Below are 57,671 nucleotides of genomic sequence, written 5' to 3'. Positions count from 1 at the left end.
GGAATCTCATACAGTAACGGATCTTGCGCCAGGAACGATGCGACCCATCCTGCAGGGCGTTTGTAGGGTTCTGACAAATACGACCGACAAGGTTCATCGCGTAGAACATCTCCTGAAACGGCCTTCACAGTGTTTTCTTAGTTCCGTGATTGCAGTGCTTTCGCCCGGACAGGGCTCTCAGACACCCGGCATGCTCGTGCCGTGGCTCGGACTCCCCGGGGCCGCGGATCGTCTCGCCCTCTGGTCGCAGGCGTCGGGCCTCGACCTGACGCGGCTCGGAACCACCGCCACGGCGGAGGAGATCACCGACACCGCCGTGACCCAGCCGCTCGTCGTGGCCGCTGCGCTCCTCGCTTTCGAGGAAATCGAGCGGACGCACGGACTGCCGGAGAACATGGTCGTCGCCGGCCACTCCGTCGGTGAACTCGCCGCAGCCGCCGTCGCGGGCGTCATCTCCGCCGACGACGCCGTCGCTCTCGCCGCGATCCGCGGCGCCGAGATGGCCAAGGCCTGCGCACTGGCTCCGACCGGCATGTCCGCCGTACTCGGTGGCGACGAGGACGCGGTCCTCGAGCGTCTGACCGAGCTCGGCCTCGAGGCCGCCAACCGGAACGCCGCCGGCCAGATCGTGGCCGCCGGTCTCCTCACCGACCTCGCCGAGCTCGCCGCGAACCCGCCCGAGAAGGCACGCATTCGCCCGCTGCCCGTCGCCGGCGCGTTCCACACGCGCTTCATGGCACCCGCGCAGGACGCCGTGGTCGCCGCAGCTGCCTCCATCACGCCGTCCGATCCGACGCGTCGCCTGCTCTCCAACCTCGACGGCCGCGAGGTCACCTCCGGCGCGGACGCACTGGCCAAGCTCGCCGGCCAGGTCACCCGGCCCGTCCGGTGGGATCTGTGCACAGCGACGCTGCGCGCGGCCGAGGTCGCCTCGATCGTCGAGCTCCCGCCGGCCGGCACCCTCGTCGGGATCGCCAAGCGCGAGATGCGCGGCACCCCGACGGTCGCCCTCAAGACTCCGGAGGACGTCTCCGGCCTCACCGCCCCGGTATCGGTCGGTTAGGTTACTGCGCGCAACCCCGCCGGTCCGTCACGGACCGGGCCGGGGATGCGCATTGCTCACCGCACGTCGTGAGGTGAGCGGGGCCGGTACGTAGCCGGCCCGACTCGAGAACGAGCGTTCGTCGAGACAGCATCCGCACCGGCGCACAGTCGCGCCGTGTGCACAGTTCCTTACACGAAGGGAGCCACTCCGTGGCCACGCAGGAAGAACTCATCGCCGGACTCGCCGAGATCATCGAAGAGGTCACCGGCATCGAGCCGTCCGAGGTGACCGTCGAGAAGTCGTTCGTCGACGACCTGGACATCGACTCCCTCTCCATGGTCGAGATCGCAGTGCAGACCGAGGACAAGTACGGCGTCAAGATCCCCGACGAGGATCTCGCCAGCCTCCGCACCGTCGGCGACGCCGTGAACTACATCCAGAAGCTCGAAGCCGAGAACCCCGAGGCCGCCGAGGCCATCAAGGCGAAGCTCGACAACCAGAGCGACTCCGCAGGCGAGTGAGCACGACCGTGACCACGCCCAGCACAGCCAACGGGGGCTTCCGCAACGTCGTCGTGACCAGCCTGGCGGTGACCACCTCCATCGCCGGTGACGTCGACGCGACGTGGAAGGGACTGCTGAACGGGGAGAGCGGCATCGACGTGCTCGAGGACGATTTCGTCACCGAGTTCGATCTTCCGGTTCGCATCGGCGGCCATCTGGCCGTCAATCCATCGACTCTTCTCTCTCGCGTCGAGCAACGACGCATGAGCTACGTCGAGCAGATGGCATACGTCCTGGGCAAGGAGGTGTGGAAGAACGCCGGCAGCCCCGAGGTCGACTCGGAGCGGTTCGGCGTCTCGATCGGCACCGGCCTGGGCGGCGGAGACGCACTGCTCGACGCCGACAAGAAGATGCGCGAGGGCGGGTACCGCAAGGTGTCCCCGCTCGCCGTGCAGATGATCATGCCGAACGGACCGTCGGCTGTCGTGGGGCTCGACCTGGGTGCACGCGCCGGTGTCATCACACCGGTGTCGGCATGCTCGTCGGGATCGGAAGCGATCGCTCACGCATGGCGGATGATCGTCATGGGCGACGCGGACATCATGGTCACGGGTGGGGTCGAGGGACACATCGACGCGGTGCCGATCGCGGCCTTCTCGATGATGCGTGCCATGAGCACACGCAACGACGATCCGCAGGCGGCCTCGCGGCCGTTCGACAAGGATCGTGACGGCTTCGTCTTCGGCGAGTCCGGTGCGCTCATGGTGATCGAGAGCGAGGAGCACGCCAAGGCTCGCGGCGCGACGATCCATGCTCGCCTTCTCGGCGCCGGCATCACCTCGGACGGGTACCACCTGGTGGCTCCCGATCCGGCCGGAACCGGTGCGGCGCGTGCGATGCGCCGGGCCATCGAGACGGCGGGACTGACGGCGCAGGACATCTCGCACGTCAACGCCCACGCCACGGCCACTCCCATCGGGGACACGGCCGAGGCCACCGCGATCAACGCTGCGGTGGGCAACCACGCATCGGTGTACGCACCGAAGTCGGCCCTCGGGCACTCCATCGGCGCTGTCGGCGCCCTGGAGTCGATCCTGACAGTGCTCAGCATCCGGGACGGGATCGTTCCGCCCACGCTGAACCTGGACAACCAGGATCCGGAGATCGACCTCGACGTCGTGTCGGGCGAGGCCCGTCGCGGCGAGATCGAATACGCACTGAACAACTCGTTCGGATTCGGTGGGCACAATGTTGCGCTCGCCTTCGGACGCCACTGACGGCTCCGCAGCCGTCACGGCGTGACAGTCGTACGCGCACGAGGGCGGAGGTCCGGCGACCGCGGTCGCCGGACCTTCGCCCGCACCACCACTCCCCTGCCGGGAGCGGCAGTATGAAGGGGAGAACACGATGACCGTCCTCGCTCCGCACACCCGCCACTCCTCGTCGCGTGACCCGCGCGACCCCCTCGCTCGTCTCGAGAAGCTCTTCGACTCCGGTACGACCACCCCGCTGCACGACCGTGACAAGTCCGGTGTGCTGGCCGCCTCGGGTGAGATCGACGGAGTCCGCACCATCGCCTACTGCTCCGACGCCACCGTCATGGGCGGCGCCATGGGAGTCGACGGCTGCAAGCACATCGTCTCCGCCATCGACGAGGCCCTGGACTCCGGAGCGCCCATCGTCGGCATCTGGCACTCCGGTGGGGCCCGTCTCGCCGAGGGCGTCGAGGCTCTGCACGCCGTCGGGCTGGTCTTCGAGGCCATGGTGCGTGCGTCGGGCACCGTTCCGCAGATCTCGGTCGTGCTCGGATTCGCCGCCGGCGGCGCCGCGTACGGCCCCGCGCTCACCGACGTCGTGATCATGGCCCCCGAGGGCCGGGTCTTCGTGACCGGTCCCGACGTGGTGCGCAGCGTCACCGGCGAGCAGGTCGACATGGCCTCGCTCGGTGGGCCCGACACCCACTTCCGCAAGTCCGGTGTCTGCCACATCGTCGCCGACGACGAACTCGACGCCCTCGCACGGGGACGTCGGCTCGTGTCGATGTTCAGTGAGCAGGGCGAGTTCGACCTGGCCGCCGCCCAGCACGGCGACACCGATCTCAAGGCACTCCTGCCCGCGTCGAACCGCCGCGCGTACGACGTGCACCCGGTCATCAACGAGCTGCTCGACAACGTCGAGGGCGAGTCGTCCTTCGAGGAGTTCCAGGGTGGTTGGGCGCGCAGCATCGTCACCGGGCTCGGCCGCCTCGGCGGTCGCTCGGTCGGTGTCATCGCCAACAACCCGATCCGCCTCGGTGGGTGCCTCAACTCCGAGTCCGCCGAGAAGGCCGCCCGCTTCGTCCGCCTGTGCGATGCCTTCGGCATCCCGCTCGTCGTCGTCGTGGACGTCCCCGGATACCTGCCAGGCGTCAGCATGGAGTGGGAGGGCGTGGTCCGCCGCGGTGCCAAGCTGCTGCACGCGTTCGCCGAGGCCACCGTGCCCCGCGTGACACTGGTGACCCGCAAGATCTACGGCGGCGCGTACATCGCGATGAACTCACGGGCTCTCGGAGCAACGGCCGTCTACGCCTGGCCGGAGTCCGAGGTCGCGGTCATGGGCGCCAAGGCGGCCGTGGGCATCCTGCACAAGAAGGCACTGGCAGCGGCGCCCGATCACGAGCGCGAGGCGCTGCACGACCGTCTGACGGCCGAGCACGAGGCCATCGCCGGTGGTGTCGAGCGGGCCGTGGGCATCGGCGTCGTGGACGCGATCATCGATCCGGCCGCCACCCGCAGCACTCTCACCCGCGCGCTGGCGGACGCCCCGGCGCGCCGTGGTCGCCACAAGAACATCCCGCTCTGAGTGGCGTCGCCCCGTGAGCCTTTTGCGCATCCCTGGATGCGCAAAAGGCTCACGGGGCCGGAGGCCCACTAACTCGCGAGCCAGGTGACCTCGCCGCCGACTCCACCGAGACGGAACTGTTCGAGCTCCGCGTCCCAGGCGGTACCGAGAACGTGATCCAGCTGCGCGTACACGTCGCCGCGTCCCTGTTCGAGGATCGACCGCAGCCGCTGCTCGCCCACCATGACGTCGCCGTTGGCACTGGTGGCGCCGTGCCACAGGCCGAGGCCGGGCACGTGCGCGAAGCGTTCACCGTCGACACCCTCACTGGGGTCCTCGGTGACCTCGAAACGCAGCATCTGCCATGAGCGCAGCACGCTGGCCAACCGGGCGCCGGTGCCCACGGGGCCGGTCCAGTTGGTGGTGGCCCGCAGTTGACCGTCGAATGCGGGCTGCGCGGTCCACTTGAGATTCGCTCGGCAGTCGAGCGCATCGGACAGCGCCCATTCGACATGCGGGCACAGCGCGGCCGGCGACGAGTGAATGTAGACGACACCCGTGGTCGAGTCCGCGAATTGGTTCAGTGCGTTCACCGTTGCCTCCAGCTTCGACGAGGGACGTCTTCCCCAACGGCCTGACGCGTCTGCTGATGTACGGCTTGTACCAGTGTGCCTCGAGTTACCCCTGTTACACCAGTCGTTCGGTGTGTCGCGTGGGTTTCAGCGGCGTGTCGCGGCGGGTCACACGCCCGCGAGCACCGTGTCACCCAACGCGGTCCACAGCGGCTTGGCCCAGTCCCCGAAGGCGCGGTCGGCGAGCACGACGCACGAGACGCGGGCTTCGGGGTCCACCCAGAGGAACGTTCCCGACTGCCCGAAGTGCCCGAACGTGCGCGCCGAGTTCGTCTCCCCCGTCCAGTGCGGCGACTTGTGGTCACGGAGCTCGAAGCCCAGACCCCAGTCGTTGGGTCGCTGCGACCCGTACCCGGGGAGGATGCCTCCGAGTCCCTCGAACTGCACGCTCGTCGCCTCGACGACGGTCTGGCGGGAGACGAGCGTCGGTGCGAGCAGTTCCGCCGCGAACGCCTCCATGTCGCGGAGATTGGATCGGGCTCCGTGGCCGGCCGACCCGTGCAGCTCGGTCGAGGTCATACCCAACGGTTCGAGCACGGCGGCGGACAGGTACTCCGCGAACTCGATGCCGGAACGGTCGGTCACGTGCTCCGCCAGGATCTCGAAGCCGGCGCTCGAGTAGATGCGTTTCGTCCCCGGCGCCGTGGTGGGCCGTCGGTCGTCGAACGCGACTCCCGAGGTGTGGGCGAGAAGGTGTCGGACGGTGGATCCTTCGGGTCCCGCCGCCTCGTCGAGCTCGACGGCTCCCTCCTCCACCGCGACGAGCGCCGCGTAGGCGACGAGGAGCTTGGTGACCGAGGCCAGTTCCTGCACGCGGTCCCGATCACCGTGCCGCGCGGCCACGTCGGGACCGTCGGTGATCACCGCGGCCGACACCGCCGGGACCGGCCAGTCGGTGAGTGAGGACAGAATCTCGGATGCGTTGCCGGTGACCACGAGCCCGACTGTAATTCACACTCGTCACAGAATCTCGATGCGTCCGGGTACACGCGACTAGCGTGCGTGGAATGACCTCGGCTGGAACCACCCGCACCGCCCACGGCACCTGCACCCTCTGCGAGGCCATGTGCGGACTCGAGTACACGGTGACCGACGAGGGTGTGCAGTCCGTCCGCGGGGACAAGAAGGATCCGTTGTCCCGCGGACACATCTGCCCCAAGGCGACCGCGCTCGTCGACATCCTGAACGACCCCGACCGTGTCCGCCGACCGCTGCAGCGCACCGAGTCGGGGTGGCGCGAGATCGGGTGGGACGAGGCGGTGGACCTCGTGGCCCGACGCCTGTCCGCCATCCGTGACGAGCACGGCGCCGACGCCGTGGGTGTCTACGCGGGCAACCCCAACGTGCACAGTCTCGGCGCCATGACCCACGGCATCCCGTTTCTGTCGATGCTGCGCACCCGCAACCGGTACTCCGCCACGTCGCTGGACCAGTTGCCGCACCAGCTGACCAACATGTTGTTCTACGGGCATCAGCTCCGTCAGCCGATCGCCGACATCGACAACACCGACTTCTTCCTCGTCCTGGGCGCCAACCCGATGGCGTCGAACGGATCCATGATGACGGTGCCCGATTTCGGGAAGCGGGTGAAGGAACTGCGCGCACGTGGCGGGCGCATGGTGGTGATCGACCCGAGGCGCACCGAGACGGCGGACGTCGCCGACACCCACCACTTCATCCGTCCCGGCACGGATGCTCATCTGCTGCTGGCGCTCGTTCACGTCGTCCTGGCCGACGGCGCCGCTACCCCCGCCCCGTACGTCGACGGCGTCGAGGGTGTGACCGAGGCGGTGGCGGCGTTCACGCCCGAGGCCGTGGCACCTCTCACCGGTATCGACGCCGACGTGATCCGCACGCTGGCACGCGATCTCGCGAGCGCCGGATCGGCCGCGGTCTACGGCCGGATGGGTGTCTCCACCCAGGAGTTCGGCACCGTGTGCCAGTGGGCAGTGCACGTCCTGAACATCCTGACCGGCAATCTCGACCGGGTCGGCGGCGTGCTGTTCACCGATCCGGCCGTCGACCTGATCGCGAACAAGATCACCGGCCGCGGTCATTTCGACAAGTGGCGCAGCCGGGTGCGGGATCTGCCCGAGTTCAGTGGTGAGCTCCCGGCGTCGACCCTCGTGGACGAGATGACCACCGACGGGCCCGGGCGCGTCCGCGCCATGGTGGTGGCGTCGGGCAACCCGGTGCTGTCGATGCCGGGCGGCCCCCGGCTCGACGACGCGTTCGCCGGGCTCGACTTCATGGTGTCCTTCGACATCTACGTCAACGAGACCTCACGCCACGCCGACATCATCCTGCCGTCCACGGTGGCCCTCGAGCGGGACCACTACGACCTGATCTTCTCGACGTTCGCGGTGCGGAACACCGCCAAGTTCAATCCGGCCGTCCTGCCGAAAGAGGCCGACGCGCGCCACGACTGGGAGATCTTCCGCGATCTGAGTCTGCGCTACGCCGCCGTCCGCCGCCGCGGAACGCGTGCGCGGACCCTGGGTCGGGTGAACGCCGCGGCCGTGGTCCGTGAGGTGCGCACTCGGCTGTCCCCCGCCCGAACGGTCGAACTCCTGCTGCTGCGCGCTCGCGGGGTCACTCTGCGGACACTTCGGAAGAACCCGCACGGCACCGACCTCGGTCCGCTGCGTCCCGGTCTGCCGGGCAAGCTGCTCACCCGCGATCGGCGTATCGGTCTGATGCACGACGTGATCACCCCGGACATCGACAGACTGCGGAGCGCTCTACTCGCCGCGACGCCGTCCGCGGACGGCGAACTGCTCCTGATCGGGCGCCGCCACGTTCGCAGCAACAACTCGTGGATGCACAACGCGCCGCGTCTCGTGAAGGGCAAGCCGCGCCACGGTCTGCTGGCACATCCCGCCGATCTCGACCGTCTCGGCATCGCCGACGGGGACACCGTCGAGGTCGTGTCCGCCGCCGGCTCCGTGCGCATCGAGGTGACGGCGAGCGACTCGGTGATGCCCGGCGTCGTGAGCATCCCGCACGGTTTCGGGCATGACCGCGACGGTGTGCTACTGACGGTGGCCCGCGACGTCCGCGGACCGAGCGTCAACGACCTCACCGATCCGGACCGCGTCGAGGGCGTCGCGGGAAATGCCGTCCTCAACGGTGTCCCGGTGACGCTCCGGCTCGTCGGGACCGACGATCAGGACACGTCGAGCAGCCGAGTCCCGTCGACGAGCAGCGAGCGGAGGGTGGGTTCGTCGACGGGCGGACAGATGGCGTGACCCTGCGCGCGGTGGCAGCCCAGCTCGACCAGAGTGCGCGCCGCCGCAGACGTCTCGACTCCGTTGGCGACGACGTCGAGCCGGAGTGACCGAGCAAGTCCGATCATGACCGAGACGAGCGCACGATCGTCGCCGTCCACGCCGAGCCCGTCGGTGAAGTGCCTGTCGATCTTGAGCACGTCGAGCGGCAACCTCTTGAGATGCAGCAGTGACGAGTAGCCGACACCGAAGTGGTCGATGGCCGTCCTGATTCCCTTGTCGCGCAGGGAGGTGAGGGCTGCGCCCGATCGCGCCACCGAATCCACCACCGCGACCTCGGACAGCTCCAGGCAGAAGCAGGCCGGGTCGATCCCGTGGGTCCGCAGGACGTCCGCCACCTCCTGCGCGAAGTCGCGCACGGCGAGGTGGACCGGTGAGATGTTCACGCGCAGAACCAGGTCGGTGCGACCCGTGGCGTCCCGCCAGCTCACATACGCCCGGCACGCCGCATCGATGACCCAGCGCCCGAGTTCCGGGGCGAGGTTCGCCGCGTCGGCGATGGGCACGAAGACGTCGGGCCCGAGCATGCCGCGGGTCGGATGCGGCCAGCGGACGAGAGCTTCCACTGCGGTGATCTCACCGGAACGCAGGTCCACCTCGGGTTGGAAGTGCAGCACCAACCGGTCGTGAGAGATGGCATGGCCCAGCGTCAGCTCGACGTCGGTCCGCAGGTCGTTGGTCGCCGCGATCTCGTCCGAGTAGAGGACGACGCCGTTGCCACCCGACGACTTCACGTGCAGCGCCGCCTGATCCGCCCGGCGCAGCATCTCCGACGGATCCGCGGTTCCCACGGCCACGCCGATACTCGCGGTGCGGGTCACCCTGTCGTCCCCCACCACCATCGGCTCGGCGACCACCGACCGGACCATCTCCGCACGCTCCGCACCGTCCTCGGCCGTGGGCGCACCACCGAGGACGACGACGAACTCGTCCCCGCCGAGCCTCGCCACCACGTCCCCGTCCGGCAGTCGGCGGCGGATGCGGTCCGCGACGGTGCGCAGGAACTCGTCACCCATGCGATGGCCGAGGAAGTCGTTGAGAGCGGCCAGCCGGTCGATGTCCACGAACAGCACGCCCACCGCGGTGCCGTCGGCGGCGCGCCCGTCGAGCAGCTCGGTCAGCCCGTGACGGTTCATCAGCCCGGTCAGTTCGTCGATCATCGCGGTATGACGCAGTTCGTTCTCCGCGGCCACGCGCCTCTGCACCTGGGCGAGCATCGCTCCGACCGCAGTGACGGCCTCGAGCTCCTCCGCGGTCCACTCGCGGTCGGCGAATCGAACGAAACCCAGGACGCCCAGGGTGCGGCCGTCGCCGACCAGGGGTACCGCGACCATCGTGGTCGCCGGAACCCCTGATGCGTCCTTCACCCGGTCGCGGTAGTTCTCGGGCTGATCGCTCGGCCTGTAGATCTCGACCTCGGTCTGGCTGCGCGACCGGGCGAACACGGGATCCGCTCTGTCGAAGTACACGACGCCCAACGGATCCGGGTCGGGAACGACGGGCCGCGGGGGCCACTCCGCGACGAGAATCGACGCGTCGATGCGCTCGTCGTTGTGCCGGAGAAAGCACGTGTCCATCCCGAAATCGGTGGACAGGTCTCGGAGCAGCGCCCGGTACGCCTCGATGACGTTCGCGGAGTCGGCACCGAGCAACCGCGTCGCCAACTCGGACACGAGCGTGTTGAGGGGCCGCCGGACACTCGTCCGACCTTCCATCCGATCCATGACTTCTCCTGAAATCCCCTGATCGGCCCGATGCCCCCGCACGGCCGTCACCACCCCACCCGGTCGATGCAGCGTGTCGTACTCGCAGCTCGAGGCATCTTCCGCGCATTCTGATCAACATCTGATCCGAAAATGCAGTGACCTGCAACTCATGACATCACACATAAAAACCGACTCTTTACCGGTTTTGCCTCAGTTGCACCGTGGCAGAACCGTAAGTCACTGTGCCACTATCGGTCCCATGTCGGACCTGGTATCGATGAATACGTCAGCGAGCCCGATCACGGCTGCCCCTGACCTCTCGTCCCTGTACTACCGAGTCGTGCGGTCCGACCGGGCGACGACGCTGCACGACGGCTCCGGCGCTCTCGCGTTCTACAACTCCGCGTGCAGCAACCTGCTCGGCTACGACTCGGGCGAGCTCGCGCTGCTCGGATCGTCCGCAGTGCTCCATCCTGCCGACACCGAGGCCCTCGCCGATGCGACCGCGCGGGCGTATGCCGCCCTCGACGGCTCGGCCGACGCTCGGCTCCGGCTGGTCCACAAGGACGGTGGGGCCGTCGAGGTGGATCTCGAACTCTCCCGGGTACAGGTCGGGGACCGTCGATACCTGCTCGTCGAGTCGACACCGGTCGCCCCCGCGGCCTGACTCGTCGAGCCGGAGGCACGACCGCTGAACCCCGGTGGACGACCATCCCGAGTACAGGAGCGCCAGACCATGACGGCCCCGCCACTCTCGACCACGCACACACGCCCCACACACGCCTTCGGGTACTACGACGATCCGGTGTTCGAGTGCACCGTGGTCGCCACCTCCCCCACCTCCCGCCCGGATCTGTGGCGTCGCTACCTCGAAGGTGCTCGCATCAGTTACGAGCGGCACGACGTGTCCGTCGCCCTCGAGTACGACACCATCCGCGACGGGCGGAACACGACCATCTTCCTGTGCGCCCTGGATGCGTCCGGGCGCATGCTCGCCGGCATCCGCGTCCAGGGTCCGTACGAGCACGCCCGTCAGACGCACGCCGACCTGGAGTGGCAACGGAACCCGTTGGCGCGGAACGTCTTGCGAGACGCTGTCAACGACCGTCTGCGAGAGGGAGTCATCGAGCTCAAATCGGGCTGGGTGGATCGTGCAGCGCCACGCGACAAGCGACTCGTCGACATGATCGCGCACGCAGGGCCGCTGGCGTGCTCGCTGCTCGGGGTGCGTTTCGCACTCTCCACCGCTGCGGACCATGCCGTGTCGATGTGGCAGAAGTCGGGGGCCGTGGTGGCCGATACGATCGACCCCACGCCGTATCCGGACGACCGCTACAGCACGAGGGCCCTCTGGTGGGATCTGAACACGTTCCGAGAGACCGCTCACGCGCATCACGCTCGACGGATCGACGACGCGGCAGCGCAACTGGTCCACACCTGGTCCACGGGAACGACATAGGCCCGACACGAAGGAGCGACTCGTGACCGATGCGCTGACAGGCTCTGCTGCACTCGTTCTCGATCCACACTCGGAGAACGATCGAGCGGTCGTCGAGTCTCTGCTCGGCGACGGTGTGACCGTCGTACTCGACACACTCGACGCCCAGGTACGGGGACTGTCCGCGCTGGTCCCCCGGCCCGACGCCGACGTTCTGGACGAATCCCCTCGCTGGGTGCATTATCCGTGGCGCCGCACGCTCGTCCGCGTTCTCGGGCCTCGCGGGTTCCGGCGGCTCCGGCTCGACCGCAACCGCAACAAGATCACCGCCGAGGAGCAGGACCGGTTCGGCGCGGCGAAGATCGGCGTCGTGGGTCTCAGCGTGGGGCACGCGGTCGCGCACACCCTGGCCCTCGAGGGACTGTGCGGGGAATTGCGGGTCGCCGACTTCGACGAGTTGGAGCTCTCCAACCTCAACCGGATCCCGTCGACCGTTCTCGACCTGGGCGAGAGCAAGACCGACATCGTCGCCCGGCGCATCGCCGAGCTGGACCCTTACCTGTCCGTGCGCGTCGAAGCACGCGGCATCACCGCCGACACGGTCGACGACTTCCTGGACGGCCTCGACATCGTCGTCGAGGAATGCGATTCCCTCGACGTGAAGGTCCTGCTGCGTGAAGCCGCCAAGCGGCATCGCATCCCGGTGATCATGGAGACCAGCGACCGCGGACTTCTCGACGTGGAACGGTTCGATCTCGAGCCCGATCGTCCGATCTTCCACGGCGCCGTCGGCACGCTCTCGTCGGGCGCCCTCAGCGGTCTCAGCACGCGCGACAAGGCACCCCACGTCATGTCGATCCTCGGTGCATCCGACGTGTCCGCACGGTTCGCCGCGTCCATGGTCGAAGTCGACCGCACGATCTCGACGTGGCCGCAGCTCGGGAGCGACGTCGCTCTGGGAGGAGCAACGGTCGCAGCGGTGGTGCGGCGCATCGTGTTGGGCCTTTCCATGCCGTCCGGTCGCACCCGTGTCGACGTCGACGGCGCTCTCGACACCCTCGGAACGACCGAGAGCGCCCGGGACCCCATCGACGAGCCGGCACCGACGACGGCGCCCACGACACCGACCTCGGTCGTGGACTCGATGGTGGAGGCCGCTCGGCGCGCACCGTCCGGCGGCAACGTTCAGCCGTGGATCGTGACCACGTCCGACGACGTCGTCACGATCACGCTCGATCCTCTGCGCACCACCGGTCTCGATGTCGCGCACCGCGGGAGCCGAATCGCCCTGGGCGCCGCGGTGTTCAACGCTCGGGTCGCCGCGGCCCGAGCCGGACTCACGGCGGTGCCGACCGTCGTCGACGAAGGGGACGGTCGCGTACGCGTCGAACTGACATCGGCGCGAAGGCCGGACACTGCCCTCGCTCCCCTCCACGAGGCCATGATGCGGCGTTCGACGAACCGTCACCCGGGCACACCGACCGCACTGGCCGACGAGGTCGTGCGCGACCTGTGCGCGGCGGCTGCAGCGGAGGACGGCTCAGCGGTCGTGATCACGGATCGGGCGGCGCTGTCCGAGATCGGCGAGATCCTGGCGGAATCGGACCGACTCCGCTACCTCACCACCACGCTGCACGCCGAGATGATGTCCGAACTGCGGTGGCCCGGAGACGACGACCCGGACACCGGTATCGATGTCGCCACTCTGGCCCTCGACGCCACCGACCTGGTCAAGCTCGACGTCGCCCGACGACCCGACGTGATGCGTCTTCTCGCGGACTGGGACACCGGCACGGCGTTGGGCGACGACACGCGCGATCGGATGGCGACCACGTCCGCGGTACTCGTCGTGTTCGCGCCGGGAACCACCGGCCGCGATCACGTCGTCGCCGGCGGTGCAGTGGAGCGTGCGTGGATCACGGCCGAGTTGCACGGTCTGGCAGTACATCCCGTGTCTCCCGTGTTCCTCTACGCCTCGGAGGAGCACGAATTCGACGCTCTGTCCCCGCCTTACGCCGAGCGACTACGCGCACTGCGTCACCGCTTCCTCGATACCGCTGGTCAGCCGCCAGACAAACCGGTCGGCCTCGTATTACGACTGTCTCACTGCGCAATTCCCGCCGTTCGAAGTCGGCGTCGACCTCGCTGACGGCGCCCTTCGCGGTACAGTCGGCTGAACGAGTGCAGTCCAGCGCTCCGCAGCCACGCGAGGAGACCCGACGTTGGAGCGCCGTCCGAGCTTCGACGTGCTGGTGACCCGGGTGGCGACCCATCTGATCGGCGTCAACGCCGCCACGGTCGGTGCGGGCTACGAGAAGGTCCTCTCGGATCTCGTCGACTACTTCGACGTGGACGCCGCCTATCTCCGGCATCACGACGCGCGACGCCGCGCCACCGTGATGGTGGCGGAGTGGCCCGCTCGTACCGACGTCCCTGATCCCGACCCACTGGGGACCGTCACCTTTCGTGACGCCGACCCCGTGTTCGCCGCGACGGAGCACCTCAAGGAGCCGCTGCTCTTCCGCCCCGATCCCGCCATGGAGGACTACCGCCGACGCGTCGAGAGCGCCTCCGGTTACCAGAGCATCTCGATGGCATCGGTCCCGCTCGTCACCCGCGACACGACGACCGGAACCCTGGGGTTGGTCGCGTCGGGCGACCGCGAGTGGTCCGACGAGGAGGTCGAGGCGCTGAAAGCGATCGCCACCCTCTTCTCCCAACTGCAGGCTCGGATCGACGCCGAGGAGCACCTGCGGTGGGCCGCCACGCACGACGCGTTGACGGGGTTGCTCAACCGGCGGGGTGTCTCGGAGCTGCTGTCCGCTCGACTCGCCGGGGGCGGTGACGCATTCGCGGTGCTCTACTTCGACCTCGATCGCCTCAAGGCCCTGAACGATTTCCTGGGGCACTCGGCCGGTGACACGTTCCTCCGCACGGTCGGTGCACGGCTGCAGCGGCATTCGGACGCGGACACTCTTCTCGCACGGTGGGGCGGCGACGAGTTCGTGGTCGTTCTTCCCGGTCCGATGACGGAGGACGACGCGTACGCCGAGGCCTGCCGCATTCTCACCGTGGTGACCGCACGGGTCGACATGGCGGGCGAGTACGTCTCACGTACCGCCAGTATCGGTGTCGCACTGGGCATCCCCGGCAGCGGTACGGTCGATTCGGTGATCGCGGACGCCGACCAGGCTGCGCTGGCCGCCAAAACGGCCGGGGGCAATCAGGTCTCGCTGTTCAGTTCCGAGATCCGCGAACGCAACGAGTTGCAGAACGACATCGAGCTGCATCTGCGCGCAGCGATCGAGGGCGAGTCACTGCTCCTGTACTTCCAACCCGAGATCGACCTCACGACCGACCGCATCACCGCGGTCGAGGCCCTGGTGCGGTGGCAGCATCCCACCCGGGGCATGCTGCCGCCCGTCGAGTTCATCGCCATCGCCGAGGCCGTCAACCTGGCCACCGACCTCGGACGGTGGGTGCTCCACACCGCGTGCAGAACGTACGCGTCGTGGCGCTCGACGTTGGGAACACTGGACATCGCACTGCGGGTCAATGTGTCACCCGCACAGTTGGTCTCGCTCGACTTCGTGCACACCGTACGAGAGGCGTTGTCCCGGTACTCCCTCGAGCCGCAGTACCTGTGCATCGAGATCACCGAGGTGGCGGTGGTCCACGACATCGTCCTGGCCGCACGGGCTCTGCGCGACATCCGTGCACTCGGGGTACGCGTGGCCATCGACGACTTCGGCACCGGGTACAGCTCGCTCTCGCATCTCAAGACGCTGCCGGTCGACGCCGTCAAGATCGATCGCGAGTTCGTCACCCACCTCGCGACCAGTAGGGACGACCGCGCGATCGTCGAGGCCGTCACCGCCCTCGCTCGGGCCTACGACCTCGACCTCATCGCGGAGGGGCTCGAGGACGTCGACGCCCGTGCCGTGTTGCTGGAACTGGGGTGCTCGCGCGCGCAGGGGTACCTCTACGCCCGCCCCCAGCCCGCCGACGTCGTCCTCGAGATGCTGCGAGTCGGAACGCTCACACCGAGCTGAACGTCAGCCCTCCGCCTGATCGGGCTGCGTTCCGGCCGCGTCGTCCAGTTCCGACGGGTCCGCGTCGGGGTCGCGCGAGGAGTCGTAGGGCCTCTCCGAGGAGGTCCAGGGTTCGTCGGACACGGGCGAGTCGCCGTTCGGTTCGGTCATGCGGCACGCGTACCCGCGGCCGCCGTCGCTGATCCCGCCCAGGTATCGTGAGCGCGCGTCAGCGCCGGGGGCGGTAGCTCAGTCGGTTAGAGCCGTGGACTCATAATCCATTGGTCGCGGGTTCGAGCCCCGCCCGCCCCACTCGGACCCTTCGCCTTCCCGCACCTCGGTCGTCAGGCCAGGACGTCCCCCTCGTCGGGACACCGTTGTCCCGACACGCACACACCGTCGTTTCGGCTGTTCGTCTGCTATATTTTGAACTCTAGGTTTGTTTCGAAGCGATCGACCCGGCTACCCGTCTGTTCGTCGACTCCGAACGGTGACGAGAGAGGCAGGACCGACGGCAGAGCCGTGAGGAACGACGATGATGCCCGACGAGGATGGATCAGACCCGCGCCCGACGCTGTCGGAGGCCTTCATGTCCTCGCGACTCGGTCTCGCGACGGTGTTCGACCATTCCCCCGACGTGGTGCTCGTGTCCACGTCCGACGGCCGGATCGTCCACGCGAATCCCGAGGCGTCGAGGACTCTCGGACTCGACGGCGGTGAGCACGGGCCGCCGGACGAACCGACCGTGGACGCCGTCGTCGTCCCCACTCCCCCCACGACGCTCACGGACATCCTCTCGGCTGTCCAGCTCCACGGAACTTGGCTCGGCCGAACAGAACTGGTGCATCACCTCACAGGAGAAAGGCTCGCGGTGTCCACCTCAGCATTCGCCGTACGCGGCCACGACGACGACTCGTCCCTGGTCGTCTCGATCCATCGCGACGCCTCTGCACAGAATGCCGACGACCATCTCCTGCAGAAGGCTCTGGACGCGTCGACCTTCCGGGCGTCCGAGCAGCGGGTCGTCGCCGAGCTGAGCAGGCTCGCTCTGCGCGGCCGGCTCGACGACCTTCTGTCGGCGGCCACCGACGCCGTCGTGACGCTGTACGGGGCGCGGTGCGCCGTCATCACCCGCGCGCACGACCTGCCTGCCACTCTCGAGATCGTCGCCGCCACGGGGGACGACGCACCGCACGATCTGTGCGCCACCGGGCCCTCCTCGATCACCGCGTTCGCCAGCCGATCGGCCACCCGGATCGTGTGGTCCGGGGACGCGCACGAGTCCAGGTTCGACGTCGCCGCCCTCGTCGCGGGTGGTGTCGAGAACGCGGTCGCCGTGCCGATCGACGGCACCGGCCAGCCGTGGGGTGTGTTGACCGTCCTCGGGGTCGACTCGCGCTATCTCTCGTCCGCCACCGGGTCGTCCGTGCCGATCATCGACATCACGACGGCGGGGCCACCGATTCTGGTCCCGGACAATCCGATGCTCGACACCGGCGCCCTCGACACGGTGTCCGACGTCGTGTCCGCAGCCGTGCATCGTGTCGGCGTCGAGAGCGAACTGCGCTACCGCAGCCTCCGGGACCCGCTGACGGGGCTCCCCAATCGCGCACTGGCGTACGACCGCATCGAGTCCGCCGTCGAGCGGGGCGTCGCGAAGGCCACCACGACGGCCGTCATGCTCATCGACCTCGACGACTTCAAGTCCATCAACGACGGGCTGGGGCACGAGGCGGGCGACTCGGCTCTGGTGTCCATCGGCAACCGCCTCACCCGGGCATCGCGCCCCGGCGACACCGTGGCTCGCCTGGGCGGCGACGAGTTCGTGGCGGTCTGCGAGAACCTCTCCGGTCCGGAGGAGTCGATCGCCGTGGCGCAGGCCTACGCGGACGCCGTGCGGGCGGCCATCGTCGTCGACGGCAACGAACTGCGCATCACCGCGAGCATCGGCGTCGCGTTGGCGGACGACACCGTGCCCGGCAACGAGCTCATCCGCCGCGCCGACGTGGCGATGTATCGCGCGAAGGACACCGGTCGCGGGAACGTCGCGGTGTTCGACACCGACGATCGAGAGCACCGCCGCAACCAGTTGGCTCTGTCGGCCGATCTCCGGTCGGCTCTCGACAGCCAGATCCTGACGCTCGCGTACCAGCCCATCTTCGACATCGCGACCGGCCGCATCACCGCCGTGGAGGCACTCGCGCGGTGGCAGCACCCCACCCTCGGCTCGGTGAGCCCGGAGACCTTCGTCCGGATCGCCGAGCGCACGGGCCAGATCAACACCCTCGGCCTGTGGGCTCTGCACACCGCGTGCGTGCAGGCGGCGGAGTGGCAGGCCATCTCGGACGTCGGCGTGCGAGTCAACGTCAGTGCCCTGCAGCTTCGCCAGCCCGAGTTCGTGGCCAGCGTCGCCCGCATCCTCGCCAGTTCCGGTCTGCCGGTGGGCCGACTCGGCCTGGAGATCACCGAGACGGTGTGGCTCGCGGACACGGCGCAGGTGCGGGACGCCCTCACCGAACTGCACGAGATGGGCGTGTCCATCCTCCTGGACGATCTGGGCAGCGGCCACAGCTCCGTCACCTACCTCAGCCGGTATCCCGTCATCGAGGCGTTCAAGATCGATCAGACGTACATCCAGGCCATGCCGGGCAAGCAGCCCGAGGCCATCGTGTCCGCCATCGTGTCCCTGGCACACGCGTTCGACGTCGCCGTCGTCGGCGAGGGTGTCGAGTCACAGGCCCAGTTCGACCGTCTGCGGGACAGTGGCTGCGATCTGGCCCAGGGCTTCTGGCTCGCCCACCCGGCCAGCGCGAACGAGGTCACCTCGATGCTGCTGGAGCGACGCGCCGGCTGACCGTCAGCCGGCCGGATCGGTCCTGGTGGCATCGCGCACGAAGTCGGCGGCCACCTCGCGAACTCGCACGTTCCGGCGCTGCGCCTCACGCGAGAGCACGTCGAACGCCGCGTCCGCGTCGAGACCGCGCATCGCCATCAGAATGCCCTTGGCCTGCTCGATGGGGGCGCGTCGCGCCATGGCATCGCGCAGTCCGCTCACCGTGGTGGTGGCGTCGGTGTAGCGAGCATGCTCGCCGATGGCCCGTCCCACCGTGGTGGTGAGGCTGTCCAGGATGTCGGCGTCCATGTCGTCGAAGGCGTCGGCGGACGAGCCGTACAGGTTGAACGAGCCGATCACGCCGTCGAGAGTCCTGATGGGCGAGGCGAGGAACGAGTGCACACCCTCGGTGCGCGCCGCGGCCGCGAACTCCGGCCACCGCTGCTCGGTGCTGTCGCAGTCGACGACGATCGTGGTGTCGGTACGGGACGCCTCCAGGCACGGACCCTCGCCGGTCTCGTACTGCATCTCGTCCACTGCGAGGGTGGTGCTGTCGGTGTAGACCGCCGTGTACGTGGTGCCGTCGTAATCGATTGTCACGCCGCAACTGTCGGCGCCCCTGATGACGTCGTGCGCGAGATCCACCGACCGCTGCAGCAACTCGCCGAGCTCGTCCGTGTCCTCGATGCGTCGACCCAGCGAGCCGACGATCTCACCGAGTCGTTCGGGTGTCAGGCCACCTTCGGCCCGCCCTTCCGTGTCCATTGCACCATTCGATCACACGCCCGCCGATCCACCGAGGCGTGTTCGGCACACTCCGTCGGTCCGTGCGTAGTCTGAGGTGCGGTCGGCGTTTCGGTTCGTCGACCCTCGGGTAGTTCCCCGGACGGCATGCAGACCAGGCACGCCTGTGGGAGCTTCCCATCGAAGATGTCCGCGCGTCCCGTCACATCGGAGGAACAGTGGATCCGGAAGTTCAACACGAACCCAGCGAGATCACGTACGACGAGAGCTTCTACCCGGCCAGGCCTCGCCCGTTGAAGCCGTCGGTGCGTCGTGCGTACCGCACTGCGGGCGCGCTGCCCCAGGGTGACGCCGACGCCTCCAATCCCGAGTACGTGTCGTGGCTCGTCGACCGGTCGATGCTGCACGATGCCAAGCTGATCGCGGAACAGTTGTCCGGCAAGGGCAGCATGTGGCAGAACCCCTACGCGTCGCCGGATCCGCGCGGAGCCGTCGAGCGCGCACCCGTGTGGTTCACCGCGTACCCCATCTCGCTCATCGCGGCTCCAGGACAGAGCTTTCTCGGCACGCTCGGCGACGAGGCTCTGTGGCAGGTGTTCTCGGACATCGGCATCACGGCCGTGCACACCGGCCCCGTCAAGGAGGCCGGCGGACTGCACGGGTGGCATGCCACACCGTCGGTCGACGGCCACTTCGACCGCGTCAGCATGCAGATCGACCCGGCGTTCGGCTCCGAGGAGGAGTTCCGGCGGCTGTGCGTCGTCGCGTCCGCCTACGAGGGCATCGTCATCGACGACATCGTCCCCGGACACACCGGCAAGGGCGCCGATTTCCGATTGGCGGAGATGAACGTCTCCGACTACCCCGGCATCTACCACATGGTGGAGATCGAGCCGCAGGACTGGCACCTGCTCCCCCGCGTCAAAGCGGGCCAGGACTCGGTGAACATCGATGCCGAGTCCGAGGCCAATCTCGCTCGTGCCGGGTACATCGTCGGCCAGCTCCAGCGCGTCATCTTCTACGAGATGGGCGTCAAGGAGACCAACTGGAGTGCCACGCCGGTCATCCGCGGAGTCGACGGGGTCGAGCGCCGCTGGGTGTACCTGCACTACTTCAAGGCTGGTCAGCCCTCCATCAACTGGCTCGATCCCTCGTTCGCCGGTATGCGCCTCGTCATCGGCGACGCCTGCCACTCCATCGCGGACCTCGGCGCCGGCGCACTGCGTCTCGACGCCAACGGGTTCCTCGGAGTCGAGCGCCGGACCGAGGGTCCGGGATGGTCCGAGGGCCACCCGCTCTCGGAGGCCGCCAATCACCTCATCTCCAGTGTGGTGCGCAAGATGGGTGGCTTCACCTTCCAGGAGCTGAACCTCACCATCGACGACATCAAGGCGATGGGAAGCAGCGGCGCCGATCTGTCCTACGACTTCATCAACCGCCCCGCCTATCACCACGCGCTCGTCATGGGGAACACCGAGTTCCTCAGGCTCACCATGAATCTGGCGCGGGACCACGGTGTGGACACCGCCTCGCTGGTGCACGCGCTGCAGAACCACGACGAGATGACCTTCGAGCTGGTGCACTTCGCGACCCTGCACCGTGAGGACGAGTTCTCGTACGGCGGCGACGTGATCAAGGGCGGCGATCTGGGTGACCAGATCCGCGCCGAACTGTGCGAACGACTCACCGGCCGGTGGGCGCCGTACAACCGCACGTTCACCAACAACGGGATCGCCTGCACCACCGCGTCGGTCATCACGGCGTCGTTGGGCATCCGCGACCTCGACCGGATGGACGACACCGACATCGAGACGGTCAAGCGCGCCCATCTCATGCTGGCCATGTACAACGCGCTGCAACCGGGCGTGTTCGCGCTGTCCGGCTGGGACCTCACCGGCATCCTCCCGGTGCCGGCGGAGGAGGTCGCCGATCTCATCCGTGAGGGCGACACCCGCTGGATCAACCGTGGGGCTCACGACCTCATGAACACCTCGCCCGACGCCACCCGGTCGGAGTCCGGGATCCCCCGTGGCCGCAGTCTCTACGGCTCGTTGCCGGAGCAGATGAAGGACTCGACGTCGTTCGCGCGTCAGCTGTCCCGCATCCTCGATGTGCGGACGAGGTACGGCATCGCGACGGCCACCCAGCTCGACGTCCCGTCCGTGTCGCACAAGGGGCTGCTCGTCCTGGTGCACCAGCTGGGCAACGGATCCATCTCGGCGACGGTGCTGAACTTCACGGGCGACGAGATCCACGCGACGGTGCAGTCGAAGCACCTCACCGGCGGGGCCACGGTGGTGGACCTGTTCACCGACCAGGACATCGCCGTCGTCGACGAGCTGGGCAGTTTCCCGATGACCCTGCAGCCCTACCAGGGCGTCCCGGTGATGCTCAGGGGCTGATGCCGAGAGGTGGCCGGGGAAGGTTAGGCTAACCAGCATGCGAGTGGCGATGTTCGGCTATCAGACCTGGGGACACACGACGCTTCGGACGGTCATCGAGTCCGATCACGAGGTGGTCCTGGCCGTCACCCATCCTCCCAGTGAGCACTCGTACGAGTCGATCTGGTCGGATTCCGTGGAAGATCTGGCACGCGCCCACGACGTGCCGGTCCACCTCGCCCTCACTCCGGACGATGCGCTGCGCGTCGCACTGGAGGAGGCGAAGCCGGACATCATCGTCGCGAACAACTGGCGCACCAAGCTGCCCCGGTCCATCTACGACATGCCGCCGCACGGCACCCTCAACCTGCACGACTCACTGCTGCCCCGGTTCACGGGTTTCTCCCCCGTGATCTGGTCGCTGATCAGCGGCGCGGCCGAGACCGGCCTGACCGCGCACCGTATGGACGACGAACTCGACACCGGCGACGTCGTCATCCAGCGGTCCGTCCCGATCGGCCCGCGCGACACCGCGACCCAGTTGGTGCAGGCGACCATCGACCTCATTCCCGAGGTACTGCTCGAGGCGCTCGGCGCGATCGAGAGCGGTACCGCGGTGTGGACCCCGCAGGACCTCTCGCAGCGGACGTTCTTCCACAAGCGTGCGGACATCGACAGCCGTATCGACTGGACGTGGCCGGCCGAGGACATCGACCGTCTGGTCCGCGCTCAGTCCGACCCCTACCCCAACGCGTGGACCCATCACCGTGGCCGTCGGCTCCGCATCGTCGAAGCGCATGTGTCGCAGGGCATCTACGGCGGTACACCCGGTCGCGTCTTCATCCACGAGGGTGACGGCATGGCGATCGTCTCCGGCCCGAACGCCCACCTCGGCCGAAACCGAGCGCTCGTGATCGACGCGGTGCGCACGGAGGACGACGACCGCACGATCCCCGCGGCGGAGTACTTCCCCCGCGGCGGCGGGTACCTCACCGACGCTCCCTGACGTCCGGTTCCGGCTGGTCGCGCGAACGGGATCTCGAACGGGTCGGGTCGAGTACATTTCACCTGGAAGCGGGTGACGGGGGCTGGTCACGAGGACGGTCTACATGGCGAGAATCACCGGTCCCGGTTCGTGGACGGACCGTGCGCAGCACTCACGGACGGTGTGGCGATCCACGGCGCGCGCGGGTGATCCGGTGCGCTCCGACCTTGTCATCGTCGAAGGACTCGCCACCATCACGGCACTCTGCACGCTCCTGTTCGGCGCTGTCCTGGTCTGGATGACGACGGCCGACGACTACGCGTTCTCCTGGTGGTCGAAGACCTACACCTTCGGGGTCACGGTGACCGCCGCAGTCACCTGGTGTACGTTGCACACCCCGCGTGCCGGCATCTTCTACCGGCACACGGACGCGGTCACCCTGGTGGCCGCGATTCTCGTCGTCGGCAGTCCGGTCCTCGCCTATGCCAGCGCGGGGTCTGCGTACCCGGCCTTCGGACTCGTTCTGGCCATCGTGGCCTTCGCCGGAATACTCCAACGTCGCGCCCACATCGTCACGTTCACCACGCTGGCGGTGTGCGCGTGGACGGCGTTGGCGGTGGCTCACGGCACCGACGTGAGCGTGCAGACCTTCGCGGTGTCGGTGCTGCGAACCGTTCTCGTCGTCGCGGTCATCCACTACTTTCGCATGAAGACCATCGACCTGCTGTGGGAGAAGTATCGGATGGTCGACGAGCAACGTGCCGCGGCCGACTCCCTGTCGCACGTCGACGATCTCACCGGCCTGGCGAACCGTCGCGGCCTCCAGCGACGTGCGGCGACCGAACTCGATCGGTGCCGACGAGAGTCTCGGCCTGTGAGCGTTCTCTACCTCGACGTGGACGGTCTCAAGGATGTCAACGACACCCTCGGGCACGATGCCGGAGATGCCGTACTGGTACGACTCGCCGAGATGCTGGGGACCGCGTTCCGCGGCAGTGACATCGTCGCCCGCGTCGGCGGTGACGAATTCGTCGTGGTTCTCCCCGACACGGACCGGACCGTGGCGCTGGATCTGGGCGCGTCCATCCGCGATCTCTCGATGACCACCGAGGTGTCCGTCAGTGTCGGACTGGCAGTGTGGAGTCCGGGACCACACGCGCCGGATCTCGACGACCTGACGAGGCGCGCCGACAACGCGATGTATCGGGTCAAGTCACGGCGCTGAACGGCGACGCGGGAGCCGGGGTACCCGTTTGGCTCCCCGACGCACGGGTATCGCCACGACATGCCGGAACAACGCAGTGGGCTCGTCGTGGCCGTGACCGGAGCGACGGGAAACCTCGGGACCTCGGTCGTCGACGCGCTGGTCGTCGACCCGGCGGTCTCCGCGGTCCGTGCGATCGCGCGGCGCTCGCCCGTGCCGACGAACGGTCGTCCGGCGTGGGCTCCCGCACGGACGACGTTCGTCGAGGCGGACATCGCACGGGACGACCTGGTTCCGCTGTTCGACGGAGTCGACGTCGTCGTACACCTGGCGTGGCAGTTCCAGCCGTCTCGCGATCCGGTGCAGACCTGGGACGTCAACGTCGTCGGCGCGATGCGGGTCTTCGACGCCGCGGCGGCGGCCGGAGTGAGCGCGTTGGTGCACGCGTCGTCGGTCGGTGCCTACTCCCCGGGATCGAAAGACGTTCGGGTGACCGAGGACTGGCCGACGCACGGCTGGCAGGGCGCGGCCTACACGCGCGAGAAGTCGTATCTCGAGCGTGTGCTCGACCGGGTGGAGACGCGGAATCCCGACCTCCGGGTCGTCCGGATGCGGCCGGCCTTCGTCTTCGAGGCGTCGGCGTCCACGGAACAGCGTCGACTGTTCGGCGGTCCGTTCGTTCCGGCCCGGCTGGTGCGACCCGCGTTCGTCCCGGTCTTCCCTGACATCGCGGATCTGGTGTTCCAGGGAGTGCACTCCCGTGATGTCGGACGAGCATTCGCCGCGGCGGCGGTGCGCGAGGTGTCGGGCGCGTTCAACCTCGCGGCGGACCCCGTCATCACCCCGGCCACCTTCGCGGAGATTCTCCACGCGCGGTTGATCCCTCTGCCCGCGTCCGCGGTGCGACTCGCCCTCGATGCTCTGTTCACCGCACGCCTCGTTCCCACCGACCCCGGCCTGTTCGACGCGGTGCTGCGGCTTCCCATCATGGACTCCGGTCGCGCCCGCGACCTGCTGGAGTGGGCGCCTCGACACACTGCGCAGGACGCTCTCGCCGAGTTCGTCCGCGGCGTGCACGAGGTGGAGGACGCCCCGACCCCGCCGCTGTCCGCGTGACCCGGCGGCGGTTTGCGTCGGGTGAGTGCGGGTAGTCCGCAGTCCATGACCCGAGAGCAGACGACGGGTGACGACCCGGCCCACGCGGACCCGGACGATCCTCGGAAGCCCGATTCACCCACCGATCTCACCAAGCCGTCGTTCTTCTACGTCCTGCGCAAGACCGCGCGCGAGTTCTCCAAGGACCAGTGCACCGATCTGGCCGCTGCTCTCACGTATTACGCGGTGCTGTCGCTGTTCCCGGCTCTTCTCGCCGTCGTGTCCCTTCTCGGCGTGTTCGGGCAGGGCGAGCGCACCGTCACCGCGGTGCTCGACATCGTGTCCGACCTGGGGCCGTCGTCCGCCGTCGACACACTGCGCGGACCGGTCGAGCAGCTCGTCCAGGCGCCCACCGCCGGACTCGCCCTGATCATCGGTCTGGCCGGCGCCCTCTGGTCGGCGTCCGGCTACGTGGGCGCGTTCGGCCGCGCCATGAATCGGATGTACGAGGTGGACGAGGGCCGACCGATCTGGAAGCTGCGCCCGGTCATGCTGGTCGTCACTCTGGTCGGCCTGATCTGCATCGCTGCAGCGGGACTCATGCTGGCCGTCAGCGGTCCCGTCGCCACGGCCGTGGGTGACGCGATCGGTGCCGGCGACACCGCACTGACGGTGTGGAACATCGCGCGGTGGCCCGTCGTCCTCGCGCTGATCGTCCTGGCCGTCGCGATCCTCTACTACGCCACACCCAACGTGCAGCAGCCGAAGTTCCGATGGATCAGCACGGGGGCCGGCATGGCCATCGTCGTGTGGATCCTCGCGTCCGTGCTCTTCGGTTTCTACGTAGCGAACTTCAGCAGCTACAACAAGACCTACGGCTCGTTGGCCGGCGTGATCATCTTCCTGCTGTGGCTCTGGATCACGAACCTCGCTCTGCTGTTCGGGGCGGAACTCGATTCCGAGCTGGAACGCGGCCGCCAACTCCAGGCCGGCATCGAGGCCGAGGACCATCTGCAGCTTCCACCGCGCGACACGCGCGTCTCGGAGAAGAACGAGGAGACCGATCGCGAACACGTCGAACGTGGTCGCGCCCTGCGCCTCTCCCACGGCGAGGACTCGTCCGCCCGGTAGCGTGGTGGTGACACGGGCCATGGGAGCCCGGAGCGAGGGCGGTCTGCGCGAGTGAGTGACACGGGGGCGGGCGCGCTGGTGGCGTCCGCACGCCGAGCGCGTCGGCAGTGGCGCGACAGCGCCCACGACGGCGATCCGGTGCGATCGGACGTGGTGGTCGTCCAGGGCCTCGCCGCGATCTGCGTGCTGAGCACCGTTCTGTACGGAGCGGTGTTCCTGTGGGTGGTGACGGACCCCGACTACGCGGTCCACTGGTGGGTTCAGTCCTACAACCTGCTGGTCGCCGCGCTCGCGGCCACGACGTTCTGGGCACTGCACACGCCGCGGGCCGTGTGGTTCTACCGTCACACGGACGTCGTGACGTTCGTCGCCGCAGCCCTGATCATCGCCAGTCCCGTTCTGGGCAACGCCGATGCGGACTCCGGTTTCCCCGCCTTCGGACTCGCGCTCTCCATCGTCGCCGCCGCCGCGCTGCTGCAACGACGATGGCACGTTGTCGTCGTCGTCACAGGGGGCGTACTGGCCTGGATCGCCCTTGCCTCGGTCAACGGGATCGGAGACGTCGGGGTGCGCACCTTCGCGGCCGCGATCGTGCGCACCGTTCTGGTGGCGGGGTTGATCCACTACGTGCGGATCCGCACCATCGGTCTGCTGTGGGAGCGCTACAGGTCGGTGGATCGAGCACGCGCTCGAGCCGATTCGCTGTCTCACCGAGACGACCTGACGGGGCTGCTGAACCGGCGCGGTCTCGCGCGGGGCGCCTCGCCCGCGCTCGCCGACTGCGAACGTGATGCCGTGCCCGTCGGTGTCCTCTATCTCGATCTCGACGGTCTCAAGGAGATCAACGACCGAGCCGGCCACGACGCGGGCGACACGGCGCTGGTACGACTGTCCGGCATTCTCCACAGAAGTTTTCGCTCCGACGATCTGATCGCCCGCGTCGGCGGCGACGAGTTCGTGGTCGTCCTCCCCGGGGTCGGCGAACAGGAGGTCCTCGACCTCGGGGCGACCGCCCTCGACGGGCTCGGCGCCGCGCAGCTCTCCGTCAGTGCGGGGGTCGCGGTGTGGAACCCCGCCCCCGGCGGTGTCGGCCCGGACCTCGACGAACTGATGAGGCGGGCGGACAACGCGATGTATCGCGAGAAATATCGGCGTTGATCGGTCTCGTCCTGCTCGTGACTCCGAATTCGGGGTACTGCTCTGGGACGCCGCCGGTCACATCCGCGGCGTCGACGGCGTCGAGAACTGGCGTCACCATCGACGGTCTCGCCCGTCGACTCTCCGGACGCGCGCCGACGTCGGCAGCGCGTCGATACCCGAGGTGATCCATGACCCAGTCCATCTCTCCCACCGATCGTCGATCCGCCGGGACGATCCTGATCACCGGCGCGTCCAGCGGTATCGGCCGCGCCACCGCCCACCTCTACGCCGAGCGCGGCTGGTCCATCGTCGTGTGTGCCCGTGGCCGTGACGGTCTGGCCGCCGTGGCCGACGAATGCCTGCAACGCGGCGCCGCCGCGGTGGCCGTCAAGCCGGTCGACGTGGTGCGCGGCGACGACGTGACCAAGGTCGTCACCGAGGTCGTCGAGCAGTTCGGCCGCCTCGACGTCTGCGTGCACTCCGCCGCCGTGATGTCCTACGGGACGTTCCTCGACACCCCGGCAGAGGTGTTCGATCACGCCGTGTCGGTCGACCTGCTCGGGTCCGCGAACGTCGCACGGTCGACGCTCACGGTGTTCCGCGACCAGGAGCACGGCCACCTCGTGGTCATCGGCTCGTTGCTGGGCCGTATCGCGGTGCCGTGGATGGGCACCTACGTCACGTCCAAATGGGGGCTGCGCGGCCTCACCCGTGTTCTCCAGCAGGAGGTTCGGCAGTATCCCGGCGTGCACGTCAGCGCCGTCGCACCCGGTGCCGTGAACACGCCGATCTACGAGCAGGCCGCCACCGTCGTCGGGAGAGCGGGATCGCCGCCTCCCCCCGTCGCGGAGCCCGAGGTCATCGCCCGTGCCGTCGCGGCGGTCGTCCGGCGCCCACAACGTGAGCGGGACGCCGATGCGGTGTTCGGTCTCGTCAACAAGTTCGCGTCGGCGGGCTACTCGCTGGTGCCGGCGGTCTTCGATCGACTCGTCGGGCCGTTGATGTGGCGTTTCGGCATCGCACGCGAGCCCAAAGACGATTCGGAGGGCAATGTATTCCACTCCAGGACCGCACCTCCCCCGCGGAAAGTGACCGCGCGGACCGGAGACCGTCCACACTGAGTCCATGACCACCCGACGCCGGTTGCCCCCACAGAAGCTCGGATCCCTCATCGGCGCCGTGTTCGGACTCGTGTTCGTGGTGGTCAACTCGGCGTCGTCGCCGACACTCCTGCGTCTCGCGTTCTGTGTGGCCGCTGCGGCGGCCGCGATCACCGTTCTCGTGGGAATCGCGCGCAATCCCGTGGCCACGGTGCCCGCGGGTGTCACACCGTTCGGACGCGGTTACGTCGTGATCGTGCTCGCCGAGGTGGTGCTGCTCTTCGTCGGCATCCGCATCGTGGCGGGGCCTCTCGGACTGCCCGAGGCCGGGGTCGCCTGGGTGGCCGTCGTGGTCGGCGTGCACTTCGTCGTCCTGGCGCGCCTGTGGCACCTGCGACTGTTCGACGTCCTGGGCTCGGTGCTGACCGTTCTCGGGGTGCTCGGCTTCGTCCTGGCCGTCGCCGGGGCGGACCGGATGTGGATCGACATCGTGGCGGGGGTCGCTTCGGGTGCGGTGCTCCTGGAGTTCGCGCGCCGAGGAGTGCGTCAGAGACCGACCTTCTCCAGCGCTTCGTCGTAGATCAAGGCCGCCTCCGACTCCGAACGGCCCTCCTGCAGCGCGCCCACGTAGACGGCGGACACCTCCTTCTCCACCGCCGTGTACTTCGCGAGCCACTGCTCGGCTCGCACGCGCCAGTAGCCGATGATGTCGAAACGGTCGACGCCCATACCCTGCTCGCGGCGCACGTACTTGCGGACGGCACGCGAGTCCGCGGCCTCCCCCGCGAAGAAAACGTAACCCTCGCCCGGCGGGAACTCCCACGCCTGCACCGCGTCCGGCAGCACTCCGGGACCGTGCCCGTTACCGGACCCGATGCACCACTGCACTGTCACCTCGGCCGCCGACTCGAACGTCTGCACGTCGGCCTCGTCGAGAACCTCGACGATCGCATGGGCCCGAGTGTTCGCGGGCAACTCCTCGAGCACTCGGCCCAGCGCCGGAAGCCCGGCGAGATCCGCCGCGAGGAGGAACCACGCGGTGTCCGCCGGCGGCGCGAACCAGTGCCGCGGCGGAGTGACGACCACGACGTCGCCCGGTCGCGCCGACAGCGCCCAGGACGCGGCCACCCCGCCGTCGTGGGCGACGAAGTCGATCACCAGCTCACCGGCGTCCGTCACCCGTCGCACCGTGTAGTTGCGTCCCTCGGGACGGGTGGCGTCGTCGTGGTACCACCAGACCCCGTCGACACACTGCATGGCCGGCGGCCGAGCGTCGCCGGGAGCCGGGAAGTAGAGCGCGACGCACTCGTCGGCCACACCGGCCGGGCGGTACCGGCGCAGGTCCTCTCCGCCGAAGGTGAGGCGAACGAGGTTGGGGCTCAGTGTCGTCCGGTCCACCACCTCGGCCCAGTAGAAGGTCGGCTCGGTGTCGTCGGTCATCGTCGGTGCTCCCGCAGTCGAGGTCGTCGTTCCGAGTTAGGTTACCCTGACCAGGCCGGGTGTGGTGGTGCCAGGACGAGGCGATTTGGTGGTCGACGGGTGCCATGGGTTAGAGTCTCTTCTCGGCGAGGATGCATCCGAGAGGGTGCTGTCGGAGCCACGAACATTCCCCCATAGCTCAATTGGCAGAGCATTCGACTGTTAATCGAAGGGTTTCTGGTTCAAGTCCAGATGGGGGAGCACGCAGAGCCCGTGACCGTCGTCGGTCACGGGCTCTTCTCGTTTCGCCGCACCGGCCCCGGGGAGTTCGCCGTGCCCGGTCACGTCGGGCAGGATGGAATCAGACGTCTCGAAAGGACTCACGCTCACATGATGGGAATGTTGGCCGGCATCGCTGCCGGATACGTGCTCGGCACCAAGGCGGGGCGTGCGCGCTACGAACAGATCAGCCGCGCGACGAAGGCGGTGGCGTCGAGCCCCGCGACGAAGAAGGTCGTGTCGGCCGGACGCCAGAAGTTGGCCGACACCCTCAGCACGCAGCCGAAGCTCGAGCCGATGAAGCAGGTCGACGACACTCAGCTCTACATCCCGCACGACAAGCTCTAGACGGCGGGGAACTCCGCGTCCGTGGTGCTGCCGACGGCCTGCTCCAACAGGCTGCGGCGGTACTGCTCGAGCGCGATGAGGTCGCCGAACAGCGCGTTGTAGTCGTCCGGCTTCTCGATGGGTGACATGCGCTGCAGCTTCGACTTCAGTTCCGCGACCTGCCGGCCGACCCACACCTCCTGCAGACGCGCGAGCACCCCCGAGATGTAGCGCGGGGTCGCCTCGTCGGAGATGGGCATGGCCTCGACGGCCAGTTCCGTGACCAGGGAGCGCAATCCCTTCGGCTCCGCCTTCTTGCCGACGGCGTCGAGCCACTCCCCGCCCCCGAGCCCCGCTGCCGTTCCACCGGCCTCGCGGACCGCCTCGGATACCGCGGCGTACGCCGGGTGCCCGAACGTCTCGGGGGGCAGCGAATCGAACACGGACCCGGCGATACCGGGGTGCTGCATGACTGCCTTGAGGGCTTCGCGCTGCGGCCACAGCGTGGGGTCGTTGCGCGCCGGATGGGCCGGTCCGACCGGCGCAGCCTTCTCGGTCTCGGTACTGCGCACCGGCCGCCGGAGCGGCGCCGGAGCGCCACCCTTCGCGATCTTGGCCGCTTCCTCGCGCACCCGGTTGACCACCATGCGCTCGTCTATCCAGCCCACCCAGCCGCTGAGCCGAGCCGCGTAGTTGTCGCGGAGCGCACGGTCCTTCATCTGGGCGACCATCGGCACGGTGCGGCGCAGGGCTTCGACCTGCCCCTCGGCGGTGTCGAGATCGCACTCGGACAGAGCGCCGCGAATGGCGAACTCGAAGAGCGGGGTACGACGCGCGACGAGATCACGTACTGCCGCGTCCCCCTTCTCGAGGCGCAGGTCGCACGGATCCATCCCGTCCGGAGCCACCGCGATGAACGTCTGGCCGGCGAGCTTCTGGTCTCCCGAGAAGGCCTTCATCGCGGCGGCCTGACCGGCGGAGTCCCCGTCGAAGGTGTAGATGATCTCGCCGCGCCAGAACTTGTCGTCCATCAGCAGCCGACGCAGGAGCGCGAGGTGCTCGTCACCGAAAGCGGTACCGCACGAGGCGACCGCCGTCTTGACTCCCGCCAGGTGCATGGCCATGACGTCGGTGTAGCCCTCGACGACGACGGCCTGATGCCCCTTGGCGATGTCCTTCTTCGCCAGGTCGAGGCCGAACAGCACCTGAGACTTCTTGTACAGCAACGTCTCCGGAGTGTTGACATACTTTCCCGGCATCGTGTCGTCGTCGAAGATCTTGCGTGCGCCGAAGCCGATGACGTCACCGGACAGGTTGCGGATGGGCCACAGCAATCGACGGTGGAACCGGTCCATCGGACCCCGCTTGCCCTCGCGGGACAGCCCGGCCGCCTCGAGTTCCTTGAACTCGAAGCCCTTGTTCAGCAGATGCTTGGTGAGCGTGTCCCACCCACTCGGGGCGAACCCGCACCCGAACTCCTGTGCAGCGGCGGCATCGAAGTTGCGCTGCGTCAGGTAGTCCCGCGCCGCCTGCGCCTCGGGTGATCCGAGTTGCTCGGCGTAGAACTGCTGCGCTGCCGCATTGGCCGCGACGAGGCGGGACCGGGTCCCACGATCACGCTGGACCGAGGTGCCGCCACCCTCGTACGAGATGGAGTAGCTCAGCCGATCCGCGAGTTGCTCGACGCTCTCGACGAACGTGATGTGCTCGATCTTCTGCAGGAACGTGTACACGTCGCCGCCCTCACCACAGCCGAAGCAGTGGAAGGTGCCGTGATTCGGCCGGACGTGGAAAGACGGGTTCTTCTCGTCGTGGAACGGGCAGAGCCCGCTCATGGAGTCGCCTCGCGGAGCCTTCAGTGCGACGTACTCGCCGACGATGTCCTCGATGCGAGTGCGTTCGCGAATGGCGGCTACATCGCGTTCAGGTATCCGGCCGGCCACGAGCCCAGTCTAGTGCCGGGTCCGACACGGCTCCCCCGCCGTACCGACCCGGACCCGCTAACCCCAGGACGCCTGCGCTCCGAGGCTGCTCTTGTCCACCCGTTCGAGCCGCGACTCCGTGTAGGACGCGATCTGATCCACCACGACGCGGATGCGCTGGGAGTCGTCCGCGGCGGCGTTCCACACGGGAACGAACATCGGATCGAGCGAGGTCGGTGCCGAGTACAGCAGCCAGGCCGCGACGCGGTGGATGCGATCGCGCTGACGGTCCTGCCGGAGCCGGTGCCCGGCGTCGGACATCACGTAACGCAGCGCCATCGTCTTGAGCAACGCCACCTCCGCTCGGACCAGCGACGGCACGGAGAGATCCGCCTCGTAGCGCCGCACAGGCCTGCCGTCGGCCGCCTCCCGGGTGCTGGAGATGGCGGCGGTGGTGAATCGGCCCACCAGTTCGCTCGTCATCCGCTTGAGCGCCACCGAGCGGACGAGAGTGCCGTCGTAGCCGGACGCATCGGTGACCACCGGCATCTCCGACAACCGCTGAGCGGCCTCGCGCATGTGGTCACGGTCGAAGCCGCGGAACTCGCTCACCGACATCTCGGCGAGGGCCGACTGCTCGCTGGGGTCCGCCAGCGACCGGAGGTCGATGCGCCCGGCGATGATGCCGTCCTCCACGTCGTGCACCGAATACGCGACGTCGTCGGCCCAGTCCATCGCCTGCGCCTCCAGGCTCTGACGACCCTCGGGTGCGCCCTCGCGGATCCAGGTGAGGGTGTCGGCGTCGTCGTCGTAGGCGCCGAACTTCGCGCCCGGCCGCGGCCGCAGCCACGGGTACTTGATCGCGGCATCGAGCGAGGCACGAGTGAGGTTCAGCCCAGCGCTGGCGCCGTCCTCGGTGAGGACCTTTGGTTCCAGCACCGTGAGGATCCGAAGGTTCTGAGCGTTGCCCTCGAACCCGCCGCAGGACTCGGCCACCTCGTCGAGGGCCCGCTCGCCGTTGTGTCCGTAGGGCGGGTGGCCGATGTCGTGAGCCAGCCCGGCCAGTTCCACCAGATCGGGGTCGCACCCGATGCCGTCGGCGATGCTGCGCCCGATCTGGGCGACCTCCAGAGAGTGCGTCAATCGGGTGCGGGGCGTGTCGCCCTCACGGGGACCGGTGACCTGGGTCTTGTCGGCGAGGCGTCGCAACGCGGCCGAGTGCAGCACCCGGGCGCGATCACGGGCGAAGTGTCCTCGCGAATCGCCGGGTGTCTCGGTGAGCACCAGCGCGGCCGTCTTCGGCCCCTCCGCCACCAGTCGTTCGAGGTCCGCCGCGTCGTACTGCGTCACTGGCTGGCCGTGTACTGGAAGTCCGCGGAGTAGTGCGTCAGCTGGTACCACAGCAGAGCCGCTGTCTCCCTGGCGATCCCGTGGATCTGCGACTCGCGGGTGAACACGGCGGGGCCCTGGCGGGTGGGCGACGTCCACGCGTCCAGACCGGCGTCGCGCGCCATGGTGCGGGTGCGCAGCGAGTGCCACGGATCGCTCACCAGGGTGATGTCGGTCAGTCCTCGCGACTGCAACTCCGCCGCGACGGCCTCGATGCTGAGCAGGGTGTCCGACCCCTCCTCGACGGCGACGATGTCCTCGCCCGGAACACCCTGGTCCATCAGGTAGTTCCGACCCGACGCCGCCTCGGTGTAGTTGTCGCCCACCTGCTTGCCACCGACCGTCACGATCAGCGGAGCGACCCCGCTGGAGAACAGCGCCGACGCCTGTTCGAGTCGCGCCTCGAAGACCGACGAGGGGACGCCGTCGTACTGGGCCGCGCCGAGCACGACGATGGCGTCCGACGGCGTGTGATCGTCGATCCGAGCCACCTGCCACACCCGCACGGCGGTCCCACCGACGAGGAGCACTCCCACGAGGACCACGCCCGCCACGAGCCGACGGAGCCAGCGCGCGACGGTGCCGCCGAAGCCGAGACGATCGGGCTGCGGCACGTACGGGTCGTCGTAGCGGTAGTCGGTACTCACACGTCGATTCTGCCAGCCGCACCCGCGGAGATCGGTCCGGCGCGCCTCACAACCACCCGTGGTCCTCCGCGATGCGCACGGCCTCGGCGCGCGTGGTGGCACCGGTCTTCCCGATGGCGGCGGAGAGATGGTTCCGCACCGTGCCCTCGGAGAGGTGCAGTGCGGCGGCGATGGACCCGGCGGTGGTCCCGGAGCGAGCCGCGGACAGGACGTCCCGCTCCCGCGGTGTCAGGGGCGAGTTCCCGGCCGTCAGCGTCTCCGTCGCCAGTGCCGGGTCGATGACGCGCATCCCGGCGTGGACCCGCCGGACCGCCTCGGCGAGTTGGCGAGCGGGCGTGTCCTTGACCACGAATCCGCCGGCACCGGCGTCGATGGCCCGCCGCACGTACCCGGGCCGTCCGAAGGTGGTGACCACGAGCACGCGACACGTGGGGACTGCCGCCCGCAGCAGGGCGGTGGTCGCGATGCCGTCTCCCCCGGGCATCTCGACGTCGAGAAGCGCCACGTCGGGACGGTGCTCGAGCGCTGCGGGCACCACCTCGTCGCCGCGCCCCACCTCCGCGACGACGTCGAGATCGTGCTCGAGTCCCAACAGGGCGGCCAGAGCGCCGCGGACCAGGGCCTGGTCGTCGGCCAGCAGGAGTCGGATCGTCACGGCGCCGTCACCGTGAGAGTGAACCCGCCGTCACTTCCCCGTGCGACCCGGACGGCGGCGCCGAGGGCGTCCGCGCGGTCGGTGAGTCCCCGCAGGCCGGTGCCCGTGGACTCGCCCTGCGGCCCGATGCCGTTGTCCGCGACGGTGATTCGGCGGGCATCGAGTCGCACCCGGCATTCGGTTCCGCCGCTGTGACGCACCACGTTCGTCACCGCTTCCCGGAGCGCCCAGGCGAACAGCTCACGGAACTCCTCCGCCACGTCACGCACCGACCCCTCGATGTGCAGTGTCATCCCTGCCGCTTCGACGGCGCTGCGCACTCCCCGTATCTCGGTGTCGAGTCGCAGGTGACGCAGCCCGCCCACCGTCGATCGCACGTCGGCGAGCGCTGCGCGCGAGAGGCTCTCGACGTCGGCGATCTCGACGGCGGCACGCGCCGGATCCACCTCGACGAGTCGCCCGGCCAGCTCGGCCTTCATGGTGATGACGGTCAGCGAGTGGCCGAGGATGTCGTGGACGTCGCGAGCGACTCTCTCGCGCTCCTCGACCACGGCCAGGTCGGACAGGCGGCGGCGCGCCTCGGTCAGCTGGATGTTGCGAGCGACGAGTTGGCTGATTCCCCAGGCGGCGAACGCGGCCACCGCCACGGTGAACCCGGCGGAATCGTCCGGGGTCCAACTCGGGACGACACGGGGAAGCACCTCGACCGCGGCGACGTTCGCAGCTAGCACGAGGAGACCCGACCGGCGAGGAAGGGTCATGACGGCGAGAACCGCCACGAACACGCATCCCGTCAACACGGAGTCACCGGCTGCGGGAGCGACCGGAACCAGCAGCAGCATCAGCGCCACCACCACAGCCCACTGTCGGGGCACCCGCACCTGCGCCTCGGCATGCAGCCGTCCCCGGAAGTCGCGGAAACCACCCAGGAACACCGCGGCGAAGGCGAGCAGACACAGCGCTGCGGCCACCTGCCAGTGGACGGGCCCGTCGTAACTCCACACCGCCCGTACCGGATAGATCAGGTAGGCCAGCCACACCGCACTGAAGACCCAGCCTCGGCGCACGGCGGCGCGCAGTCGCGTCCCCTCGCTGTCGTCGACGTTCACCTCGCGCGGCTCGATGACGAAATGCGACCGAAGTGACTGCACGAGGCCCTGACGACGGCCGAGCGCGGCGGCGGTGGTCCTGCTCACCGCCGCCACGCTAGACCCCCTGGTGTCCGGACGTGTCATACGCGGGCGGTGTCCTTGCGGAACATCGTCATCGCGCCGATCACGAAGATCGTCGTCCACACCGCGACGTTGACGAGCGCCTCCACCAGCGACGTCCACGAGGTGTCCCCGAGCGGCGACCGCGCCAACGTGGCCACCCCGTAGGTGGGGACGAACTTCGCCACGGTCGCGAACCATCCACTCGCCGGGACGAAGAGACCACCGGCGAACGCGAGCACAGCGAGACCGGGTCCGAGAATCTGCATCACGTTCTCCGACGGCAGCAGGTACCCCATGAAGAGGCCGAACGCCGCGAACACGATCGAGGTGATCCAGGCGAGCACGAAGCACTCCACCCATGCCGCGGCGGGAAGAGTCGCGCCTGTCGCCGCACCGACGGCGAAGACGACGGCCACGGACACGAGCCCGAGCGCCATGGCGACGACGACCTTCACCGCGATGTACGCGGTGGGGGTCAGCGGGGTGAGCCGCAGCTGACGGCTCCATCCGAGTCCGCGTTCGATCGAGACCATGGCGCCGCCACTCGTGGTGGCCAGCATCGCGCCGTAGAGGGCCATGCTCACCATGACGTAGCCGGTGACGTTCGCCGATCCTGCCGACTCGGTCTTCAGATCACCCTGCAGCCCGAAGATGAGGAAGAAGATCGGCGGCACGACGAGTGCGAAGACGACGGTGCGGCGGTTCCGCAACATCCGGCGCATCTCGAGTGCGAGGAAGCCGGCGTTGAATCCGCCCCGAGCCGGCAGCGTCCGGACAGTGGTGGTGGTGGTCGAATCGGTGGCGGTCATGCGAGGCTCCCGGTGGTGTCGGTGGTGAGGGTCAGGAACGCGTCCTCGAGAGTGTGGGGAACGATCTCCACCTCGCGAGCTGCGGTGTGTGCGAACAGGTATCGAGCGACTGCATCCGAGTCCGTCGCGTGGACGGTGAGCCGGTCACCGTGGATCTCGACGTCGTCGACGCCGGGAACGGCCAGCAGATCGGCTGCCCGCGCGCCCGGCAGGATCGCCGAGACCCGCCGGCCGGACGCCACGTTCTTGATCTCGGCCGCGGTGCCGTCCGCCACGATGCGCCCGTCGCGCAGCAGCACGATGCGGTCGGCGTAGGCGTCCGCCTCGTCGAGGTAGTGCGTGGCGAACAGGACCGTGCGTCCGTGCGAGGTGTCCTCGCGCATGGCGGCCCAGAACTCACGTCGGCCCTCCACGTCCATGCCCGTGGTCGGCTCGTCGAGCACGATGAGATCGGGATCCGGGAGCAGGGCGAGCGCGAACCGCAACCGCTGCTGCTGACCGCCGGAGCACTTCCCCACCATCCGGCCCCCGATGTCCGCGATGCCTGCGCGTGCCAGGACTTCCGAGACGGGCCGGGTGGACGAGTACAGGGTGCCGATGAGGCGAACGGTCTCCTCGACGGTGATGTCCTTGAGCAGTCCCCCGCTCTGCATCACCGCCGACACGCGGCCCGTCGCGACGGCGTCCTCGGGCGATCCACCGAAGAGGGCGACGGAGCCCTCGTCGGGTCGACCGAGGCCCAGCATCATGTCGATCGTGGTGGTCTTGCCGGCGCCGTTGGGCCCGAGGAACGCGACGATCTCGCCCGGGTGGACGACGAGTGACAGGTCGTCGACGGCCTGGACACGGGTGTGGCCCGGCCCGGCGAACGACTTCCGCAGATGGTCGAGGTGAATCGCTGGTGTGGTCATGAGAAGAACACTGCTCCGATGCGAGGGACGAACCCTCGTTCGTGCGTCACGACCGCGGCATGACAGTTGTCACGGGTCTCTCGTCCTCGTTCGCACCGTTCGGCCACGCTCCCGGTAGGTTCCCACCATGACCCGGGTCCGAGTGCTCCTGCGTGCCGCCACCACCGCGATCCTGTTCGTCCTCGCCGTGGTCGGTGTGGGCGTGCCCGCCTCCGCCGAGGAACCGTTCCGAGTGCCCGAGCAGGTCACCGATCAGGCCGGCGCACTCGATGCCGGTGAGGTGTCCGAGGTGCAGTCCGCCGTCGACACCCTCTACGACGAGCAGGGCTTCCGGCTCTGGGTGGTCTTCGTCGACGACTTCTCGGGCCAGGCTGCCACCTCGTGGGGTGAGCGCACGGCGTCCACCAGCGACTTCGGGGACCGTGATGTGCTCATGGCGGTCGCGACGCAGGCCCGCTCGTACGTCCTGAACGTTCCCCAGGCGCTGTCGAGCATCTCGGACTCGGAGATCTCCGAACTCGAGCAGGCCTCGATCGAACCGGCGCTGCGCGAGGAGAACTGGGCGGGCGCGGCGACGGCGGCAGCCACCGGCCTGGGCAAGGCGGCGTCGACCACCGGCTCGGGATCGGCAGGTCTCTGGGTCGCCGTCGGCGTGATCCTCGTCCTCGTACTGGGCGCCTTCGCCTTCACTCGGCTGCGCGCACGGCGGCGGCGAGCCGATGCACTGGAGGCCGCCGAGCAGTTGGACGGCGGTGACCCCGCGGCCTTCGCCGCTCTCCCGCTCGACGTCCTGGACGAGCGTTCCCGCGCTCTGCTGGTGGAGACCGACGAGGCGATCCGGGCCAGTGCCGACGAGTTGTCCACTGCCGTCGGCGAACTGGGACAGGCCGCGGCTCGCCCGTTCGTCGAGGCTCTCGACTGCGCCCGCCGCGCGCTCGCGGCCGCGTTCGAGACGAGGCAGCGTCTGGACGACGCGATCCCCGAGTCGCCCGACGAGCGGCGCCAGATGCTCCTGTCGATCATCACCTCGTGCAGTGACGCGGACCGGCACCTCGACGAGAAGGTCGCCGAGTTCGACGAGATCCGGAACCTGTTGATCGACGCGGACTCCCGTCTCGACGCGCTCACGCGCGGGCAGGTGGAGCAGACGGCGCGGCTGGACGCGGCGGCGGCGACCCTGACGAGCCTCGCGGGGCGGTACGACAGCTCCGTCCTCGCGCCGGTGGCGAACAACGTCGACCTGGCGAAGGAACAGCTCGAGCTCGCCGACGCGAGCATCGACGAGGGGCGTGATGCCGCCGCGCAACCGGTGGGTCACCAGGGACCGGTGGTGGCCGCGGTGCGCACCGCGGAGAGTGCGCTGTCGCGCGCCCGATCGCTGCTCGACGCCGTCGAGCACGCCGACGCCGACATCGAGGCCGCGCGCTCCGGGCTCGACGCGGCGATGGCCGACGCGGAAGCCGACATCGCGTCGGCGGACCGCCTCGCCTCGCACGGCGGAGACCCACTCACCGCGGCACGGGCCGCCGTCGCCGAGGCGTTGGATCAGGCACGGACCCGCGGCACTCAGGATCCGCTGGGCAGTATGAACGCCCTCGTCGCGGCCGACGCGCAACTCGACTCCGCACTCGCCGTCGCCACACAGAGCAAGGAACAGGACGACCATGCCCGCGCTCGACTGGACCGGGACCTCGCGTCGGCGCAGGCACAGGTGCGGGCCGCGAGCGAGTACATCGGCGCCCGCAGCGGCGCGGTGAAGGTCCAGGCACGCACGCGGCTCGCCGAGGCCGAACGGCACGTCCAAGCCGCCCAGCAGCTGGGTGCCACGGACGCGCCACGCGCTCTGCAGCACGCCGGGGCCGCCCTGTCCCTCGCCGCGCAGGCGTCGCACCTCGCTCAGGCGGACGTCGCCGACTGGGAGGCGACACAGCGCCCTCGGCACAGCGGTGGGTACGGCGGCTCGTCCTCGGCGGGCGGCATCCTCACCGGCGTGCTCATCGACAGCGTGCTGCGGGGCGGCTTCTCGGGGGGCCGCTCGTACGGGAACCGTCGCGGCGGTGGCTACGGCGGATTCGGCGGCGGCCCGCGCTCGTTCGGTGGCTCCGGCAGCTCGGGACGCATCGGACGCTCGTCCGGCGGACGTTTCTGAGCCGGTGACCGCCCGGGTCGCGGCGAGCGCCCTCGCCCTGACTCTCCTCGTCGGCTGCGCACCGCCGCCGCCGGAGGTCCGTGCCCCCGTGAGCGCATCCGCCTACCGGAGCCGCGACGACGACGCGGTGGGCGGACAGCTTCAGGTGACGCTCACCGGCGCGTCGGAGCAGCCGGTCACCGTCCGGTCGGTCGCACTGCGTTCTCCCGGCTTCGAGACGGTCGACGCGACACCTCGCGAGATCACGCTCGACCGCGGCTCCCGCATCGACGTCACCGTGCCGTACGGAACAGCGCTGTGCGATGTCGGAGCGGAACCGGCGGCAGCGGTCGTCGAGACGAGTGACGACATCGCGGTCGAGGTGCCGCTCGCGTCGCAGAACGACACCCTGAACCGAATCCACGCCGAAGAATGTGCCGCCGCCGAACTCGCCGACATCGTCGCGGTCACCCTGGTTCCCGGCCCTCCACCGGCGGACCCCGCGGCGCCTCTGTCGGCGGTGCTCACCCTGGATCGCCGAGGCGGTGACGACCCGTTGCGCCTCGACGAGATTCGCGGCAGCCTCCTCTACGCGCTGAGCAGCGAGGAGGTGCCGGTCACGCTGGCGTCGGGAACAGCGAGCATCGACGTCCCGGTCACGCTGTCGACGGCGTCCTGCGAACCGCATGTCATCGCGGACGCCAGGAAGCCCTTCGTGTTCCCCGCGTGGATCGCAGTGGGTGACGGTGCGCCGGTCTACACCCGCATCCCGGTACCCGTGTCGGTGCAGCGCCAGTTGGTGGAGTACCAGCAGCGCGCATGCGCCAGGTAGCTCCAGATTGGACCGAGTCCGACGAGGGCATCCCTGCCCGGTACGCATCCTCGAGCTCAGGAGTCCGACACGCCATGGTCGATGTCACCCGCACCTTCACCGTCACCCGATCACGGGCGGACGTGGTCGCGTACCTGCGCGACTTCGCGAACGCCACCGAATGGGATCCGGGCACCGTGGAGTGCACGCAGTCCACGCCCGGACCGGTCGCAGTCGGCACGGAATGGAACAACACGTCGAAGCTGTACGGCATCTCGACCGAGCTGACCTACCGTCTCGAGGTCGACGAGCCCGGCCACATCGTCCTGAAGGGCACGAACAAGACGGCTACGAGCACCGACGACATCACGCTGAACGAAGCCGGCCCGACCTCCACCGAGATCACCTATCACGCGAACATCGAGTTCAACGGCCTCGCGAAACTGGCCGACCCGCTCGCCGGCATCGCCTTCGAGCGGGTCGGGAAAGAGACCGAGGAGCAGATGACCGCTGCTCTGCAGAAGTAGCGGTCAGCAGCCCAGCAGGCGGGTGGCGAGGTAGCCCTCGACCTGATCGAGGGCGATCCGTTCCTGTGCCATGCTGTCGCGCTCGCGGATGGTGACCGCATGGTCGTCCAGCGTGTCGAAGTCGACCGTGATGCAGAACGGGGTGCCGATCTCGTCCTGGCGACGGTAGCGGCGACCGATGGCGCCGGCGTCGTCGAACTCGACGTTCCAGTTCTGTCGCAGAGTCGCCGCGAGGTCCTTGGCCTTGGGCGTCAGGTCGGCGTTGCGGCTCAGCGGGAGCACGGCGGCCTTGACCGGCGCCAGACGACGATCGAGTCGCAGCACCGTCCGCTTGTCCACGCCGCCCTTCGCATTGGGCGCCTCGTCCTCGTGGTACGCGTCGACGAGGAAGGCCATGAGCGAACGAGTCAGTCCCGCAGCAGGTTCGATGACGTACGGCGTGTAACGCTCGTCGTTGGCCTGGTCGTAGAAGCTCAGGTCGGTGCCCGAGTGCTTCGAGTGCGTCGACAGGTCGAAGTCGGTGCGGTTGGCGACGCCCTCGAGCTCGCCCCACGCGCTGCCCTGGAACTCGAAGCGGTACTCGATGTCCACGGTGCGCTTGGAGTAGTGCGACAGCTTCTCCTGCGCGTGCTCGTACAGGCGCAGGTTCTCCGGGTCGATGCCCAGATCGGTGTACCACTTCATGCGGTAGTCGATCCAGTACTGGTGCCACTGCTCGTCCTCGCCGGGCTTGACGAAGAACTCCATCTCCATCTGCTCGAACTCGCGGGTGCGGAAGATGAAGTTGCCGGGCGTGATCTCGTTGCGGAAGCTCTTGCCGATCTGGCCGATGCCGAACGGCGGCTTCTTGCGCGACGTGGTGAGCACGTTGGCGAAGTTGACGAAGATGCCCTGCGCCGTCTCGGGGCGGAGGTAGTGCAGTCCGGCCTCGTCGTCGACAGGTCCGAGGAACGTCTTGAGCAGTCCGGAGAATGCGCGCGGCTCCGTCCAGGAACCGGGCTCCCCGGTCTCGGGATCACGGATGTCGGCTAGTCCGTTCTCCGGCGGGTGGCCGTGCTTCTCCTCGTACGCTTCGAGCAGGTGATCGGCGCGGTAGCGCTTGTGGGTGTGGAGCGACTCGACCAGCGGGTCGGAGAACGTCTCGACGTGGCCGGACGCCTCCCACACCTCGCGCGGCAGGATCACGGACGAGTCGAGACCCACCGTGTCCTCGCGACTGGTGATCATGTTGCGCCACCACTGCTTCTTGATGTTGTCCTTCAGCTCCACGCCGAGGGGGCCGTAATCCCAGGCCGACTTGGTTCCGCCGTAGATCTCGCCACACTGGTAGACGAGTCCCCGGCGTTTGGCCAGGTTGGCGACGGTATCGATCTTGGACTTCGGTGCCACGGGGCCAGCTCTCCATCTCGGGTGGTCGGTAGTACTGCCGAGCGAGGGGGGTGTCCCTCTGCTCGCGACACATCAGACTATCCGGCGACGTCCCGGTCTTCGAGCACCGGTGAGTTGACATGCACGTCCGCGCATATCAGAGTAGATGTCGAAAGTGGTTACTGTTTCCATTAAGCACCACCCCACAGTGCAGGAGGACCTTCATGAGCATCGACGACACGGTGGTCCCTCCCGCGGCTCCGAGCCCCGTTCCGCTGCCGTCCAAGGACGTGCTGGGCGGCGCGGGCGACCTGCTGCGTGCACTCGCCGCTCCGGTGCGCATCGCGATCGTGCTGCAACTGCGCGAGTCGGAGCGGTGTGTGCACGAGCTGGTCGGTGCACTGGGCGTCACGCAGCCCCTCATCAGCCAGCACCTGCGTGTCCTCAAGGCCGCGGGCGTCGTCCGCGGTGAGCGTGCCGGACGCGAGGTCCTGTACCGCCTGGTGGACGACCACCTCGCCCACATCGTCGTCGACGCCGTCGCCCACGCTCAGGAGGAGAACCACTCGTGACCGCTCCCCGCACCATCGGTGTGCGCTCGACCAAGCAGCGCAGCGCCATCTCCGAACTGCTGGAGACCGTCGACGAGTTCCGGTCGGCGCAGGAGCTGCACGACGAACTGCGCAAGCGTGGCGACGGTATCGGCCTCACCACCGTCTACCGCACCCTGCAGGCCCTCGCGGACGCCGGCACCATCGACGTCCTGCGGACCGATTCCGGTGAGTCCGTCTACCGCCGGTGCTCCGACGGTCACCACCACCATCTGGTGTGCCGCGACTGCGGCTTCACCGTCGAGGTGGAAGGTGCCGCCGTGGAGCGCTGGACCAAGTCGGTGGCGTCGAAGCACGGTTTCAGCGACGTCAGCCACACCGCCGAGATCTTCGGCACCTGCAGCGAGTGCGCCGCGCGATGAGTCACGGCACCAGGCCGACGCGCGCCTTCTCCACACCCGAGAGCACCAGGACGAGCATCGTCATGAGTGGTTCGTCGTCGAGACCCGACGCCGGGAACGTGTAGCGCATCACGACGTCGGCCTGCGACCCGTGCGTCGTGAGCGAGATCGAGCCGAACTGGGACTCGCTGTTGCGCACCGCCACTCGCGCCCGCAGCGTTCCCGACGACGGACGGTCCCAGGCCAGCACGGCCGTCAGAGCGAGCACCTCGAGTCCCGGACTCAGAGCGACCGCACGCAGCGAGCAGAGTGCGCCCGCGTAGCTGAACCCGAGCGATCCGTCGTCGCCCACGGACACGTCCGCGAACTGTCCGAGTGCCAGCCGGGCCCGGTCCTGCAGGGCCGCCACGATGTCCTGCTCCGTCATTTCACACCACCGAATCTGCGGTCACGCGAGGCGTACTCGACGCACGCGGCCCACAGGTCGCGGCGATCGAAATCGGGAAAGAGCTTCTCCTGGAACACCATCTCCGCGTACGCGGACTGCCAGATCAGGAAATTGGACGTGCGCTGCTCGCCGGACGGCCGCAGGAAGAGATCGACGTCGGGCATGTCCGGTTCGTCGAGGTACTTCGCGAAGGACGCCTCGGAGATCTTGTCGGGATCGAGCTGTCCGGCTGCTGCGCGACGGGCGATCTCGCGGGCTGCGTCCACGATCTCGGCGCGGCCGCCGTAGTTGACGCACATCGTCAGCGTCATGACGGTGTTGTCCTTCGTGAGCTCCTCGGCCGTCTCGAGTTCGTTGATGACGCTGCGCCACAGACGAGGTCGGCGCCCCGCCCAGCGGACGCGCACCCCCATCTCGTGCATCTCGTCGCGGCGGCGGCGGATGACGTCGCGGTTGAAGCCCATGAGGAACTTCACCTCGTCCGGGCTGCGACGCCAGTTCTCCGTCGAGAACGCGTAGGCGGACAGCCACCGCACACCGATGTCGATGCATCCGCAGACCGTGTCCATGAGGACGGCCTCGCCGCGCTCGTGACCGGCGGTGCGGGGCAGTCCGCGATCCTGCGCCCAGCGCCCGTTGCCGTCCATGACGAGCGCAACGTGGCGGGGAATCAGCTCCGGCTGCAGGATCGGCGCGCGGGCACCGGACGGGTGCGGATCGGGCGCGCGGACCTCACGCCGGGTGGGCTGCTCGCGTGGACTTCGACGGATCACGGGTCTCATCCTGCCCGACCGGAGTTTCTCCGGCAGGTGCGGACCCGGCGGTCCCGGACCCGCCACTGCGTTCGACGAACGGGAGCGTCCGCAGTTGCCGTTCGAGATGCCACTGCAGGTGCGCGGCCACCAGACCGCTCGCCTGCACGCGCATCGAGTCGGTCGACGCCTCGGTACCCGCCCAGTCGCCGCTCTGCAGGGCCGACATCAGGTCGAGCACACCCACCGAGGGTGTGCTGGACCCGGCGGGGCGACAGTGGGTGCACACCGCTCCCCCGGCGGAGACGTGGAACGCGCGATGCGGACCGGGCGCAGCGCACGTCGCGCACTCGTCCAGCGACGGAGCCCACCCGGCGAAGTTCATCGCCCGCAGCAGGAACGCGTCCAGCACCAGTTCCGAGTCGCGAGCCCCGGAGGCCAGGGTGCGCAGCGCGCCGACGGTCAGGTGATGCAGACGAGGCGCCGGAGCATGCTCCTCACCCGCCAGTCGCTCGGAGGTCTCGAGGACGGCGCACCCGGTGGTGTAGCGGCCGTAGTCGGCGACGATGTCGGACGCGAACGACTCGACGGTCTGTACCTGGGTCACGATGTCGAGGTTGCGACCGGGATACAGCTGCACGTCGATGTAGGCGAACGGCTCGAGCCGGGCGCCGAACTTCGACGTCGTGCGGCGCACGCCCTTCGCTACTGCGCGCACCAGTCCGTGGCGGCGGGTGAGGAGCGTGACGATGCGGTCGGCCTCACCGAGCTTGTGCTGGCGCAGGACGACGGCATGATCGCGATACGACCTCACACTCCACCTCTGCTCGCCGGCACCATGTCATTGTCCCACGCAGGACGACCGGGCGAGGTCAGGGAGCGCCGAGCTCGGCCTGCAGATTCGCCAGCGTCCGCGCGATGTTGCGGCGCTGGAAGGACGCGAAGGAACTGCCCCCGGTGGCCACCTTGTCGAACAGCGCGGCCACCGCGTCGGGCCACGGCCGATCGTCCGTCCACGTCTCGGTGACGCGGGTGCCGCCGTCCACGGGTGCGAAGCTGTACTCCCAGCTCGCGTTCCGTGCGCGGACGATCGGCTTGCCGGGTCCGATGACCTCGACCCGGAACGCGAACCGCCGTGCGGGATCGGCGGCCGTCACCACGCACCGCGTGCTCCACGTCGCCCGGCCGCGCTTGTTGCGGCCGACGAACGTCATACCCTCGTAGGTACCTCCACGGCGCGGCTCGTCCACCACCGCTCCCGTGTTCTCGGGGCTCCACCGATGCGTCTGCGTCGGATCGCTGACCAGTGCGTAGACCTCGTCGGGCGATGCCGCGACGTCGACGTGATCGGACACGGTGCGAGTTCTCGTCATGGCCTCACGCTAGGCGACGGGTACGGAATCGTCGGCGCGGGTAGACAGGAGTGGAAGCGCGTCGTCCGACCGGTCGTGTCGGCGCCGCGCACTACCCTCGACCAGAGGGGCACGCGCGACATGAAGGAGTGACGGATCGATGACACGCACACACGACTCTCGGGACTACGACGAGGCCGACCTGTCGATCGAGAAGCCGAAGACGCATGCCGCCGGTCCGACCGCCGTCGCCGTCTCGATGAAGCGCTCGCTCGAGCGCATGGGCCCGGTGCGGACAGCACGGACCCTGCTCGACCTGAACCAGGCCGAGGGCTTCGACTGCATGAGCTGCGCGTGGCCCGATCCGGATCCGGGTCACCGTCACGCCGCGGAGTTCTGCGAGAACGGCGCGAAGGCCGTCGCCGAGGAAGCCGACAAGCGCCGCGCCACCCCGGAGTTCTTCGCGCGCCACAGCATCGCCGACCTCGACTCGCACAGTGAGCACTGGCTCGGTCAGCAGGGACGCATCACGCACCCGATGGTCAAGCGGTCGGGCGGCACCCACTACGAGGCGATCGGGTGGGACGAGGCTTTCGACCTCATCGGCGAGGAGTTGCGCTCGCTGCACCCGGACGAGGCCACGTTCTACACGTCGGGCCGCGCGTCCAACGAGTCCGCGTTCGTGTACCAGCTCTTCGTTCGCGCGTACGGCACCAACAACCTGCCGGACTGTTCCAACATGTGTCACGAGTCCACGTCGTTTGCTCTGCAGGAGTCGATGGGCATCGGCAAGGCCAGCGTCGTGCTCGACGACGTGTACGGCGCGGACCTCATCATCCTGGCCGGACAGAACCCGGGCACCAACCACCCGCGCATGCTGTCCGCGCTGGAGAAGGCCAAGCAGAACGGCGCCAAGATTCTGGCGATCAACCCGTTGCGCGAGGCCGGCCTCATCAACTTCAAGAATCCGCAGACCCCGCGCGGCATGGTGGGACCCGGCACCGATCTCGAGGACATGCACCTGCCGATCCGCATCAACGGCGACCTGGCGCTCTTCCAGGCCATCGGCAAGCTGCTGGTCGAGTGGGACGCCCTCGATCACGAGTTCATCGAGAAGTACACCAACAACTTCGATCTGTGGAAGCAGCACGTCTCGGCGGTCGACTGGGACGAGGTGGAGACGGTCACCGGTCTCTCCCGAGCCCAGATCACAGACGCAGCGAAGCTCCTGCGCGACTCGAGGGCCACCGTCTTCTGCTGGGCCATGGGCATCACGCAGCACCGCAACGCCGTGAACACCGTCAAGGAGATCACCAACCTCGCGTTCGCTCAGGGCAACATCGGTAAGCCGAACGCGGGTGTGCTGCCCGTGCGCGGTCACTCGAACGTGCAGGGCGACCGCACGATGGGCATCTGGGAGCGGGTACCGAAGCACTTCCTCGACGCACTCGAGAGCGAGTTCGGCTTCGATCCGCCCCGCGAGAACGGTCTCGACACGATCGACTCGATCCGCGGGATGCGCGACGGCAAGGTGAAGTTCTTCCTCGGTCTCGGCGGCAACTTCGCCCAGGCCACGCCGGACAGCACCGTCACCTTCGATGCCATGCGCAAGACGAACATGACGGTGCACATCTCGACGAAGATCAACCGCTCGCACCTCGTCACCGGGGACGTGGCGCTGATCCTGCCGACCAAGGGCCGCACCGAGAAGGACATCCAGGCCAGCGGGCCGCAGTGGATCAGCGTCGAGGACTCGACGTGCTCGGTGCACTCCTCCCGCGGTCCGCTCGATCCGCCGAGCCCGCACGTCAAGTCCGAGGTCGAGATCATCACGCAGATCGCGGAGGCCACGATCGGCGACCGCTACGGTCTCGACTGGAAGGGCATGCGCGACGACTACCGCACCATCCGTCAGCACATCTCGCGGGTGGTTCCGGGATGCCAGGGCTACGAGGTCAACGCTCGGCGCCCCGGAGGCTTCGTCCTCCCCCACCCGCCGCGGGACTCGCGGACCTTCCAGACGGAGTCCGGCCTCGCCGAGTTCTTCGTCTCGCCCATCGAGGCTCTGCAGGTGCCGCCGAAACATCTTCTGCTGCAGACGTTCCGGAGCCATGATCAGTTCAACACCACGATCTACGGACTCAGCGACCGGTACCGGGGAATCGAGGGCGGCCGCCGCGTCGTGTTCGTCAACCGCGGCGACATCGCGGAACTCGGCATGAAGGACGGCGACTTCGTCGACATCACCACCAAGTGGGACGACGACGACGTGGTGCGCGTCGCCGAGAACTTCCGGATCGTCGAGTACCAGACGCCCAAGGGGTCCGCAGCCGCCTACTACCCGGAGACCAACCCGCTGGTTCCGCTGGACTCGTCGGCGACCGACAGCAACTGCCCCACGTCGAAGTCGATCGTCGTCTCGTTGAGTCCGGCCAGGGCCGGCAGCCCGGGAGTGGGGCACGGCGGCCAGGACGCCATGCGCTCCGACGAGCACCACAAGACCCAGACGGAGCCTGAGCACCTGTCCTGAACCTGCACCCGGCTACCGTGTCGCGACGATTCGATCGCGGCACGGTAGCGCGGGGTCAGAAGCCCAGCTTGCCCATCTGCTTGGGATCGCGCTGCCAGTCCTTGGCCACCTTGACGCGGAGGTCGAGGTAGATGCGGGTGCCGAGCAGTTTCTCGATCTGACCGCGAGCCGCGGTGCCCACGTCGCGCAGTCGAGCCCCACCCTTGCCGATGACGATCGCCTTCTGCGACTGGCGTTCGACGTAGAGAATGGCGTGCACGTCCAGCATCGTGTCCGACCCCTCGCGGGGCCCGACCTCCTCGATGACCACGGCGAGGGAGTGCGGGAGCTCGTCGTGCACTCCCTCGAGCGCTGCCTCCCGGATCAACTCGGCCATGAGGGTCTCCTCCGGCTCGTCCGTCAGCTCACCGTCGGGGTAGAACGCAGGCCCGGGCGGCAGCACCTTCGCGAAGACGTCGACGACGACCTCCACCTGCTCACCGGACGCGGCGGACACGGGGACCACCTCGCAGTCGGGACCGAGCAGGTTCGAGACGGCGATCAGCTGCTCCATGACGCGCTGCTTGGAGACCTTGTCGATCTTGGTCACCAGACCGACCAGCGCTGTCCTGCCCGCGTTGTGGCGGACCTGCTCCAGGATCCAGCGATCGCCGGGGCCGATCTTCTCGTCCGCCGGGATGCAGAGACCGATGGCGTCGACCTCCGAGTAGGTGTCGCGCACCAGGTCGTTCAGACGCTGCCCGAGCAGGGTCCTCGGCCGGTGCAGACCCGGGGTGTCCACGAGGATCAGCTGCGCGTGGTCCCGGTGCACGATGCCCCGAATGGTGTGGCGTGTGGTCTGGGGCCGGGAGGACGTGATGGCGATCTTGGCCCCCACCAGGGCATTCGTCAGGGTGGACTTGCCGGTGTTGGGCCGTCCGACGAAGCACACGAACCCGGAGTGGAAATCGTCAGTCTCGGTCATGGTCGATCTCGTCTCTCTCGTCCGACGACTCGGAGTCCTCGTCGTCGGCGTCCGGTTCGGGAAGCTTCTCGGCGGTCACGGTGCTCACGCGCACTCGTCCGCGCGCATCGGAGCCGCCCTCGGCCACCAGGATCAACCCGTGTGCCTCGACTCGGGCGCCCGGCAGCGGGACGCGCCCGATCTCGTAGGACAGCAGGCCGCCGACGGTGTCCACCTCGTCGTTGTCGATCTCGATGTCGAACAGTTCGCCGAGGTCCTCGAGAGGAAGCCGGGACGACACCCGGAAGCGGCCGTCCTCGAGTTCCTCGATCGGGGCCACCTCATCGGTGTCGTACTCGTCCGCGATCTCGCCGACGATCTCCTCGAGCACGTCCTCGATGGTGACGAGTCCGGCGACGCCGCCGTACTCGTCCACCAGGACGGCCATGTGCTTGCGGTCCCTCTGCATCTCGGCCAGCAGGCTGTCCAGCGGCTTGGAGTCCGGGACGAACACCGCGGGACGCATGACCTCGTCGACACGCACGCTGCGACCACCGTCGGACGACGTGTACGTCTGTTGCACGAGGTCTTTGAGGTAGACGACGCCGAGGATGTCGTCGACGTTCTCGCCGATCACCGGGATCCGCGAATGCCCGCTCCGCACGGCGAGGGTGGTCGCCTGTCCGGCGGACTTGTCACGCTCGATCCACACCATCTCGGTGCGCGGCACCATCACCTCGCGTGCGGAGGTGTCGCCGAGCTCGAACACGGACTGGATCATGCGGCGCTCGTCGTCGGCGACCACGCCGCGCTCCTGCGCCATGTCGACCAGTTCCCGCAGTTCGATCTCGGAGGCGAAGGGACCGTTGCGGAAGCCGCGGCCGGGCGTGATCGCATTGCCGACGAGAATGAGCAACCGGCTCACCGGGCCCAGCAGGATGCCGATGGCGCGCAGCGGGTAGGACGACCCCAGCGAGATGGAGTACGCGTGCTGGCGGCCGAGTGTGCGGGGCCCCACGCCGATGACGACGTAGTCGACCACCACCATTACGCCGGCGGCGATGGCCAGTGCCTGCGCCGGCGCGAGCAGGTCCAGCAACGCTCCGGCGAGCAGAACCGTGGACCCGATCTCGCACAGGATGCGCAGCAGCACCATCAGATTGACGTACCGCGGACGATCCTCGAGGATGCGGAGCAGTTCGCTCGCCCCGCCCCGAGATTCCTTCACCATCTCCTCGACGCGTGCTGAGGAGACGGTGTTGACGGCGGAGTCGATGGCGGCGAAGAGGCCACCGAGAGGGACGAGGACAACCGCGAGCACGATCAGTGCCGGAGCGCTGGTCACCGGGTCGACTCACCACCGGCATCGGTCCGGGGATTCGCGAAGCCGGTGCTGCCCAACAATTTCGCGTCTCGCGCAGCCGACAGAGCGTCGCGCTCGGCCTGGCGCAGACTCTCGTACCAGTCCTCGAGGATGCTGTTCTGCAGGCCGAACATCTCCTTCTCCTCGTCCGGCTCCGCGTGGTCGTAGCCGAGGAGGTGCAGCACACCGTGCACGGTGAGGAGTGCGAGTTCGTGCTCGAGCGGGTGCCCGGCCTTCTCGGCCTGGTCCGCCGCGAACGACGGGCACAGCACGATGTCTCCGAGCATCGACGGACCGGGGTCCGGTGAGTCCGGGCGACCGCCCGGCTCGAGCTCGTCCATCGGGAACGACATCACGTCGGTGGGACCTGGCAGGTCCATCCAGCGCATGTGGAGATCGGCCATGGTGGCGGAGTCGACGAGGACCATGGACAGCTCGGCTGCCGGGTGCACGTCCATCTGCGCGATGGCGTAGCGCGCGACCGCGATCAGATCCTCTTCTCCGACGTCCATCCCGGATTCGTTGGAGACCTCGATGCTCATGCGAACACCGTACTAGTGCGCGGCGACGCCCCCGTGCCCGTGCACGCCCACATCAGTGGTGCGCGGCGCGGGGACCGCCACTGCGACGCGCAGCGCGGTTGGCGGACTTGGCGTCCGCGGCGTCGAAACGGTCGTAGGCGTCGACGATGTCGGAGACCAGTCGGTGCCGGACCACGTCGCTGCTGTCGAGCTTGGCGAAGTGGATGTCGTCGATGTCCACCAGGATCTCGGTGGCGGCACGCAGTCCCGAACGCGATCCCCCGGGGAGATCCACCTGGGTGATGTCACCGGTGACGACGATCTTCGAGTTGAAGCCGAGGCGGGTCAGGAACATCTTCATCTGCTCGGCCGTGGTGTTCTGCGCCTCGTCGAGGATGATGAACGCGTCGTTCAGCGTGCGGCCACGCATGTAGGCCAGCGGTGCGACCTCGATGATGCCCGCCTGCATGAGCTTCGGGATGGCTTCGACGTCCATCATGTCGTGCAACGCGTCGTGGAGCGGACGCAGGTACGGATCGATCTTGTCGTGCAGTGTGCCGGGGAGGAACCCGAGTCGCTCCCCCGCCTCGACGGCCGGGCGCGTGAGGATGATGCGGCTGACCTGCTTCGCCTGCAGAGCCTGCACCGCCTTGGCCATGGCCAGGTAGGTCTTGCCCGTTCCGGCGGGACCCACGCCGAACACGATGGTGTTGGCGTCGATCGCGTCGACGTAGCGCTTCTGGTTCAGCGTCTTGGGCCGGATGGTCTTGCCGCGTCGGGACAGGATGTCCAGGCTCAGGACCTCGGCGGGAGACTCGCTCACGCCGCGGCTGAGCATCGCGACGGTGCGCCGCACCGCGTCCGGAGTGACCGGTCCGCCGGCGACCACGACGGCGGCGAGCTCGGTGAGCACCCGCTTGCCGACGGCGATGTCGGACGGTGCCCCCTCGAACGTGACGACGTTGCCGCGTACGTGGATCTCGGCGGAGAGCACCTGCTCGAGCGCCCGGAGGTTACCGTCGGCGGACCCGAGCAGAGGGAACATCACGGCGGGGTCGAGTTCGATGGACTCGGTCACACGCGCCTCGGTCAGAACCGGGCGTGAGGACTGCCGCTTCTGCGCGCGGGACGCACGAGTGGTGTCCTGCGCATCGTCACCTCTGGTGCCGACGAAAGGGATGTTGTCACTCACGTGGTGGCTATGGCCTTCTCTCGGGTTTCGATACTCGGTTCGCCGCGACGGGAACCTCTCACCACTTTAACGTCTCCCCCGAGAAGCGCATTCCAGTATGTCGCGCGCAACCCTCGTAGCTGCCCCTTCCCGCACACGGGCCGGGCGGCGCCAGGTGCTCCGGTTGCAACAACCTGCTCCGGTCACAACAGGAGCGGGTTGCGGAAACCGGAGCACGTGCACCAGCGGCCCGCGCCGCAGATCAAGCAGGGGGCGCGCCGGACCAGCGATCGGTCAGGACGCCGAGCGCGCCCAACGCCACGGCCGCCGCGGTCGATGTCCGCAGGACGGTCGGCCCCAGGAGCGCGGGCGTCGCGCCGGCACCGACGAGCATGTCGATCTCCGTGTCGTCGAGCCCGCCCTCGGGTCCGACGACGAGCACCACCTCGGGTGCGCCGCGGAACGGGAGGTCCGCGAAGGCCCCGGGCGCAGCCTCGTGCAGCGCGACCACTATGCCCCCACGTGCGACGACGCCCTCGACCAGGCTGCGCACCATCCGAGTGTCGTGCAGGTCGGCGACGTCGGGAACGAAGGCACGCCGCGCCTGCTTGGCGGCCGCGGAGGCAGCGTTCCGCCACTTCGCGACACCTTTGACGGCCTTCGGGCCGTCCCATCGCGACACGCAGCGCAGCGACTGCCACGGCACGATCGCGTCCGCACCCGCCTCGGTCGCCGTCTCGACGGCCAGTTCCGAGCGCTCCGACTTCGGGAGCGCCTGGATCACGGTCACCGTGGGCCGGGGCGGCTCCGCGGTGGTGACGGAGAGCACCGTGAACGAGAGCCGGGCCTTCTCGACGCCGGTGACCTCGACGGCCGCGAGCGAGCCGCGGCCGTCCGACAGCACCAGCCGCTCACCGACGGTCGTCCGGCGCACCGTGGCCGCGTGCCGACCTTCGGCCCCGTCCAACGCGCCCGACTCCCCCGGAGACGGCAGCGGATCGAGGAAGTAGACGGTCGCCGCCACCAGTGGTCCCCCGCCCGATCAGCGACTGAAGGCGTCGCGCAGACGGGAGAACAGTCCCCCGGTGTGCTGCGATGCGGTGGTGACCACCTCGGCGTTGTCGCGTTCGCGGTGAGTGCGCAGTTGCTGCAGCAACTTGGTCTCCGTGGAGTCCAGGCGGGCCGGGACGACCACCTCGAGGTGCGCGTGCAGATCGCCGCGGACACCGCTGCGCAGCTTGGGCATGCCGTGACCGCGCAGGACCTGCACCGAGCCGGGCTGCGTGCCGGGGTCGACGGTGATCGTCGTGGGACCGTCGAGAATCGCGTCGACGCTGACGGACGTGCCCAGGGCGGCGTCCGCCATCGGCACGCGGATGGTGCAGTGCAGATCGTCGCCGTCGCGGACGAACACGTCGTGCGACTTCTCGACCACCTCGGCGTACACGTCACCGGCGGGACCGCCGCCGGGGCCGACCTCGCCCTGCGCCGCGAGGCGGATGCGCATCCCGCTGCCGACACCGGCCGGCACCTTCACGGCCAGTTCGCGGCGGGCACGCACGCGCCCGTCGCCGCCACACTTGCGGCAGGGATCGGGGATCGTCTCGCCCGCGCCGCGGCAGGTGGGGCACGGACGCGCCGTCATGACCTGTCCGAGGAACGACCGCTGGACCGACTGGACCTCACCGGCACCGTTGCACGTCTCACAGCGGACCGGCGTCGAGTCGCCGTTGGTCCCGGAACCGGTGCACACGTCGCACAGCACGGCCGTCTCGACGGCGATGTGCTTGGTGACGCCGGTGGCGCACTCCTCCAGCGTCAGCGTGGTGCGCAGCAGCGAGTCCGAGCCGGGCTGGACGCGACCGCGGGGTCCGCGGGTGCCGCCGCCGTTGCCGCCGAAGAACGCCTCGAACACGTCGCCCAGTCCGCCGCCGAAGCCTGCACCGCCGAAGCCGCCTGCTCCGCCTCCGCCGCCACTCTCGAGCGGATCGCCACCGAGATCGACGATGCGTCGCTTCTCGGGATCGGACAGCACCTCGTACGCCGAGCTGATGTCCTTGAAGCGGGCCTGGGCCGACTCGTCGGGGTTGACGTCGGGGTGGAACTCACGCGCGAGTTTGCGATACGCGCGCTTGATCTCCTGGTCCGACGCCTTGTTGTCGACGCCCAGAGTTCCGTAATAGTCGCGTGCCACGTGTGTACTCATATCCTCTTGGTGGAAGGTGGGTCGGGAAAAGTTCGGGTGGGGCAGGTGAGTGCACCGGCCGTCATCGTTCGGCCAGCACCTCTCCGATGTATCGAGCAACAGCCGCGACCGACGCGATCGTTCCCGGGTAGTCCATGCGAGTGGGGCCGAGCACACCCATACCGCCCAGCACGTTGCCCGCCGAGCCGTAGCCGGTGGAGACCACCGAGGTGCCCCGCATCTCCGGGGCCATGGTCTCCTCGCCGATCCGGACGGTCACTCGGCCGGTGTCCTGGGTCGCCGCGATGAGCTTGAGCACCACGACCTGTTCCTCCAGCGCCTCGAGCACGGAGCGCAACGACCCCGGGAACCCACTGAGCGCGGCAAAGTCGGCGGCGTTGCGCGTCAGGTTGGCGGTCCCCCCGAGCACGAGCCGCTCCTCCGGGTGTTCGACGAGCGTCTCGACCAGCACGGTCGACGAGCGCACCACGGCGTCGCGCAGATCCTCGGGCGCCGTCTCGGCGAGTTCGGCCACCGCGGCCGACGCCAGGGCGAGACGCTTGCCCTCCAGCGCGCCGCCGAGCAGCGACCGCAGACGCGACAGGTCCTCGTCGTCGATGACGTCGCCGAGTTCGACGATGCGCTGATCGACGCGGCCGGAGTCGGTGATGAGCACCAGCAACAGTCGCGCCGGCGTCAGGGCCACCACCTCGAGATGGCGGACCGACGACGCGGACAGGGTCGGGTACTGCACGACGGCGACCTGACGGGTCAGCTGGGCGAGCAGGCGAACACCGCGCCGCAGCACGTCGTCCAGGTCGACGCCGGTGTCGAGGAACTGCAGGATCGCCCGTCGCTCCGCCGCGGAGAGCGGCTTGACGTCGGCGATGCGGTCGACGAACTGCCGGTAGCCCTTGTCTGTGGGGATACGACCCGAGCTGGTGTGCGGCTGCGTGATGTAGCCCTCGGCCTCCAGCACGGCCATGTCGTTGCGCACGGTAGCGCTGGACACTCCCAGATTGTGTCGATCGACCAGTGCTTTCGATCCGATGGGCTCCTGCGTCGCGACATAGTCGGCGACCAGGGCACGCAGGACCTCGAAACGTCGATCCTCCGTACTCGACATCGCAACCCTCCTACGCTCGGGACCGGTGGCTGTGCGGGACCAGCCGATTCTAGTCGGCGACGCGCGGGTGCCCCATTCCGCTCGCCCGAGTCACTACTGTGACCGGTGTGATCTTCAAGGGAGTGCGCGACGGCAAGCCGTATCCGGAGCACGGTCTGTCGCTCCGCGACTGGTCCAAGATTCCGCCACGTCAGTTGCGCCTCGACGAGATCGTGACCACCACGAAGGTGCTCGAACTCGACCGTCTGCTGTCCGAGGACAGCACGTTCTACGGGGACCTGTTTCCCCATGCCGTGCATTACCACGGCGTCGTGTACCTCGAGGACGGCCTGCACCGGGCGGTGCGGGCTGCGCTGCGAAACCGTGTCGTCCTGCACGCGCGGGTGTTCGATTACGACGCGATCGGGGCCTGAAGTCGATAGGTTGTCCGTATGGACCCATGGACAGGCTGGCAGACCTTCTTCACAGACCTCTTCGCAGGCAGAGTCGATCTGATCGAACTGGTGACCTCGGCATTCGCCTACTTCTCCTGAGCGGCACTCACTCGAGAATGTCGCGCACGACCCCGTCGGCGAGCAACCGCCCACGGTCGGTGAGGACGTACCGATCGCCCAGACGGACGAGCAGTCCGTCGGACGCGATCGAGTCCGCACGGGCCACCTCGTCCGTCGACAGATCACCAGCGGCCATTCCCGCCCGCAGCCGCGCGGTCAACATGACACGTTCCATGTGTTGCTCGTCGCTCGTGAGAGATTCGCTGTCCGCGATCGGCAGCGCCCCGTTCGCCAGCGTCTCCGCGTATCGCGCCGGATGCTTGACGTTCCAGAACCGCGTCCCGTTCACATGGCTGTGTGCGCCGGGACCGATGCCCCACCAGTCACCGCCGTCCCAGTACCCCAGGTTGTGCCGGCACTCCGCACCGTCGCCCCGCGCCCAGTTGGACACCTCGTACCACCCGAAGCCGGCCGCGCCGAGACGCGCGTCGATCCGCTCGTAGCGCGACGCCAGCACGTCGTCGTCCGGAGCCGGGAGCTCGCCCCGGCGCACCCGTCTCGCCAGGGCCGTCCCGTCCTCGACGATGAGCGCGTACGCGGACACGTGGTCGACACCGGCGTCGAGCACCGCCGTCAACGACGCGTCGAGGTCGTCGTCACTCTCTCCCGGCGTTCCGTAGATGAGGTCGAGGTTCACGTGGTCGAACCCGGCCGCCGCCGCTTCCCGTGCCGCGTCCCCGGCGCGTCCCGGGGTGTGGGTGCGGTCGAGGATCGCGAGCACGTGCGGTGCCGCCGACTGCATGCCCAACGACACACGTGTGTAGCCGGCCGCGCGGATTCCGTCGAAGAAGGCCGGCGACGTCGACTCGGGATTCGACTCCGTCGTCACCTCGGCATCGGCCGAGAACGTGAAGGACGAGCGCGCGGCACCGAGAAGATCGGCGAGGCCGTCGGCGCCGAGCAGCGACGGCGTTCCGCCGCCCACGAACACGGTGTCGACGCTGGGCACGCTGCCCGACTCCCGCGCGAACGTCGCCGCGGCGAGATCGAGCTCGCGGCGCACTCCGTCGAGCCAGGACTGCGGTGACGCCGACGTTCCGAGCTCCCCGGCGGTGTAGGTGTTGAAGTCGCAGTAACCGCAGCGCGTCGCGCAGAACGGCACATGGAGGTAGAGGCCGAACGGCGCGGCCGGACGATCGACGAACGACTCGGGTGCGAGCACACCGACAGCGGGAAGAGCGAGTGGAACGGGGATCACCGGACCAGTGTCCTCCTCCCTCCTCGTCGACGCCCTGGTCGGGGGAGGCACCCGCGTCGTGGCAGAATGGGGCTCATGACAGTCGTGGAGATCAT

General features: G+C 68.6%; 53 protein-coding genes and 2 tRNA genes (1 of these 55 cut by a window edge). 29 read left to right on the top strand and 26 right to left on the bottom strand.

Annotation, left to right across the window (positions count from 1 at the left end; all coding sequences use genetic code 11):
* The 5 genes from ASG69_RS16340 to ASG69_RS16320 form a co-directional block, all read left to right on the top strand.
* Positions 1–17 carry the final stretch of a PucR family transcriptional regulator gene (locus tag ASG69_RS16340; RefSeq protein ID WP_081821256.1) on the top strand. 1,348 nt of this gene lie to the left of the window's left edge, so the window shows 17 of its 1,365 coding nt (coding positions 1,349–1,365); its start codon lies beyond the left edge, outside the window; its stop codon occupies positions 15–17.
* Between the two features lie 128 nt (positions 18–145).
* Positions 146–1,063 (top strand): ACP S-malonyltransferase, encoded by a 918-nt coding sequence (locus tag ASG69_RS16335; RefSeq protein WP_027505757.1) that lies wholly within the window; start codon positions 146–148, stop codon positions 1,061–1,063.
* 191 nt (positions 1,064–1,254) lie between these two features.
* Positions 1,255–1,566 carry a meromycolate extension acyl carrier protein AcpM gene (gene acpM / locus ASG69_RS16330; RefSeq protein ID WP_027505756.1) on the top strand — a complete coding sequence of 104 codons (312 nt, stop codon included), beginning with the start codon at positions 1,255–1,257 and terminating at the stop codon, positions 1,564–1,566.
* An 8-nt stretch (positions 1,567–1,574) separates the two neighbouring features.
* Complete coding sequence (locus ASG69_RS16325; RefSeq protein ID WP_027505755.1) at positions 1,575–2,825, top strand: KasA/KasB family beta-ketoacyl-ACP synthase; 1,251 nt, start codon at positions 1,575–1,577, stop codon at positions 2,823–2,825.
* A 130-nt stretch (positions 2,826–2,955) separates the two neighbouring features.
* Complete coding sequence (locus ASG69_RS16320) at positions 2,956–4,389, top strand: acyl-CoA carboxylase subunit beta (RefSeq protein ID WP_056445733.1); 1,434 nt, start codon at positions 2,956–2,958, stop codon at positions 4,387–4,389.
* Positions 4,390–4,457: 68 nt separating this feature from the next.
* Here ASG69_RS16320 and ASG69_RS16315 read toward each other — a convergent pair whose 3' ends face one another.
* Complete coding sequence (locus tag ASG69_RS16315; protein WP_027505753.1) at positions 4,458–4,961, bottom strand: DUF3145 domain-containing protein; 504 nt, start codon at positions 4,959–4,961, stop codon at positions 4,458–4,460.
* A 147-nt stretch (positions 4,962–5,108) separates the two neighbouring features.
* The gene (locus ASG69_RS16310) at positions 5,109–5,936 is read right to left on the bottom strand and encodes a serine hydrolase domain-containing protein (RefSeq protein WP_235578976.1); all 828 of its coding nucleotides are present in this window, start codon (positions 5,934–5,936) and stop codon (positions 5,109–5,111) included.
* A gap of 71 nt (positions 5,937–6,007) precedes the next feature.
* Between ASG69_RS16310 and ASG69_RS16305 the strand changes: the two genes are divergently transcribed.
* On the top strand, positions 6,008–8,248 hold the full coding sequence (locus ASG69_RS16305; protein ID WP_082544528.1) for a molybdopterin-dependent oxidoreductase: 2,241 nt from the start codon (positions 6,008–6,010) through the stop codon (positions 8,246–8,248).
* On the opposite strand, the gene ASG69_RS16300 is transcribed toward ASG69_RS16305, so the two are convergent.
* Positions 8,167–10,011 (bottom strand): putative bifunctional diguanylate cyclase/phosphodiesterase, encoded by a 1,845-nt coding sequence (locus tag ASG69_RS16300; protein WP_082544529.1) that lies wholly within the window; start codon positions 10,009–10,011, stop codon positions 8,167–8,169. The genes ASG69_RS16305 and ASG69_RS16300 overlap by 82 nt on opposite strands.
* A 241-nt stretch (positions 10,012–10,252) precedes the next feature.
* Between ASG69_RS16300 and ASG69_RS16295 the strand changes: the two genes are divergently transcribed.
* The 4 genes from ASG69_RS16295 (at position 10,253) to ASG69_RS16280 (ending at position 15,483) form a co-directional block, all read left to right on the top strand.
* Positions 10,253–10,660 (top strand): PAS domain-containing protein, encoded by a 408-nt coding sequence (locus tag ASG69_RS16295; protein WP_156380552.1) that lies wholly within the window; start codon positions 10,253–10,255, stop codon positions 10,658–10,660.
* 69 nt (positions 10,661–10,729) lie between these two features.
* Positions 10,730–11,452 carry a hypothetical protein gene (locus ASG69_RS16290; protein ID WP_051613357.1) on the top strand — a complete coding sequence of 241 codons (723 nt, stop codon included), beginning with the start codon at positions 10,730–10,732 and terminating at the stop codon, positions 11,450–11,452.
* A 22-nt stretch (positions 11,453–11,474) separates the two neighbouring features.
* On the top strand, positions 11,475–13,580 hold the full coding sequence (locus tag ASG69_RS16285; RefSeq protein WP_056445740.1) for an Rv1355c family protein: 2,106 nt from the start codon (positions 11,475–11,477) through the stop codon (positions 13,578–13,580).
* A 73-nt stretch (positions 13,581–13,653) separates the two neighbouring features.
* Complete coding sequence (locus ASG69_RS16280; protein ID WP_056445742.1) at positions 13,654–15,483, top strand: putative bifunctional diguanylate cyclase/phosphodiesterase; 1,830 nt, start codon at positions 13,654–13,656, stop codon at positions 15,481–15,483.
* A 3-nt stretch (positions 15,484–15,486) separates the two neighbouring features.
* Here the strand turns inward: ASG69_RS16280 and ASG69_RS22885 are convergent, their stop codons facing one another.
* A complete protein-coding gene (locus ASG69_RS22885) occupies positions 15,487–15,633 on the bottom strand; it encodes a hypothetical protein (RefSeq protein WP_200933841.1) in 147 nt (48 codons plus the stop codon).
* A 67-nt stretch (positions 15,634–15,700) separates the two neighbouring features.
* On the opposite strand from ASG69_RS22885, the gene ASG69_RS16275 reads away from it, so the two are divergent.
* Together ASG69_RS16275 and ASG69_RS16270 are read left to right on the top strand one after the other, a co-directional pair.
* Positions 15,701–15,774 (top strand) — tRNA-Ile (locus ASG69_RS16275).
* A gap of 277 nt (positions 15,775–16,051) precedes the next feature.
* Positions 16,052–18,316, top strand: a complete 2,265-nt coding sequence (locus ASG69_RS16270; RefSeq protein ID WP_235578975.1) for a sensor domain-containing protein — start codon at positions 16,052–16,054, stop codon at positions 18,314–18,316.
* 3 nt (positions 18,317–18,319) lie between these two features.
* Here the strand turns inward: ASG69_RS16270 and ASG69_RS16265 are convergent, their stop codons facing one another.
* On the bottom strand, positions 18,320–19,060 hold the full coding sequence (locus ASG69_RS16265; RefSeq protein ID WP_056445747.1) for a GAF and ANTAR domain-containing protein: 741 nt from the start codon (positions 19,058–19,060) through the stop codon (positions 18,320–18,322).
* Positions 19,061–19,257: 197 nt separating this feature from the next.
* Between ASG69_RS16265 and treS the strand changes: the two genes are divergently transcribed.
* The 8 genes from treS (at position 19,258) to ASG69_RS16225 (ending at position 28,655) form a co-directional block, all read left to right on the top strand.
* Entirely contained in the window at positions 19,258–21,441 is a 2,184-nt protein-coding gene (gene treS, locus ASG69_RS16260) for a maltose alpha-D-glucosyltransferase (protein WP_027505747.1), read from the top strand.
* 37 nt (positions 21,442–21,478) lie between these two features.
* Positions 21,479–22,426 (top strand): methionyl-tRNA formyltransferase, encoded by a 948-nt coding sequence (locus tag ASG69_RS16255; protein ID WP_056445750.1) that lies wholly within the window; start codon positions 21,479–21,481, stop codon positions 22,424–22,426.
* 103 nt (positions 22,427–22,529) lie between these two features.
* Positions 22,530–23,630 carry a GGDEF domain-containing protein gene (locus ASG69_RS16250; protein WP_056445752.1) on the top strand — a complete coding sequence of 367 codons (1,101 nt, stop codon included), beginning with the start codon at positions 22,530–22,532 and terminating at the stop codon, positions 23,628–23,630.
* Positions 23,631–23,690: 60 nt separating this feature from the next.
* Complete coding sequence (locus ASG69_RS16245; protein ID WP_056445755.1) at positions 23,691–24,725, top strand: NAD-dependent epimerase/dehydratase family protein; 1,035 nt, start codon at positions 23,691–23,693, stop codon at positions 24,723–24,725.
* A 45-nt stretch (positions 24,726–24,770) separates the two neighbouring features.
* A complete protein-coding gene (locus tag ASG69_RS16240) occupies positions 24,771–25,835 on the top strand; it encodes a YihY/virulence factor BrkB family protein (protein WP_056445758.1) in 1,065 nt (354 codons plus the stop codon).
* Positions 25,836–25,886: 51 nt separating this feature from the next.
* On the top strand, positions 25,887–26,993 hold the full coding sequence (locus ASG69_RS16235; RefSeq protein WP_056445761.1) for a GGDEF domain-containing protein: 1,107 nt from the start codon (positions 25,887–25,889) through the stop codon (positions 26,991–26,993).
* Between the two features lie 170 nt (positions 26,994–27,163).
* Positions 27,164–28,096, top strand: coding sequence for an SDR family NAD(P)-dependent oxidoreductase (locus ASG69_RS16230; RefSeq protein ID WP_051613353.1), 933 nt, complete (start codon positions 27,164–27,166; stop codon positions 28,094–28,096).
* Between the two features lie 4 nt (positions 28,097–28,100).
* Entirely contained in the window at positions 28,101–28,655 is a 555-nt protein-coding gene (locus ASG69_RS16225; protein WP_200933840.1) for a hypothetical protein, read from the top strand.
* Here ASG69_RS16225 and ASG69_RS16220 read toward each other — a convergent pair.
* Positions 28,622–29,515, bottom strand: coding sequence for a siderophore-interacting protein (locus ASG69_RS16220; RefSeq protein ID WP_056445764.1), 894 nt, complete (start codon positions 29,513–29,515; stop codon positions 28,622–28,624). The genes ASG69_RS16225 and ASG69_RS16220 overlap by 34 nt on opposite strands.
* Positions 29,516–29,682: 167 nt before the next feature.
* Here ASG69_RS16220 and ASG69_RS16215 point away from each other — a divergent pair.
* Together ASG69_RS16215 and ASG69_RS16210 are read left to right on the top strand one after the other, a co-directional pair.
* Positions 29,683–29,755, top strand: a tRNA-Asn gene (locus ASG69_RS16215).
* 129 nt (positions 29,756–29,884) lie between these two features.
* Complete coding sequence (locus ASG69_RS16210; RefSeq protein WP_027505741.1) at positions 29,885–30,121, top strand: hypothetical protein; 237 nt, start codon at positions 29,885–29,887, stop codon at positions 30,119–30,121.
* On the opposite strand, the gene dnaG is transcribed toward ASG69_RS16210, so the two are convergent.
* The 7 genes from dnaG to ASG69_RS16175 are packed head-to-tail and all read right to left on the bottom strand — an operon-like array spanning position 30,118 to position 37,647.
* Positions 30,118–32,043 carry a DNA primase gene (gene dnaG / locus ASG69_RS16205; protein WP_056445766.1) on the bottom strand — a complete coding sequence of 642 codons (1,926 nt, stop codon included), beginning with the start codon at positions 32,041–32,043 and terminating at the stop codon, positions 30,118–30,120. The two genes, ASG69_RS16210 and dnaG, sit on opposite strands and share 4 nt — an antisense overlap.
* Positions 32,044–32,100: 57 nt before the next feature.
* On the bottom strand, positions 32,101–33,372 hold the full coding sequence (locus tag ASG69_RS16200) for a deoxyguanosinetriphosphate triphosphohydrolase (protein ID WP_027505739.1): 1,272 nt from the start codon (positions 33,370–33,372) through the stop codon (positions 32,101–32,103).
* Positions 33,369–34,058 carry a YdcF family protein gene (locus ASG69_RS16195; RefSeq protein ID WP_027505738.1) on the bottom strand — a complete coding sequence of 230 codons (690 nt, stop codon included), beginning with the start codon at positions 34,056–34,058 and terminating at the stop codon, positions 33,369–33,371. Before ASG69_RS16195 ends, ASG69_RS16200 begins: the two co-directional genes overlap by 4 nt.
* A gap of 46 nt (positions 34,059–34,104) precedes the next feature.
* Complete coding sequence (locus ASG69_RS16190; protein WP_056445769.1) at positions 34,105–34,713, bottom strand: response regulator transcription factor; 609 nt, start codon at positions 34,711–34,713, stop codon at positions 34,105–34,107.
* Complete coding sequence (locus tag ASG69_RS16185; RefSeq protein ID WP_162246772.1) at positions 34,710–35,909, bottom strand: sensor histidine kinase; 1,200 nt, start codon at positions 35,907–35,909, stop codon at positions 34,710–34,712. The genes ASG69_RS16190 and ASG69_RS16185 overlap by 4 nt, the downstream gene beginning before the upstream one ends.
* A 35-nt stretch (positions 35,910–35,944) precedes the next feature.
* Positions 35,945–36,736 (bottom strand): ABC transporter permease, encoded by a 792-nt coding sequence (locus ASG69_RS16180; RefSeq protein WP_056445772.1) that lies wholly within the window; start codon positions 36,734–36,736, stop codon positions 35,945–35,947.
* Positions 36,733–37,647, bottom strand: a complete 915-nt coding sequence (locus ASG69_RS16175; protein ID WP_056445775.1) for an ABC transporter ATP-binding protein — start codon at positions 37,645–37,647, stop codon at positions 36,733–36,735. Before ASG69_RS16175 ends, ASG69_RS16180 begins: the two co-directional genes overlap by 4 nt.
* A gap of 127 nt (positions 37,648–37,774) precedes the next feature.
* On the opposite strand from ASG69_RS16175, the gene ASG69_RS16170 reads away from it, so the two are divergent.
* From ASG69_RS16170 to ASG69_RS16160, 3 genes are all read left to right on the top strand, one after another.
* The gene (locus ASG69_RS16170) at positions 37,775–39,796 is read left to right on the top strand and encodes a TPM domain-containing protein (RefSeq protein ID WP_082544530.1); all 2,022 of its coding nucleotides are present in this window, start codon (positions 37,775–37,777) and stop codon (positions 39,794–39,796) included.
* Positions 39,797–39,800: 4 nt separating this feature from the next.
* Entirely contained in the window at positions 39,801–40,607 is an 807-nt protein-coding gene (locus tag ASG69_RS16165) for a hypothetical protein (protein ID WP_056445777.1), read from the top strand.
* Positions 40,608–40,681: 74 nt separating this feature from the next.
* A complete protein-coding gene (locus tag ASG69_RS16160) occupies positions 40,682–41,113 on the top strand; it encodes an SRPBCC family protein (RefSeq protein ID WP_056445779.1) in 432 nt (143 codons plus the stop codon).
* 3 nt (positions 41,114–41,116) lie between these two features.
* Here the strand turns inward: ASG69_RS16160 and ASG69_RS16155 are convergent, their stop codons facing one another.
* Complete coding sequence (locus ASG69_RS16155) at positions 41,117–42,502, bottom strand: glycine--tRNA ligase (RefSeq protein ID WP_027505730.1); 1,386 nt, start codon at positions 42,500–42,502, stop codon at positions 41,117–41,119.
* Between the two features lie 203 nt (positions 42,503–42,705).
* Between ASG69_RS16155 and ASG69_RS16150 the strand changes: the two genes are divergently transcribed.
* On the top strand, positions 42,706–43,053 hold the full coding sequence (locus ASG69_RS16150; protein ID WP_027505729.1) for an ArsR/SmtB family transcription factor: 348 nt from the start codon (positions 42,706–42,708) through the stop codon (positions 43,051–43,053).
* Positions 43,050–43,454: a Fur family transcriptional regulator gene (locus ASG69_RS16145; protein ID WP_027505728.1), complete on the top strand. Its 405-nt coding sequence runs from the start codon at positions 43,050–43,052 to the stop codon at positions 43,452–43,454. The genes ASG69_RS16150 and ASG69_RS16145 overlap by 4 nt, the downstream gene beginning before the upstream one ends.
* Position 43,455: 1 nt before the next feature.
* Here ASG69_RS16145 and ASG69_RS16140 read toward each other — a convergent pair whose 3' ends face one another.
* From ASG69_RS16140 to ASG69_RS16125, 4 genes are read right to left on the bottom strand one after another with little or no spacing between them, the layout of a single operon-like run.
* Positions 43,456–43,860 (bottom strand): hypothetical protein, encoded by a 405-nt coding sequence (locus ASG69_RS16140; RefSeq protein WP_027505727.1) that lies wholly within the window; start codon positions 43,858–43,860, stop codon positions 43,456–43,458.
* Positions 43,857–44,663, bottom strand: a complete 807-nt coding sequence (locus ASG69_RS16135) for an isoprenyl transferase (protein WP_027505726.1) — start codon at positions 44,661–44,663, stop codon at positions 43,857–43,859. The genes ASG69_RS16140 and ASG69_RS16135 overlap by 4 nt, the downstream gene beginning before the upstream one ends.
* On the bottom strand, positions 44,614–45,447 hold the full coding sequence (gene recO / locus ASG69_RS16130; RefSeq protein ID WP_027505725.1) for a DNA repair protein RecO: 834 nt from the start codon (positions 45,445–45,447) through the stop codon (positions 44,614–44,616). The genes ASG69_RS16135 and recO overlap by 50 nt, the downstream gene beginning before the upstream one ends.
* Positions 45,448–45,505: 58 nt before the next feature.
* Positions 45,506–46,006, bottom strand: coding sequence for an SRPBCC family protein (locus tag ASG69_RS16125; RefSeq protein ID WP_056445781.1), 501 nt, complete (start codon positions 46,004–46,006; stop codon positions 45,506–45,508).
* 139 nt (positions 46,007–46,145) lie between these two features.
* On the opposite strand from ASG69_RS16125, the gene ASG69_RS16120 reads away from it, so the two are divergent.
* The gene (locus ASG69_RS16120; RefSeq protein ID WP_056445782.1) at positions 46,146–48,515 is read left to right on the top strand and encodes an FdhF/YdeP family oxidoreductase; all 2,370 of its coding nucleotides are present in this window, start codon (positions 46,146–46,148) and stop codon (positions 48,513–48,515) included.
* A 55-nt stretch (positions 48,516–48,570) separates the two neighbouring features.
* Here ASG69_RS16120 and era read toward each other — a convergent pair whose 3' ends face one another.
* The 7 genes from era to hrcA all read right to left on the bottom strand — a co-directional run bounded on the left by era (position 48,571) and on the right by hrcA (position 55,824).
* Complete coding sequence (gene era / locus ASG69_RS16115; protein WP_027505722.1) at positions 48,571–49,479, bottom strand: GTPase Era; 909 nt, start codon at positions 49,477–49,479, stop codon at positions 48,571–48,573.
* Positions 49,466–50,803: a hemolysin family protein gene (locus ASG69_RS16110; RefSeq protein ID WP_056445784.1), complete on the bottom strand. Its 1,338-nt coding sequence runs from the start codon at positions 50,801–50,803 to the stop codon at positions 49,466–49,468. The genes era and ASG69_RS16110 overlap by 14 nt, the downstream gene beginning before the upstream one ends.
* Positions 50,800–51,363, bottom strand: coding sequence for an rRNA maturation RNase YbeY (ybeY, locus tag ASG69_RS16105; RefSeq protein WP_027505720.1), 564 nt, complete (start codon positions 51,361–51,363; stop codon positions 50,800–50,802). Before ybeY ends, ASG69_RS16110 begins: the two co-directional genes overlap by 4 nt.
* A gap of 52 nt (positions 51,364–51,415) precedes the next feature.
* On the bottom strand, positions 51,416–52,435 hold the full coding sequence (locus tag ASG69_RS16100) for a PhoH family protein (RefSeq protein WP_056446329.1): 1,020 nt from the start codon (positions 52,433–52,435) through the stop codon (positions 51,416–51,418).
* A gap of 340 nt (positions 52,436–52,775) precedes the next feature.
* Positions 52,776–53,537, bottom strand: coding sequence for a 16S rRNA (uracil(1498)-N(3))-methyltransferase (locus ASG69_RS16095; protein WP_056445787.1), 762 nt, complete (start codon positions 53,535–53,537; stop codon positions 52,776–52,778).
* 18 nt (positions 53,538–53,555) lie between these two features.
* The gene (gene dnaJ / locus ASG69_RS16090) at positions 53,556–54,707 is read right to left on the bottom strand and encodes a molecular chaperone DnaJ (RefSeq protein ID WP_027505717.1); all 1,152 of its coding nucleotides are present in this window, start codon (positions 54,705–54,707) and stop codon (positions 53,556–53,558) included.
* A 73-nt stretch (positions 54,708–54,780) separates the two neighbouring features.
* Entirely contained in the window at positions 54,781–55,824 is a 1,044-nt protein-coding gene (hrcA, locus tag ASG69_RS16085; protein ID WP_027505716.1) for a heat-inducible transcriptional repressor HrcA, read from the bottom strand.
* Positions 55,825–55,931: 107 nt separating this feature from the next.
* Between hrcA and ASG69_RS16080 the strand changes: the two genes are divergently transcribed.
* Positions 55,932–56,237, top strand: coding sequence for a type II toxin-antitoxin system VapB family antitoxin (locus ASG69_RS16080; RefSeq protein ID WP_027505715.1), 306 nt, complete (start codon positions 55,932–55,934; stop codon positions 56,235–56,237).
* 127 nt (positions 56,238–56,364) lie between these two features.
* Here the strand turns inward: ASG69_RS16080 and hemW are convergent, their stop codons facing one another.
* Entirely contained in the window at positions 56,365–57,540 is a 1,176-nt protein-coding gene (gene hemW, locus ASG69_RS16075) for a radical SAM family heme chaperone HemW (protein ID WP_056446332.1), read from the bottom strand.
* Positions 57,541–57,671 lie beyond the last annotated feature (131 nt).

The sequence above is a fragment of the Rhodococcus sp. Leaf225 genome, assembly GCF_001426145.1.
Lineage (GTDB): Bacteria > Actinomycetota > Actinomycetes > Mycobacteriales > Mycobacteriaceae > Rhodococcoides.
The sequence above is the reverse complement of the archived record's forward strand: the minus strand, read 5'-3'. Positions and strand labels throughout refer to the sequence as shown.

Coding starts and splice junctions, on each gene's coding strand:
- ASG69_RS16150 (WP_027505729.1), top strand. CDS start 42,706: ATGAGCATCGACGACACGGTGGTCCCTCCCGCGGCTCCGAGCCCCGTT.
- ASG69_RS16290 (WP_051613357.1), top strand. CDS start 10,730: ATGACGGCCCCGCCACTCTCGACCACGCACACACGCCCCACACACGCC.
- ASG69_RS16250 (WP_056445752.1), top strand. CDS start 22,530: ATGGCGAGAATCACCGGTCCCGGTTCGTGGACGGACCGTGCGCAGCAC.
- ASG69_RS22885 (WP_200933841.1), bottom strand. CDS start 15,633: ATGACCGAACCGAACGGCGACTCGCCCGTGTCCGACGAACCCTGGACC.
- ASG69_RS16135 (WP_027505726.1), bottom strand. CDS start 44,663: ATGAGACCCGTGATCCGTCGAAGTCCACGCGAGCAGCCCACCCGGCGT.
- ASG69_RS16120 (WP_056445782.1), top strand. CDS start 46,146: ATGACACGCACACACGACTCTCGGGACTACGACGAGGCCGACCTGTCG.
- ASG69_RS16170 (WP_082544530.1), top strand. CDS start 37,775: ATGACCCGGGTCCGAGTGCTCCTGCGTGCCGCCACCACCGCGATCCTG.
- ASG69_RS16270 (WP_235578975.1), top strand. CDS start 16,052: ATGTCCTCGCGACTCGGTCTCGCGACGGTGTTCGACCATTCCCCCGAC.
- ASG69_RS16140 (WP_027505727.1), bottom strand. CDS start 43,860: ATGACGGAGCAGGACATCGTGGCGGCCCTGCAGGACCGGGCCCGGCTG.
- ASG69_RS16305 (WP_082544528.1), top strand. CDS start 6,008: ATGACCTCGGCTGGAACCACCCGCACCGCCCACGGCACCTGCACCCTC.
- ASG69_RS16210 (WP_027505741.1), top strand. CDS start 29,885: ATGATGGGAATGTTGGCCGGCATCGCTGCCGGATACGTGCTCGGCACC.
- ASG69_RS16160 (WP_056445779.1), top strand. CDS start 40,682: ATGGTCGATGTCACCCGCACCTTCACCGTCACCCGATCACGGGCGGAC.
- ASG69_RS16220 (WP_056445764.1), bottom strand. CDS start 29,515: ATGACCGACGACACCGAGCCGACCTTCTACTGGGCCGAGGTGGTGGAC.
- ybeY (WP_027505720.1), bottom strand. CDS start 51,363: ATGAGCATCGAGGTCTCCAACGAATCCGGGATGGACGTCGGAGAAGAG.
- era (WP_027505722.1), bottom strand. CDS start 49,479: ATGACCGAGACTGACGATTTCCACTCCGGGTTCGTGTGCTTCGTCGGA.
- ASG69_RS16125 (WP_056445781.1), bottom strand. CDS start 46,006: ATGACGAGAACTCGCACCGTGTCCGATCACGTCGACGTCGCGGCATCG.
- ASG69_RS16225 (WP_200933840.1), top strand. CDS start 28,101: ATGACCACCCGACGCCGGTTGCCCCCACAGAAGCTCGGATCCCTCATC.
- ASG69_RS16175 (WP_056445775.1), bottom strand. CDS start 37,647: ATGACCACACCAGCGATTCACCTCGACCATCTGCGGAAGTCGTTCGCC.
- ASG69_RS16230 (WP_051613353.1), top strand. CDS start 27,164: ATGACCCAGTCCATCTCTCCCACCGATCGTCGATCCGCCGGGACGATC.
- ASG69_RS16255 (WP_056445750.1), top strand. CDS start 21,479: ATGCGAGTGGCGATGTTCGGCTATCAGACCTGGGGACACACGACGCTT.
- ASG69_RS16320 (WP_056445733.1), top strand. CDS start 2,956: ATGACCGTCCTCGCTCCGCACACCCGCCACTCCTCGTCGCGTGACCCG.
- ASG69_RS16180 (WP_056445772.1), bottom strand. CDS start 36,736: ATGACCGCCACCGATTCGACCACCACCACCACTGTCCGGACGCTGCCG.
- ASG69_RS16265 (WP_056445747.1), bottom strand. CDS start 19,060: ATGGACACGGAAGGGCGGGCCGAAGGTGGCCTGACACCCGAACGACTC.
- ASG69_RS16300 (WP_082544529.1), bottom strand. CDS start 10,011: ATGGATCGGATGGAAGGTCGGACGAGTGTCCGGCGGCCCCTCAACACG.
- ASG69_RS16295 (WP_156380552.1), top strand. CDS start 10,253: ATGTCGGACCTGGTATCGATGAATACGTCAGCGAGCCCGATCACGGCT.
- ASG69_RS16245 (WP_056445755.1), top strand. CDS start 23,691: ATGCCGGAACAACGCAGTGGGCTCGTCGTGGCCGTGACCGGAGCGACG.
- hrcA (WP_027505716.1), bottom strand. CDS start 55,824: ATGTCGAGTACGGAGGATCGACGTTTCGAGGTCCTGCGTGCCCTGGTC.
- ASG69_RS16240 (WP_056445758.1), top strand. CDS start 24,771: ATGACCCGAGAGCAGACGACGGGTGACGACCCGGCCCACGCGGACCCG.